51 protein-coding genes (1 of these 51 running past the window's edge) are annotated in these 57671 nt (G+C 57.3%); 38 read left to right on the plus strand and 13 right to left on the minus strand.

The features are described 5' to 3' along the window. The coding region (locus VJ956_RS01350) for a uracil-DNA glycosylase family protein (protein ID WP_324080801.1) at positions 1-311 on the plus strand (311 nt) is incomplete at its 5' end. Between the two features lie 155 nt (positions 312-466). Here VJ956_RS01350 and VJ956_RS01355 read toward each other — a convergent pair. The 5 genes from VJ956_RS01355 to nadB all read right to left on the minus strand — a co-directional run bounded on the left by VJ956_RS01355 (position 467) and on the right by nadB (position 4789). Next, positions 467-1300, minus strand: coding sequence for an HDOD domain-containing protein (locus VJ956_RS01355; protein WP_324080803.1), 834 nt, complete (start codon positions 1298-1300; stop codon positions 467-469). A gap of 108 nt (positions 1301-1408) precedes the next feature. Further along, positions 1409-2407, minus strand: coding sequence for a folate-binding protein (locus tag VJ956_RS01360; RefSeq protein ID WP_324080804.1), 999 nt, complete (start codon positions 2405-2407; stop codon positions 1409-1411). 41 nt (positions 2408-2448) lie between these two features. Further along, positions 2449-2919, minus strand: coding sequence for a hypothetical protein (locus VJ956_RS01365; protein ID WP_324080805.1), 471 nt, complete (start codon positions 2917-2919; stop codon positions 2449-2451). Then, a complete protein-coding gene (locus VJ956_RS01370) occupies positions 2885-3139 on the minus strand; it encodes a succinate dehydrogenase assembly factor 2 (protein WP_324080806.1) in 255 nt (84 codons plus the stop codon). Before VJ956_RS01370 ends, VJ956_RS01365 begins: the two co-directional genes overlap by 35 nt. Before the next feature lie 45 nt (positions 3140-3184). Continuing rightward, complete coding sequence (gene nadB / locus VJ956_RS01375) at positions 3185-4789, minus strand: L-aspartate oxidase (RefSeq protein ID WP_324080912.1); 1605 nt, start codon at positions 4787-4789, stop codon at positions 3185-3187. 196 nt (positions 4790-4985) lie between these two features. Between nadB and rpoE the strand changes: the two genes are divergently transcribed. The 13 genes from rpoE (at position 4986) to pdxJ (ending at position 18210) form a co-directional block, all read left to right on the plus strand. Next, positions 4986-5603: an RNA polymerase sigma factor RpoE gene (gene rpoE / locus VJ956_RS01380; RefSeq protein ID WP_324080807.1), complete on the plus strand. Its 618-nt coding sequence runs from the start codon at positions 4986-4988 to the stop codon at positions 5601-5603. 14 nt (positions 5604-5617) lie between these two features. After that, positions 5618-6133, plus strand: a complete 516-nt coding sequence (locus VJ956_RS01385; RefSeq protein ID WP_324080808.1) for a sigma-E factor negative regulatory protein — start codon at positions 5618-5620, stop codon at positions 6131-6133. After that, entirely contained in the window at positions 6133-7170 is a 1038-nt protein-coding gene (locus VJ956_RS01390) for a MucB/RseB C-terminal domain-containing protein (RefSeq protein ID WP_324080809.1), read from the plus strand. Before VJ956_RS01385 ends, VJ956_RS01390 begins: the two co-directional genes overlap by 1 nt. Continuing rightward, complete coding sequence (locus VJ956_RS01395; RefSeq protein WP_324080810.1) at positions 7170-7610, plus strand: SoxR reducing system RseC family protein; 441 nt, start codon at positions 7170-7172, stop codon at positions 7608-7610. The genes VJ956_RS01390 and VJ956_RS01395 overlap by 1 nt, the downstream gene beginning before the upstream one ends. A gap of 83 nt (positions 7611-7693) precedes the next feature. Then, on the plus strand, positions 7694-9139 hold the full coding sequence (locus tag VJ956_RS01400) for a DegQ family serine endoprotease (protein ID WP_324080812.1): 1446 nt from the start codon (positions 7694-7696) through the stop codon (positions 9137-9139). 129 nt (positions 9140-9268) lie between these two features. Beyond that, positions 9269-11995: a bifunctional diguanylate cyclase/phosphodiesterase gene (locus VJ956_RS01405; protein ID WP_324080814.1), complete on the plus strand. Its 2727-nt coding sequence runs from the start codon at positions 9269-9271 to the stop codon at positions 11993-11995. Between the two features lie 103 nt (positions 11996-12098). Further along, positions 12099-13901, plus strand: coding sequence for a translation elongation factor 4 (gene lepA, locus VJ956_RS01410; RefSeq protein ID WP_324080816.1), 1803 nt, complete (start codon positions 12099-12101; stop codon positions 13899-13901). An 11-nt stretch (positions 13902-13912) separates the two neighbouring features. Then, complete coding sequence (lepB, locus tag VJ956_RS01415; RefSeq protein WP_324080818.1) at positions 13913-14695, plus strand: signal peptidase I; 783 nt, start codon at positions 13913-13915, stop codon at positions 14693-14695. Positions 14696-14724: 29 nt separating this feature from the next. After that, a complete protein-coding gene (locus tag VJ956_RS01420) occupies positions 14725-15114 on the plus strand; it encodes a DUF4845 domain-containing protein (RefSeq protein WP_324080820.1) in 390 nt (129 codons plus the stop codon). Then, entirely contained in the window at positions 15111-15800 is a 690-nt protein-coding gene (gene rnc, locus VJ956_RS01425) for a ribonuclease III (RefSeq protein WP_324080822.1), read from the plus strand. The genes VJ956_RS01420 and rnc overlap by 4 nt, the downstream gene beginning before the upstream one ends. Then, positions 15800-16717 (plus strand): GTPase Era, encoded by a 918-nt coding sequence (era, locus tag VJ956_RS01430; RefSeq protein ID WP_324080825.1) that lies wholly within the window; start codon positions 15800-15802, stop codon positions 16715-16717. The genes rnc and era overlap by 1 nt, the downstream gene beginning before the upstream one ends. 7 nt (positions 16718-16724) lie before the next feature. After that, a complete protein-coding gene (recO, locus tag VJ956_RS01435) occupies positions 16725-17456 on the plus strand; it encodes a DNA repair protein RecO (RefSeq protein WP_324080827.1) in 732 nt (243 codons plus the stop codon). Continuing rightward, positions 17446-18210 (plus strand): pyridoxine 5'-phosphate synthase, encoded by a 765-nt coding sequence (pdxJ, locus tag VJ956_RS01440; protein ID WP_324080829.1) that lies wholly within the window; start codon positions 17446-17448, stop codon positions 18208-18210. The genes recO and pdxJ overlap by 11 nt, the downstream gene beginning before the upstream one ends. A 25-nt stretch (positions 18211-18235) precedes the next feature. On the opposite strand, the gene VJ956_RS01445 is transcribed toward pdxJ, so the two are convergent. Continuing rightward, positions 18236-21121, minus strand: coding sequence for an ATP-binding protein (locus VJ956_RS01445; protein WP_324080831.1), 2886 nt, complete (start codon positions 21119-21121; stop codon positions 18236-18238). A 216-nt stretch (positions 21122-21337) separates the two neighbouring features. On the opposite strand from VJ956_RS01445, the gene cysM reads away from it, so the two are divergent. From cysM to VJ956_RS01470, 5 genes are all read left to right on the plus strand, one after another. Further along, on the plus strand, positions 21338-22231 hold the full coding sequence (cysM, locus tag VJ956_RS01450) for a cysteine synthase CysM (RefSeq protein WP_324080833.1): 894 nt from the start codon (positions 21338-21340) through the stop codon (positions 22229-22231). Positions 22232-22252: 21 nt separating this feature from the next. Next, positions 22253-23584 (plus strand): 23S rRNA (uracil(1939)-C(5))-methyltransferase RlmD, encoded by a 1332-nt coding sequence (gene rlmD, locus VJ956_RS01455; protein ID WP_324080836.1) that lies wholly within the window; start codon positions 22253-22255, stop codon positions 23582-23584. A gap of 24 nt (positions 23585-23608) precedes the next feature. Then, complete coding sequence (gene relA / locus VJ956_RS01460) at positions 23609-25846, plus strand: GTP diphosphokinase (RefSeq protein WP_324080839.1); 2238 nt, start codon at positions 23609-23611, stop codon at positions 25844-25846. Next, positions 25843-26709 carry a nucleoside triphosphate pyrophosphohydrolase gene (mazG, locus tag VJ956_RS01465; RefSeq protein ID WP_324080841.1) on the plus strand — a complete coding sequence of 289 codons (867 nt, stop codon included), beginning with the start codon at positions 25843-25845 and terminating at the stop codon, positions 26707-26709. Before relA ends, mazG begins: the two co-directional genes overlap by 4 nt. Positions 26710-26828: 119 nt before the next feature. Further along, positions 26829-27173 (plus strand): pilin assembly protein, encoded by a 345-nt coding sequence (locus VJ956_RS01470; protein WP_324080844.1) that lies wholly within the window; start codon positions 26829-26831, stop codon positions 27171-27173. 61 nt (positions 27174-27234) lie between these two features. Here the strand turns inward: VJ956_RS01470 and VJ956_RS01475 are convergent, their stop codons facing one another. Further along, positions 27235-27474: a hypothetical protein gene (locus VJ956_RS01475; RefSeq protein ID WP_324080846.1), complete on the minus strand. Its 240-nt coding sequence runs from the start codon at positions 27472-27474 to the stop codon at positions 27235-27237. An 83-nt stretch (positions 27475-27557) separates the two neighbouring features. Between VJ956_RS01475 and ppc the strand changes: the two genes are divergently transcribed. From ppc to VJ956_RS01510, 7 genes are all read left to right on the plus strand, one after another. Further along, positions 27558-30206, plus strand: a complete 2649-nt coding sequence (ppc, locus tag VJ956_RS01480) for a phosphoenolpyruvate carboxylase (protein WP_324080849.1) — start codon at positions 27558-27560, stop codon at positions 30204-30206. Between the two features lie 38 nt (positions 30207-30244). Further along, positions 30245-31615: an HDOD domain-containing protein gene (locus tag VJ956_RS01485; protein WP_324080851.1), complete on the plus strand. Its 1371-nt coding sequence runs from the start codon at positions 30245-30247 to the stop codon at positions 31613-31615. A gap of 196 nt (positions 31616-31811) precedes the next feature. Beyond that, the gene (adk, locus tag VJ956_RS01490; RefSeq protein ID WP_324080852.1) at positions 31812-32465 is read left to right on the plus strand and encodes an adenylate kinase; all 654 of its coding nucleotides are present in this window, start codon (positions 31812-31814) and stop codon (positions 32463-32465) included. A 4-nt stretch (positions 32466-32469) separates the two neighbouring features. Further along, positions 32470-33165 carry a tRNA (adenosine(37)-N6)-threonylcarbamoyltransferase complex dimerization subunit type 1 TsaB gene (tsaB, locus tag VJ956_RS01495; protein WP_324080854.1) on the plus strand — a complete coding sequence of 232 codons (696 nt, stop codon included), beginning with the start codon at positions 32470-32472 and terminating at the stop codon, positions 33163-33165. 37 nt (positions 33166-33202) lie between these two features. Next, positions 33203-34000, plus strand: coding sequence for an undecaprenyl-diphosphate phosphatase (locus VJ956_RS01500; protein ID WP_324080857.1), 798 nt, complete (start codon positions 33203-33205; stop codon positions 33998-34000). A gap of 104 nt (positions 34001-34104) precedes the next feature. Continuing rightward, complete coding sequence (locus VJ956_RS01505) at positions 34105-34467, plus strand: UDP pyrophosphate phosphatase (protein ID WP_324080860.1); 363 nt, start codon at positions 34105-34107, stop codon at positions 34465-34467. Then, positions 34467-35279, plus strand: a complete 813-nt coding sequence (locus VJ956_RS01510) for a class I SAM-dependent methyltransferase (protein ID WP_324080865.1) — start codon at positions 34467-34469, stop codon at positions 35277-35279. Before VJ956_RS01505 ends, VJ956_RS01510 begins: the two co-directional genes overlap by 1 nt. A gap of 30 nt (positions 35280-35309) precedes the next feature. Here the strand turns inward: VJ956_RS01510 and plsB are convergent, their stop codons facing one another. Further along, the gene (gene plsB, locus VJ956_RS01515; protein ID WP_324080869.1) at positions 35310-37778 is read right to left on the minus strand and encodes a glycerol-3-phosphate 1-O-acyltransferase PlsB; all 2469 of its coding nucleotides are present in this window, start codon (positions 37776-37778) and stop codon (positions 35310-35312) included. A gap of 202 nt (positions 37779-37980) precedes the next feature. On the opposite strand from plsB, the gene nudC reads away from it, so the two are divergent. Together nudC and murI are read left to right on the plus strand one after the other, a co-directional pair. Further along, entirely contained in the window at positions 37981-38802 is an 822-nt protein-coding gene (nudC, locus tag VJ956_RS01520) for an NAD(+) diphosphatase (protein ID WP_324080871.1), read from the plus strand. Continuing rightward, positions 38799-39650, plus strand: coding sequence for a glutamate racemase (gene murI / locus VJ956_RS01525; protein ID WP_324080875.1), 852 nt, complete (start codon positions 38799-38801; stop codon positions 39648-39650). The genes nudC and murI overlap by 4 nt, the downstream gene beginning before the upstream one ends. Here the strand turns inward: murI and VJ956_RS01530 are convergent. Together VJ956_RS01530 and VJ956_RS01535 are read right to left on the minus strand one after the other, a co-directional pair. Further along, positions 39595-41793: an EAL domain-containing response regulator gene (locus VJ956_RS01530; RefSeq protein ID WP_324080877.1), complete on the minus strand. Its 2199-nt coding sequence runs from the start codon at positions 41791-41793 to the stop codon at positions 39595-39597. The genes murI and VJ956_RS01530 overlap by 56 nt on opposite strands. A gap of 23 nt (positions 41794-41816) precedes the next feature. Continuing rightward, positions 41817-43802: an HDOD domain-containing protein gene (locus tag VJ956_RS01535; protein WP_324080879.1), complete on the minus strand. Its 1986-nt coding sequence runs from the start codon at positions 43800-43802 to the stop codon at positions 41817-41819. Positions 43803-44076: 274 nt separating this feature from the next. Here VJ956_RS01535 and VJ956_RS01540 point away from each other — a divergent pair, with 274 nt between their 5' ends. The 4 genes from VJ956_RS01540 (at position 44077) to VJ956_RS01555 (ending at position 50128) form a co-directional block, all read left to right on the plus strand. Then, positions 44077-45483, plus strand: coding sequence for an AAA family ATPase (locus VJ956_RS01540; RefSeq protein ID WP_324080881.1), 1407 nt, complete (start codon positions 44077-44079; stop codon positions 45481-45483). A 258-nt stretch (positions 45484-45741) separates the two neighbouring features. Then, the gene (locus tag VJ956_RS01545) at positions 45742-47280 is read left to right on the plus strand and encodes a fatty acyl-CoA reductase (RefSeq protein ID WP_324080884.1); all 1539 of its coding nucleotides are present in this window, start codon (positions 45742-45744) and stop codon (positions 47278-47280) included. A 223-nt stretch (positions 47281-47503) separates the two neighbouring features. Next, entirely contained in the window at positions 47504-49450 is a 1947-nt protein-coding gene (acs, locus tag VJ956_RS01550; RefSeq protein WP_324080889.1) for an acetate--CoA ligase, read from the plus strand. A gap of 12 nt (positions 49451-49462) precedes the next feature. After that, entirely contained in the window at positions 49463-50128 is a 666-nt protein-coding gene (locus VJ956_RS01555) for a response regulator transcription factor (protein WP_324080891.1), read from the plus strand. Positions 50129-50199: 71 nt separating this feature from the next. Here the strand turns inward: VJ956_RS01555 and VJ956_RS01560 are convergent, their stop codons facing one another. Next, a complete protein-coding gene (locus VJ956_RS01560) occupies positions 50200-51177 on the minus strand; it encodes a D-2-hydroxyacid dehydrogenase (RefSeq protein WP_324080893.1) in 978 nt (325 codons plus the stop codon). A 233-nt stretch (positions 51178-51410) separates the two neighbouring features. Between VJ956_RS01560 and VJ956_RS01565 the strand changes: the two genes are divergently transcribed. From VJ956_RS01565 to VJ956_RS01575, 3 genes are read left to right on the plus strand one after another with little or no spacing between them, the layout of a single operon-like run. Next, positions 51411-52637 carry a pyridoxal phosphate-dependent aminotransferase gene (locus tag VJ956_RS01565; protein ID WP_324080895.1) on the plus strand — a complete coding sequence of 409 codons (1227 nt, stop codon included), beginning with the start codon at positions 51411-51413 and terminating at the stop codon, positions 52635-52637. Positions 52638-52642: 5 nt separating this feature from the next. After that, positions 52643-52834, plus strand: coding sequence for a CPXCG motif-containing cysteine-rich protein (locus VJ956_RS01570; protein ID WP_324080897.1), 192 nt, complete (start codon positions 52643-52645; stop codon positions 52832-52834). Beyond that, positions 52827-53396 (plus strand): DUF1439 domain-containing protein, encoded by a 570-nt coding sequence (locus VJ956_RS01575; RefSeq protein WP_324080899.1) that lies wholly within the window; start codon positions 52827-52829, stop codon positions 53394-53396. Before VJ956_RS01570 ends, VJ956_RS01575 begins: the two co-directional genes overlap by 8 nt. Positions 53397-53398: 2 nt before the next feature. Here the strand turns inward: VJ956_RS01575 and VJ956_RS01580 are convergent, their stop codons facing one another. Then, positions 53399-54559, minus strand: a complete 1161-nt coding sequence (locus VJ956_RS01580) for an isocitrate/isopropylmalate dehydrogenase family protein (RefSeq protein WP_324080901.1) — start codon at positions 54557-54559, stop codon at positions 53399-53401. Between the two features lie 185 nt (positions 54560-54744). Here VJ956_RS01580 and VJ956_RS01585 point away from each other — a divergent pair, with 185 nt between their 5' ends. Continuing rightward, positions 54745-55524 carry an EAL domain-containing protein gene (locus VJ956_RS01585; RefSeq protein WP_324080904.1) on the plus strand — a complete coding sequence of 260 codons (780 nt, stop codon included), beginning with the start codon at positions 54745-54747 and terminating at the stop codon, positions 55522-55524. A gap of 38 nt (positions 55525-55562) precedes the next feature. Continuing rightward, the gene (locus VJ956_RS01590; RefSeq protein ID WP_324080906.1) at positions 55563-55919 is read left to right on the plus strand and encodes a hypothetical protein; all 357 of its coding nucleotides are present in this window, start codon (positions 55563-55565) and stop codon (positions 55917-55919) included. A 43-nt stretch (positions 55920-55962) separates the two neighbouring features. Here the strand turns inward: VJ956_RS01590 and VJ956_RS01595 are convergent, their stop codons facing one another. Continuing rightward, positions 55963-56856, minus strand: coding sequence for a LysR family transcriptional regulator (locus VJ956_RS01595; RefSeq protein WP_324080908.1), 894 nt, complete (start codon positions 56854-56856; stop codon positions 55963-55965). A 118-nt stretch (positions 56857-56974) separates the two neighbouring features. Between VJ956_RS01595 and VJ956_RS01600 the strand changes: the two genes are divergently transcribed. Continuing rightward, positions 56975-57671, plus strand: partial view of an acyl-CoA dehydrogenase family protein gene (locus tag VJ956_RS01600; RefSeq protein ID WP_324080910.1) — the 5' portion only. 524 nt of this gene lie beyond the right edge of the window; the window shows 697 of its 1221 coding nt (coding positions 1-697); its start codon is at positions 56975-56977; the stop codon falls past the right edge of the window.

Consider the following 57671-nt stretch of genomic DNA (forward strand, 5'->3'; position numbering starts at 1 on the left):
CGGGTGCCCATCAGGGGCAGGGCTGGGAAACGTTCACCGATAAGGTCATTGAGCTGGCCAACCGGGAGCGCGACGGCGTGGTGTTCATGCTCTGGGGCAGCCACGCCCGCAAGAAGGGCATAAACATCGACCGCAGCAAACACCTGGTGCTGGAAAGCCCGCACCCGTCGCCACTCAGTGCCTATCGCGGGTTTTTCGGGTGCAAGCATTTCTCAAAAGCGAACGATTGGCTGGACAAAAAAGGTAAACCAAATATCAATTGGGCACTGCCGTCGAAAGAAGATTTGTTGAAGCGCTACGGGAAAGCCTGAACTCCAGCGAGTGGAACGGCCTCCCCAAATACGCTGTAAATACTTCCCTGTACGCTCGGGCTCCGCCATCCATGGCTCCGCACGCTTTGGGGAGGCCGTTCCACTCGCTGGAGCGCCCCCAAGGACACCAATGCAGTACGGTCTCTAAATAGGGCTTACTTCAATAAAGCCATAGCCGCTTCCATCTGGGCGTTCAGGTCCTCTTCCTCGTTCAAATCCATCTCGGGGTCCAGCCCCAACCGGTCAAACGCAGAAATCGATTTCCTGTCAATTTCGTTCCAGGGATGCTCAGTGCCGGCAATCAGCTGCAGGTTGGCAATCATCACCAGATCCGCGTAATCCGCAGCCGCTACCTTGCGCTCAAAGTTGCCAAACTCCAGCGGCACATTCTGTAGTTCAACCGGAAAATCCCATTTCTTCAGAATGGCCGTGCCCAGGCGTGGGTGAAGCTCATCGACCACGTTATCCAGCATGATACTGCTGATCTGGATATCATTGTCTTCCACATAGCGCAGAATCGGCAACACTCCGATCAGGTGAACCAGCCCCGCCAGCGTGGCCTGATCCGGCTTCAGCCTGGTGTAATGCTGCGCCAGCACATGGCATATGCCGGCAACTTCGGTACTGGTATGCCAGGTAGACCGCAGGCGTTTGTCGATCATGTCGGAAGTCGCCTGAAACATCTGCTCCATGGCCAGACCCATCGCCAGATTGCTGGTATAGGCCATACCAAGCCGGCTGACCGCATTGTTCAGGTTTTCAATAGCCCGGGCGCCGCGGAACAGCGGGCTGTTGCAGACTCTGATAATCCGCGCCGACAGCGCGGTGTCGGTGCTGATTACCTTGATCAGGTCCAGAATTGCCGAGTCCTCGTTTTCAGCGATCTCACGTACCCGCAACGCGGCCTCGGGCAGGGTCGGCAAAACCAGCTTGTCGTTTTCGATCGCCGTGGTCAGATCAGCTTTTATGGTTTCAACAATATTCGACATGGTCAGTCATGGTCCGCACATTTGGTAGAGGTTAGACCGCCCGGAAGAGGCAGTGGCCCAGGATTGTACAGCCTGTTATAGCAAATTTTCAGGACTCTTCCTGTGATCTTATGTATCAGTGCCCGCTTTCTGTTCCCGCTCCGCCACCTTGTAGGGTAATGCAAGTCGGGTTAAAGGCATTTCCGGTGCATTTTCAGTGACAAGCTGTGAATCGGCAGCGTCGTGACGCACCACCGCCAGGCACTGGTAAGTGTCGTCCGATAACCTCACCGAATTCACGATGTCGCCGACACTGCGTCCTGCTCTTGTCAGAACCATGCCCGGTGCCAGTGGCCCGGCTTCGGCGGGGCAGGAAAATCTGAACAGACTTTTCTTGAGTTGCCCGAGAAAGTGCATACGGGCAATCACCTCCTGCCCGGTGTAACAGCCCTTTTTGAAATGCACGCCTCCGAGAGCTTGCCAGTTCAGCATCTGGGGAACATAACTTTCACGGGTTTCCGGTCCGAGTGATGGCACGCCTGCCGCAATTTCCGATGCCTGCCAGGTCGCCAGTGTCTCCTGTTGAATTGCACCGAGTGCTTTCGCGGTGTCAGGGCAAAGCTCCCCGGTCTGCCAGAATTCGAAGCGGGCAAGCCCTTCACTGGTGTCCATGGTTCGAATCAGGTGACCACGGGCAATGGCAAGACTGTCGCCCGGCGAGGGAAGCCGTGCAGCCGGGTCTCCGGTCATTGCCCCGGCGGCCGACTCCCCGAGCAATCCGATGACTGCGGCGTCGGTATCTATCTCCATTGAGGTGCCACGGAAAAGCATCAGATATTTGCGCAGATGGGCAATGGTTTCAGCGGCCAGTGACTCGGGTAGAGCCATCAGAACATCATCGCTCTCCCGGACCATCCGGGTCAGGCAGTAGGCACGTCCTTTGGGCGAACATGCGGCCGCCCTGGGAGAGAATTTTTCGGTTGCATCTGCTATTTCCTGGCTGAACTGGCCCTGCAGAAATTTGTCCGTGCCCGCGCCGGCAACACGCACAATAACCTGATCGGTCAGGGCAATCCGCGCCGCGCCCGGCAGTGGCCAGGTGGCAGTCGGTAGTTCCGTGTCGGACATTGCGTTCTCCCGATTGTGGTTTTGTTGGGGTTAGAGGCTCCTCAGCTGTTCCCGGAGGCCAGGCGAAGCCAGGCTCTGAGCCGACGATGCAGGTCACCAGGCACGTTGCCGGGCCCCTGTTCTCTGGCCCAGAGTAACACTGTGTGCGGCCAGTTTGTGGTGGCGGCTGGTTTCAGTTTCAACACAACCAGCCGCGGATAAAGCCGGCTGGCAGAGTCGGGGGTTACAGAATAATGCTGGCCGTCACCTTGCTGTACCTGTAATTCGTCGTCGGCAACAGTCAGTCTGATGATCGACCGGTCCAGGCTCAGGCTGCCGTTCAGCTTCCACTGGTAGATTGCTCCGGCCAGGCCGGCCGGCACCAGAATCAGAAAAAAGGGGCTGTAAGCCTGAGCCAGGATCAGGTTGAATATGCTCAGCACAAGCCAGGGGAGGGCGGTAAGGCAGCCTACCCAGGTGCTGGGGCTAACCGGAACATCAATCCGCCCGGACACGGCTGATGATGATATCAACGATGCGCTGGAGGTCCGGGTCTTCGGGCCTGCTTCGCTGCATGAACCACTCGAACATATCGTTGTCTTCGCAGGTGATCAGCTTGTGGTAGCGGGCCTGATCCTCAGCAGGGAGGTCCCGGTAGGCCTGCTCCAAAAAGGGGATTAGCAGCACGTCCAGTTCAAGCATGCCCCTGCGGCTGTGCCACCACAGGCGGTTGAATTCGACATTGTCAGACATTGGGCCTCTCGTGAAAGCGATGGGTGTTCGGTGACGATTTGCCCCTCAGGGCGCTGGTCTTCGATAGGTTGCTGGAGTCAATACGGTATTTTTTGCTTCATTGAGCAGTCCGGGGAAGTCCAGAGTGTAATGCAGCCCACGGCTTTCCCGCCGCTGAAGCGCCGAACAGATGATCAGGTCGGACACGGTGACCAGGTTGCGAAGTTCAAGCAGGTCATTGGATACCCGGTAGTTGCTGTAAAACTCGCCGATTTCCCGTTCCAGCAGATCAATCCGGTGTTTTGCCCGCTGGAGGCGTTTTGTCGTGCGCACGATACCGACATAGTCCCACATGAAGTGTCTGAGCTCATCCCAGTTGTGGGAAATAACCACGTCCTCATCGGAGTCCCGCACCTTGCTCTCGTCCCAGGCGGGCGCCTCCGGTGGGGCCGGGATATCGGATTCCCTTCGCGCGATATCGGCCGCAGCGGCACGTCCGTAGACAAGGCATTCCAGCAGCGAATTACTGGCCATACGGTTAGCACCATGAAGGCCGGTAAAAGCGGCTTCGCCAACCACATAAAGCTGATTGATGTCGGTTCGTGAGCGTTCATTGCTGACAATTCCACCACAGGTATAGTGGGCAGCAGGGACCACGGGGATTGGCTCCCGGGATATATCAATGCCGAAGGAAAGGCACTTTTCATAAACGGTCGGGAAATGATGCCTGATAAAGTCCAGGGGCTGATGGCTGATATCGAGATACAGGTGATCGGCACCCAGTCGCTTCATTTCATGGTCGATGGCACGGGCAACAATGTCCCTGGGTGCCAGTTCTGCGCGGTCATCAAACCTGTCCATAAACCGTTCGCCGTCTGGCAACCTCAGCACGCCGCCCTCGCCCCTCACGGCCTCAGTGATCAGAAACGATTTGGCGTGGGGGTGGTACAGGCAGGTAGGATGGAACTGGTTGAACTCCATGTTGCCGACTCTGCATCCGGCCCGCCAGGCCATGGCAATACCGTCGCCGGATGCGCCGTCAGGATTGGTGGTATAGCGGTAGGCCTTGCTGGCGCCGCCGGTGGCAATGATGGTGAAGCGGGCGCGGAAAAGCTCAACATGGTTGTCTTCAAGGTTGAGGATATAGGCACCAACACAACCATTCCCCGGCAGGGCGAGCTTGCGGTTGGTGATCAGGTCGACCGCAACACGGTTTGACATCAGGTGGATATTGGCCCGGGCCATAGCCTGCGCGGCCAGCGTTGTTGACACCGCGTGACCGGTGGCATCCGCTGCATGAATGATGCGCCGGTGACTGTGACCGCCTTCGCGGGTCAGATGATACTGGGCCTGGTCATCACGGCTGAAATCAACACCGCTGTCTATCAGCCAGTCGATACTTTCCTTGCCATGCTCAACGGTGAATCTGACCGCTTCTTCGTTGCAGAGCCCGCCGCCGGACTTGAGGGTATCGGCAACATGGTTCTCGAGGGAGTCCTGGTCGTCCATTACCGCTGCAATCCCACCCTGGGCCCAGAGCGTCGCGCCGCTGCTGATCTGGCCCTTGCTGATCACAGCAACCTGAAGGTGGGTCGGCAGATTCAGCGCGACCGTAAGCCCGGCGGCACCGCTGCCAATGATCAGAACATCGAATTCGTAGGATTGTGGCATCGGGTTGTTATCGCGGGTCATAATGTGGTTGTGTATTGAACTAAACTTTGCGCTTGCTGTCTATTTGGCGGAACGGGTTGCCCTTAATCTGCAGGGTACGAGTCGGTTCCGTGAATTGGACAAGCGCATGATTTCTCTTTGTAGCAGTGATTCCGGCCTTCGCGCCGGACCCTACCGGAGGTCGGGCGTAACGTCCATGACAGCGGATTCTGAAAGATACAAAGATGATCCTAACGAGGGTCAGACGGACCTGCAACTGGTCAGGAAAGTGCGCCATGGTGACCGGCCAGCATTTGACCTTCTGGTTATCAAATACCAGTCACGTGTTGCATCCATCATAGGACGGTATATCTATGATCACCAGGAGGTAATGGACCTGACCCAGGAAACTTTCGTCAAAGCGTTTCGGGCGATTGAGCGTTTCCGGGGTGACAGTGCTTTTTATACCTGGCTGTATCGCATTGCTGTCAATACTGCCAAGAATTTTCTGGAGTCCCGTGCCAGGCGCCCCCAGAGTGGCACTGATGTCGCCGATGCTGAAAATTTTGAGGATGGATTCCGACTGCGGGATGACGCCTCACCAGACCGCCTGCTGCATCGCGACCAGCTGGAGCATGCGCTGGAAGCAGCGATCGCGGCCCTGCCGGAAGAACTCAGGTCGGCTTTTCTGTTGCGGGAGTACGATGGACTGAGTTATGACGATATTGCGGGAATTCTGGAATGTCCGATCGGCACGGTGAGATCAAGGATTTTCCGGGCGCGGGAGTCGGTTGACAAGCATCTGGGACCTTTATTGGACGAAGCGCGGGCTTGAAGAGGTTGCATCTTATGGATGATCGTTTGAAAGAAACCCTGTCAGCAATGATGGATGATGAGGCGGACGAACTGTCAGTTCGCCGGTTGCTGTCCCGGAAGGAGCAGGATGAGGTGCGAGTCCAGTTTCAGCGCTGGCAACAGATGCGGGACCTGATTCAGCACAGGCATCCTGGGGTGGATTCGATTGACGTGAGTGACGGTGTGAGGAGTGTGCTTGAGGGCCATGATCGCCCTGCCTTGGCACTGCGAACGCCGGCAAAAAAATGGCAGTGGTCGGCGGTGGCCATGGTGACACTCGCTCTGGTGGTCGGGTTCGGCGCAGGTACGGGCTGGGATTACAGTCCGGCGCAAACACAGCAGCCGGCCTCTGCGGGCATCCCCGAACTGGCCATTCAGGGTATGGATGACCAGCAACGGGAGCAGTTAAGCCGTTATCTGTTCAAGCATGCCCAGCATAACAGCGTTGGCGTAGGCCATGCTTCCATGGGGTATGCGCGGGCGGCCAGTGTGTCAGGGGCAGGTTACTGATGGTCATGTTGCGCGCCCTGGGCCGGCTTGTGCTGGCCCTGGCTGTTGTTACGGCATCTGCGGCAACCGGTGTGGCTGCTGAGGAGCAGAAAGATCCGGCTTACTGGTTGCAGAAACTGGGGCCGGCATTGACCAAAACATCCTACAAAGGGGTGTTCGTGTATGTCCGGGGGGATCAGGTCAGCTCCATGCAGGTTGCTCACCGCTTTCACAATGGCGTGGTTGAAGAGCGGCTGGTGATGCAGGATGGCGAGCTCGGGGAGATTGTCCGCAAGGGTAGAAAGGTTGTCTGCGTGGTTCCTGAACATGGTCGACTGGAACTGAGTAGCGCTATACCTTCGGGGCCATTCTCCGAAGCGTTAATCAATCAGCTGACGCCTTTTGGCCGCTGGTACCATCCGGAAATTACCGGTCGCGACCGGATTGCCGGGCACGACGTTGAGCATCTGGTGTTGCGAGCCAGGGATTCCCTCAGGTACAGCCACGAGCTCTGGCTTGAGCGCTCGACCGGTCTGCCGCTGAAAGGCAGGGTTCTTTCCGGGTCAGGAGAGGTCCTTGAATATTTTCATTTTACCAGCCTGGTTATCAGCGACAGTCTTCCCGACGGTGAATTCGAGATTCGTACCGAGGGTCGCGAGGTTTCCCGTCTCCTGCCTCTGGAAAGCCCGCTGATACCGGCGATAAGTGAAACGGGCAGCAGTAACGGTAGCCAGCAGCAAAAAACAGAAGGCTGGACGCTTGGCTGGATACCGGACGGCTTCCATCCGGCCGCAGCCCCGGACGCCGGGAGCGGGGAAGCGTTTGCTTTTTCCGATGGCCTGGCGTCTTTTTCCGTTTTTGTTGAACCGGCCGCAGGTATTGAAATGCCAGTGGGTACATCCAGAATCGGGGCGACAACGGTATATATGCAACGGTTGAAAAATAACGCCAAAGATTTTCTGGTGACCGTCGTCGGTGAAATTCCTCTGGAGACGGCACTGAAAGTGGCTGAATCCCTCGATATTCATGACTCTTCAGTGCTTGGGGCTAACCTTTAATGATTCGTGAGAGCGGCAGGGTTATAGCTCTGAAGGACGATAAAGCCTGGGTTCAGACCATCCGGACCAGTGCTTGCGAGTCCTGTTCTGCCCGCAGCGGTTGTGGCCAGAGAGTGCTTGCCCGAGCCTCCAGTGGCCGTGCCAATCAGATACTGGTAATTAATCATCTGAACGCCCGGGTCGGTGACCAGGTTACGGTTGCCATTGCCGAGTCCGCGCTGATTTCGGCATCCCTGCTGGTTTATGGCCTGCCTCTGGTACTGATGATACTGGGGGCGGTGACCGGCCAGCATTGGCTTCCCCACCAGGACGCCGGCGCCATTGCCGGTGCCGTAGCTGGCCTGGTGGCTGGCTTCGGTCTTGCCGGTATCGTCCAGTCGCGGTCGACGGGCGGATATCAACCGGCACTTGTCGATATACTGCCCGGCACACCATCATAAGATGAAGCTTTGTTAAGAACGTTGAAAATACCTGTGGTGCCCGCACAATAAGGCATCGACCTTTTGTAAAACGGGAGTCCAGAATGCAGAGAATCAACCCTATCCGCCAGTCAATTCTGCTGCTGGCATTTCTGGTAACGGTGTCTGCGCAAACAGTATCCGCCAGAAATTTGCCGGATTTCACCGAGTTGGTGGAAGATAATTCAGCAGCGGTGGTCAATATCAGCACTTCCGCGGAGCGCAAAGCGGCGGAAGGAGGAGCTCACGGCAGTCCCTTCAGCCAGCGGCAGTTCGATCAGCTTCCCGAATTCTTTCAGGAGTTTTTCCGTGGCCCCCATTCGCCCTTTGGTGGCGGATCACCGGGAAGGCAGGCCCCGCGTCAGTCCATGGGATCGGGTTTTATAGTGTCTGCTGACGGCTACGTGCTGACCAACAACCATGTGGTTGAGGGCGCCGACGAAATCATCGTTCGTCTGAATGATCGCCGGGAACTGCCCGCGCGACTGGTCGGCACTGATCCCCGCTCCGATATGGCGGTGCTCAAAATTGAGGATGGCGATGACCTTCCGGTGGTGGAAATTGGCCGGTCCAGGGACCTGAAAGTCGGTGAGTGGGTGCTGGCTATCGGTTCGCCCTTCGGCTTTGATTACACCGTTACCGCGGGAATTGTCAGTGCTCTTGGCCGGTCCCTGCCATCAGAAAACTATGTGCCCTTTATCCAGACAGACGTCGCGATCAACCCGGGTAACTCTGGTGGACCACTGTTCAATCTTGATGGTGAGGTAATCGGCATCAACTCACAGATCTATACCCGCTCGGGCGGATTCATGGGGGTTTCATTTGCGATCCCCATTGATGATGCCATGAACGTATTCCGTCAGCTCAGAGATGACGGCTCGGTATCTCGCGGCTGGCTGGGCGTGCTGATTCAGGAAGTGAACCGGGATCTTGCCGAGTCTTTCGGTCTTGAGCGTCCCCGTGGCGCGCTCGTGGCCGAGGTCATGGCCGGTTCGCCGGCACAGAAGGCGGGCCTCGAGGCAGGAGATATCGTGCTTTCTTACGACGGCGAAGAGGTGGCTCTTTCCTCCGACCTTCCTCCCATGGTGGGCCGGACTCCGGTTGGCGAAACGGCAGAACTGAAGGTTCTGCGCGGCGGCAAGGAGATTGATGTTGATGTGGAAATCGGGCGCCTGCCGCAGAATGGCCAGATCGGACAGGCTGGTGAGCCCGCCGGCGGCGGCGACGACCCTTCATCGTCGCCTCTGGGACTGGGTATCGAGCCTGTGCCGGCTGAGATTGCCGACTCCTGGGACCTTGCTTCCGGTGGTGTTCTGGTTACTGAAGTGACACCGGGCCCCGCTCGTGATGCCGGCATCCGGGTGAATGACGTGATTACCGAATTGAATCGGCAACCGGTAGGCTCGGTTAAGGATTTTCGCAAAGTGGTAAAATCCCTGCCTGACAATAATGCTGTCTCGGTGCGGGTTGTCCGGCAGGGAAGGGCAAGTTATTTTGTAATGAAGCCCTGAGGCGGGCATCCAGCGAGATGTTGCTTGACTCAAACAGCCCCCGCGTAGGTCGAGTAATGGACGTGCACGGGGGCTTCTACTGTATTTGATGCCTATTCATTTGGTGTTCAGGGAACGGACTCGGCATTCATGGCGAATAACAAGGAATTGCCTCTGGGGACTCTGCTCAGGCCACAGCATTCGTGGGTTGCCTGGATACTGCTGATTGCAGCTCTCACCGTTACCGCCATGCTCTGGCAGGTTTCAATACGCCTGGTTGACGACCGCACCCAGGCCCAGTTCAAAACCCAGTCACTGCAACTCAAAACGGCCATCGACCAGCGGCTTCTCAATTACGAACAGGTGCTGGCGGGCAGCGCCGGCCTGTTTGCTGTTGCCGGGCAAGTCAGCCGGGATGAATGGGGGGAGTACATTGATAATGTTGATATCAACCGTTATTACCCGGGTATTCAGGGGATCGGTTATGTCAAGCGGGTCGGGGTACGGGAGATGGCGGAACATATTGCCTCCACCCGTCGCGATGGCATTCTCAACTATCTGGTGACCCCGTTGGGTAGCGGGCCGGATTATTACCCGGTGTTCTACCTTGAGCCCAGTACCAGTCGTAACCAGAAGGCCCTTGGCTATGACGCCTTCAGTGACCCGGTGCACCGGGATGCGATGGCAATGGCCCGCGACGATGCCAGACCAAAGATGACCGGCAAGGTGGTACTGGTTCAGGAGGAAGTAGCCGAGGATCAGGCCAGCTTTCTGATGTATTATCCCCTGTATGAGGGCGGTGCGGCGCCGGAAACGGTAATCGAGCGGCGGCTGTTACTGTCCGGCTATGTATTCAGCGCGTTCCGGATGAACACCCTGCTGGATGGAATTGTGGGTCTGATATCGCCGTTTCTTGACGTCAAGATCTATGATAACGGAACGGTTTCCAGAGAAACTCTGATGTACGGCTCGAACCTGGGCTCACTCGAGGATGACTTCAGTTTTGAAATGAGCCAGAGCATTTCCCACGGTGGCAGGGACTGGCTGCTGCAGACCCGTTCCACCCCGGCTTTTGACTATCTGGCTGCGGACCCCCGGCCAGGCATCGTGCTGGGTTCAGGCGTGGTTATCAGCCTGTTGCTGTTCGGGTTTGCTCTGACTCTGACCCGCGGCCGGATCATGGCCCAGAGCAGTGCCGGGCGTTACCGCGCCATCACCGAGGGCGCTGCCAGTGTTACTCTGGTGCTGGGCAAAACCGGTGAGCCCCGGTATGCCAGCCCCTCCATTCGTGAAATTCTGGGATTTGATCCGGACCATATTGATGATCTGGAGTTGCAAGCACAAGTCCATGAGGATGACTGGCCGAAGCTGAAAGCCGGTTTCGAAAAAGCCCGGCGTACCCCCGGCCAGCAGATCACTGCCATGAAAGTCCGGATCCGCGACGGCGGGGGCAACTGGCACTTCATGGACGGTACATTTACCTCCATGCTCAAGGTACCTGGTGTTCGGGGTGTGGTGCTGAGCCTACGGGACCTGACCCAGCTCAAGGCAGCGGAGACCGAGCTTCACCGGCTTGCATTTTACGATCCGCTGACCGGGCTTGCCAATCGCCAGCTTTTCCGTGACCGTCTTAATCACGTCGTGCACCGCAGCAGGCGCAATCAGGAATCGGCCGCGCTGATGTTTCTGGATCTGGACGGGTTCAAGCGCATCAACGATACCCTCGGCCATGATGCGGGCGATGAGCTGCTGAAGCAGGTTGCCCAGTGGTTGCAGCAGTGTGTACGCGATGACGATTCCGTGGCCCGGCTCGGGGGCGACGAATTCGTGGTGCTGCTGTCCCGGATCAGCTCTCCGGATGCCGCCGGTCAAGTGGCCGGGGCCATTCTTCGCCGCCTTTGCCAGCGGGTTCGTCTCAGCGACCATGAAGTTGGGGTGACGGTGAGCATCGGTATCACCATGATTCCCCACGACAGCGAAGACCCCGGCACCCTGATGAAATACGCCGATCTGGCGATGTATCGGGCCAAGGAACGGGGCCGCAATGACTATCAGTTTTTCACTCCGGCGATGAATGCCCAGGCGGCCCGCCGCCTTCTGCAGCAGGAAGAACTGTCCATCGCTCTGGATCAGGACCGCTTTGTACTGCATTACCAGCCCAAGGTTGAGCTGAAAACCCAGAGGGTGATCGGCGTGGAGGCTTTGCTGCGCTGGCATCACCCGGAGAAGGGTCTGGTGAACGCCCAGCAGTTCATTCTCCTGGCGGAAGAAACCGGACTGATAATCCGGCTGGGGGAAATCGCCCTGCGCCAGGCCTGTATCCAGATTCAGGCGCTGGAAAGGGCCGGGTTCGAATCACTGAAAATGGCCGTGAATCTGTCAGTGCGGCAGTTGATGGATCCGGGTTTTCTGGACATGGTGCGCCGGGTGATCACCGAAACCGGAGTCTCCCCGGAGCAGCTTGAGCTGGAGATGGCCGCAGAATTGCTGAATGAGGACGCAAGGCAGGTCCATGACCTGCTGGTTTCACTGCATGATATGGGGCTGTGCCTGATTCTTGATGACTTCGGCACGGGTGCCTGTTCACTGGTGTCATTGCAGCAGCTTCCGCTGGATGTCATCAAGATTGACCATCGGTTTATTCGCGACATTCCCTACAATGTCAGTGCCACGGATGTTGCCTCGGCAGTGATTGCCCTGGCGCACAAATTACACCTTACGGTGGTGGCTGAAGGCGTGGAAACACCGCAGCAACTCGAGTTCCTCCAGAGTGCCGGTTGTGCGCAGTGCCAGGGTAACCTGTTCAGCTATCCGCTGAATGAGGACGCGTTGATTGGCTTCCTTATCCGTCAGTACGAGAGTCCGCTGATTTCCTGATCATGGCAATAGCGGCGGGTAACCGTTAAAATCACGCCTTCGCCGGAATCCCGCAGCGTACTCCGGCCTCCATCCTTTGTCTTGATACGAGTATTCATTGTCTGTGACTGAACTGAGCCGAATTCGTAACTTTTCGATTATCGCCCACATTGACCATGGTAAATCCACCCTGGCTGACCGCTTCATCCAGCTCTGCGGCGGCCTCACGGACCGGGAGATGAATGAACAGGTCCTGGACTCGATGGATCTGGAACGCGAGCGCGGCATTACCATCAAGGCCCAGAGCGTCACCCTGAATTACACCGCCCGTGACGGTATCGAATACAAGCTCAACTTCATTGACACTCCCGGTCACGTCGATTTTTCCTACGAAGTGTCGCGATCACTCTATGCCTGCGAAGGCGCACTGCTGGTAGTGGATGCCGGGCAGGGCGTTGAGGCACAGTCCGTTGCCAATTGCTACACCGCCATAGAGCAGGGGCTGGAAGTGGTTCCCGTGCTTAACAAGATGGATTTGCCACAGGCCGAGCCGGACCGGGTTGCCCAGGAAATCGAAGACATCATCGGTATTGAAGCCACCGAAGCCGTGCGCTGCAGTGCCAAAAGCGGCACCGGTGTGGACGACGTACTTGAGGATCTGATCCGGCGAATTCCGCCACCGACCGGCGACGTGGATGCTCCCCTCCAGGCCCTGATTATTGACTCCTGGTTCGACAATTATCTGGGTGTTGTCTCGCTGGTACGGGTTACCCAGGGGACCCTGAGCAAAGGCGACAAGATCGTTATCAAGTCGACACAGAAAGCCTGGAATGCAGACAAAGTCGGTATTTTTACCCCCAAGCCGACAGAGACCGGTGGCCTTCATGCGGGTGAAGTGGGTTTTGTTATCGCCGGTATCAAGGATATTCACGGTGCTCCGGTCGGCGATACCATCGTGCAGCAGAAAAACTGGGAGGACATTCCCCGGCTACCGGGTTTCAAGAAGGTAAAGCCGCAGGTCTACGCCGGTCTGTTTCCGGTCAGTTCCGATGACTACAACGATTTCCGTGATGCCCTGGAAAAACTGACGCTGAATGACGCCTCACTGTTTTTCGAGCCGGAAAGCTCGGATGCCCTTGGCTTCGGTTTCCGTTGCGGTTTTCTGGGCATGCTCCATATGGAGATTATCCAGGAACGTCTGGAACGCGAGTATGATATCGATCTGATCACAACCGCGCCGACGGTTATCTATGAGGTGGTTACCAAAACCGGCCAGACTCTCACCGTCGCCAATCCCTCAAGCCTGCCGGATATCGGCTCGATCGAGGAAATGCGGGAACCGATTGTGGAAGCCAATATCCTGGTGCCGCAGGAGCATCTTGGCAACGTGATCGCGCTCTGCGAAGAAAAGCGGGGCATTCAGAAGAACATGCATTTTCTGTCAACCCAGGTGCAGGTAACCTATGAGATTCCCATGGCGGAAGTGGTGCTGGATTTCTTTGACCGGATCAAATCAGCCAGTCGCGGCTTCGCGTCACTGGATTATCATTTCGTTCGCTTCCAGGCTGCGAACCTGGTGCGCCTGGATGTTCTGATCAATGCCGAGCGGGTGGACGCGCTCGCACTTATTGTTCACAGGGATCAGGCAAATTACCGTGGCCGGGCCCTGATCGACCGGATGAAAGAGCTGATTCCCCGGCAGATGTTTGATATCGCCATTCAGGCGGCCATTGGCAATCAGGTGGTGTCCCGGGTGACGGTGAAGGCGCTGCGCAAAAATGTCACCGCCAAGTGCTATGGCGGTGATGTGAGCCGTAAGAAAAAACTTCTGCAGAAGCAGAAGGAAGGCAAAAAGCGCATGAAACAGCTGGGCAATGTTGAGGTGCCGCAGGAAGCTTTCCTTGCCGTACTGAAAGTGGATAAATAAAGGGCATCTGAATGGATATCAATTTTCCTCTGGTTCTGGTTATTCTCACTTTTATAACCGGTCTGATCTGGCTGCTGGACATTCTGGTTCTGCGCAAGCGGCGCCGGGCGCCAGAGCCGCAGGGCGTTTCCACTGAAGAGCCGGAGGATGCGAAAGAACCCTACCTGGTTGAACTCAGCCGTTCGTTTTTCCCGGTACTGGCCATTGTGCTGGTGCTGAGATCGTTTCTGGTAGAGCCTTTTCAGATCCCCTCGGGGTCCATGCTGCCAACGCTGGAAGTGGGCGACTTCATTCTGGTCAACAAGTTCGCCTACGGGCTGCGTCTGCCAGTGGCCGGCACAAAATTCCTGTCGGTGGATGATCCCCAGCGCGGTGATGTGATGGTGTTCCGCTACCCTGAAGATGGCGTTACCAACTACATCAAGCGGGTCGTGGGCATCCCCGGTGACCGTGTTCGCTATCAGGATCATCAGCTTTTTGTCAACGGCGAAATGGTTGAGACGGACTTCGTTGCCCGCCTGCCGCCGGTGGAAATGCTCCGCGAACAGCTTGGTGAAACGGAGCACCTGATTTTCCATACCATGGGCCGAACCGGCAACGGTGGCGAAGGCGAGTGGACAGTGGGTGAGGGTGAATATTTTGTGATGGGCGATAATCGTGACAACAGCAACGACAGCCGGTACTGGGGGACGGTCCCTGATGAGATGGTGGTTGGCAAGGCATTTGCGATCTGGATGCACTGGCAATCGCTGACCAGTCTGCCATCCTTTGACCGTGTCGGCGGCATCGACTAATGACTTTGAATTGCAGGGGTATACCGAACATGAAGCGAACCGGTCTTGCTAACATGCACAGGCAGTCAGGCGCCTCGGCACTGGTCATTCTGATCATGATCCTGTTCTTTGGTGGCCTGCTGACGCTCGGGCTCAGGCTGGTTCCGGCTTACCTGGACGATAAAACGATCAGCGCGGCGGTGGAAAGCATCCGTGACACCGAAGGGCTTTCCCGCATGGGGCCGGCGCAGATCCTTACGCTGATCAACAGGCGCCTTAGCGTCAACAATGTGCGCAGCATGAAACCGGAAAACATCACAGTCGAGAAAATCGACGGAGTTGCCATGATCACGGTGGATTACGAAGTCCGGAACGACCTGTTTGCCAACGTCGATACGGTGATTCATTTCCGGCATGAGTACGAGATGACCGGCCAGTGAGTTCCCAACCCGATCTTGACGAACTTCAGCGTCGGCTGGGTTACCGGTTCAAGTCGCCAGAGCGGCTGGTGCTGGCTCTGACCCACCGCAGCAATGGCAACCAGAATAATGAGCGCCTGGAGTTTCTGGGCGACTCCATTGTCAACATGGTGATCGCCGAATATCTTTATCTTCATTTCGACAAAGCCCGTGAAGGTCAGCTCAGCCGACTGCGTGCCCGTATGGTAAAAGGCGTGACCCTGGCGGAAATCGGGCGTGAATTTGAACTGGGCAAGTACCTCCGTCTGGGTTCCGGCGAACTGAAAAGTGGCGGATTCCGGCGGCAATCAATTCTGGCCGATGCGGTCGAGTCGGTGATTGGTGCCATTTATCTGGACAGTGATTTTTATACCTGCCGCGAGCAGGTGCTGCGGTGGTTTGATCTGCGTCTGAAAAAGCTGGACCTTCAGGATACCCAGAAAGACCCGAAAACCCGCCTGCAGGAGTATCTCCAGTCGCGGCAATATCCCTTGCCCCGTTATGAGGTCATCTCCGTTGACGGTGAAGCCCACTCACAGACCTTTCAGGTTTGCTGCGTTTTGTCGTCACTGGACCGGAAAACCTCGGGTGTCGGCAGCAGTCGCCGTGTTGCAGAACAGGAGGCCGCCCGCAACGCTCTCAAACAGCTGGGTGTGGAGAACGATTGATGAATGATATTACCCGTCCTGAAAATCCGGACAGCCGTTGTGGTTTTGTTGCCATTGTGGGCCGCCCCAATGTGGGCAAGTCCACGCTGCTGAATCATATTCTGGGACAGAAGCTCAGTATTACCTCGCGCAAGCCACAGACGACCCGGCATCAGGTGCTCGGCATCAAGACCCAGGGCCTGTCCCAGGCGATCTATGTCGATACGCCCGGTATGCATGAGGAAGAGCCCCGTGCCCTGAACCGCTACATGAACAAGGCCGCCACCTCGGCACTCAAGGGCGTGGATGTGGTGGTTTTCGTGGTGGACCAGATGACCTGGACCACAGCCGATGACCTGGTGCTGGAAAAGCTTGGCAGCCTGACCTGCCCGGTGATTCTCGCCGTCAACAAGGTGGACCGGATCGAGCGTCGGGAAGCACTGTTACCGCACCTCGAAATGCTGGCAAAAAAGCGTGATTTTGCGGAAATTATCCCGCTTTCGGCGCTGAAAGAGATGAACCTGGAACCACTGGAAAAGTCGGTGGCGGGTTTTCTGCCGCAAAGTGTGCATTTTTATCCTGACGATCAGATTACGGACCGCAGCGAGCGTTTCATGGCCTCGGAAATGGTTCGGGAGAAAATCACCCGCCAGCTTGGCGCCGAGTTGCCTTACTCCGTCGCGGTAGAAATTGAAGAATTCAGACAGGATGGCAAAACCCTCCACATTTCGGCACTGATTCTGGTTGAGCGCGAGGGTCAGAAGAAAATCATCATCGGCGATAAAGGCGAGCGCTTGCGCCGCATTGGTCAGGAGGCCCGGGTTGATATGGAACGGCTGTTTGACGGCAAGGTCATGCTGCGCCTGTGGGTCAAAGTGAAACGCGGCTGGGCCGACAGTGACCGGGCCCTGAAAAGCCTCGGCATGAACGAATTCTGAAACCGGTATGAGAGGGCAGGTACAGCAGGAACCCGCCTATGTTCTGCATCGGAGGGCCTGGCGCGAAACCAGCCTGATGGTGGATGTGTTTGCGCTGAATGCCGGCCGCATTACGATGATCGCCCGTGGGGCCAACTCGGCCAGAAGTCCGCTCAAGGCCCAACTGCAGCCTTTCCAGCCGCTGGTACTGGACTGGGCCGGGGCCAGCGACCTCAAGACCCTGACCCAGACCGATGTCCGCCCCGGGCCCTCGCTGACCGGAACACTGGCGCTTTACAGCGGTCTTTATGTAAATGAGCTGCTCCAGCGCACCCTTCCCCTGGCCGACCCGAATCCGAGGCTGTTTGCGGCCTATATCGATCTTTTGCATGAACTGTCCGGCACAGACGATGTCGAGCCGGTGCTCCGGCGATTTGAAAAAACTTTCGCCGGGGAACTGGGTTACAGCTTTGCATGGGATCAGGCCACCGATACCGGCGAGGCGGTAGAAACCGGACAGCAATATTATTACGATCCTGAGCAGGGTATCCTGGCCCGTCGCTCGGCAACCGCCCGTTTACAGGGACTGTCCGGGGCGACACTTCAGGCCCTGGCAGCCGGCGATCTCGAGTCCCCGGATTGTCGTCGTGTTGCCAAAAGGGTGACCCGTGTTCTCGTCGACTTTCTGCTGCAGGGCCGTGAACTGAACAGCCGCCGGTTATTTTCCAGTCACCGAGGAGAACGCAAACATGACTGCTAACACAACGACTTCTCGCGCAGGGTCCACCAGAGTGCTGCTCGGCGTCAATATTGACCACGTTGCCACGCTTCGCCAGGCGCGAGGAACCCGCTACCCGGATCCGGTTCAGGCCGCGTTACTGGCGGAAGAGGCCGGTGCTGATGGCATCACCATCCACCCCCGGGAAGACCGTCGTCATATTCAGGACCGGGATGTGTTGCTGTTGAAAGAAACACTGAACACCAGGATGAATCTGGAAATGGCCGTCACCGAGGCGATGATTGTGTTTGCCGAGCAGGTCCGGCCCGAATGCATATGCCTGGTGCCGGAGAAGCGTGAAGAGCTGACAACGGAAGGTGGGCTGGATGTGGCAAGCCAGGAAGCACGGGTGACGGAGGCCTGCAACAGGTTGTCCCGCATTGGCTCCGAGGTGTCCCTGTTTATTGACCCCGACCTGTCCCAGATAGACGCAGCCCTGCGATGCGGAGCGCCAGTGATTGAGCTGCATACCGGCGAGTATGCCGAGGCGGATACTCCTGAGGCTGAAGCCCGGGCCTTTGGCAGAATCGCGACAGCGCTTGGCTATGCTTATAAACAGGGCCTGGTGGTGAATGCCGGCCATGGCCTGAATTATCACAACACCGAAAGGGTGGCGTCGTTGCCGGGAATCAACGAATTGAATATTGGCCACGCGATTGTGGCCCGGGCCTTATTTGTCGGGCTGAAAGAAGCTGTGCGTGACATGCGCGGGATTCTTGATCGGGCAGGCCGCTGACGGGCCGGATTGCGACGGTGGATTGCTACTCTGTGATCGCGTTGCGGCCCTGGCTCCGGAACAACGGCGGCCAGTCGGTCTGCTCGCTCCACATCAGTATGCGCTCCATGGCGGCGACAAGCCGGTCCTTGTGATATTCCATATCCTGCGCCTCCTGCTTAAGCGCGGTCTCAAACCGGCTGGTTGCCGCCCTTAACTCCGGGACGCCGCAATATCGCGTGGCGCCGTGCAGTTTATGAACGCACTCCAGCAAATCTTTCAGGTGGTTGGCTGACCACAGCGAATCAATTCGTCGTGTGTCCGTGTGCAGTTGCGCCACCAGCATGCTGAACAGTTCCTCCGCCAGATCCGCCTTGCCGGCTGCAAGCTGAATGCTTTCCGCTACGCTGACGCAGTCGTTCTGCTGCTTTCGGCTGGAAGGACGCACCGAACGCTGATGGCTCAGTTCGGTTACCTGCGACTGGCGCGGGGCAGGGGCATCTGGCTGGCTGGCATAGCCGGTATAATCCTGTATCGTCTTTACCAACAGGGTATTGCTGATCGGTTTTGCCAGATAGCCATCGAAAACCCGGCGCGTCAGCCGCTCCTGCTCGTCCCCCGGAGCATGGGCCGTCAGTGCAATGACCGGTGTGCGGTGACTGTTATCGTCCATTTCCCTGAGGCGCCGGGTGGTTTCCACACCATCCATACCAGGCATCTGCAGGTCCATGAACACCAGGTCGAATCGACGTTGCCGGATTCTGGTCAGGGCTTCAAAGCCACTGCTTGCCCCCTCGGCATCCAGCTGATAATCGTTAAGCAGTGTCATCACCAGCTTCAGATTGGCTTCGTTATCATCTACCGCAAGGATTCTCGGCGCTTGTGCCAATGCTGGTTCCGACGGCTCTTCCGGCTTCGGAATATAAGCCGGCAGCAGCTCCGGGTCCTGGGTAATTCCGTGCACCAGTAACAGCAGCTCGTTGTAGAATGAGTCACGGCAGACCGGTTTGGTCAGATGCCCGCTGGTCAGCCCGGAGAGTGGGGTGTCGTGGGTTTCCAGTGTTGGCGTCAGCAGCAGAGTCCGGCAGTCGCGCTCAAACTCAAGGGTGCGGGCCAGCCTGCAGTACTGACTGGAATTCAGCAGGTGGCGGGTAATGCCAATGATGGCCAGGGCATAGCCGGACTGCCGCCGCTGGGCTTCCTCAACCTGCTCCTGCAGGGCCGCCGGCGAGGAGACCCGGTCGACCGTCATGCCCCACTCCCGCAGCATATGCTCCACCGCCAGGGCGGTGGTTTCCTGATGATCAAGATAGATAACCCGCTCGCCGCGCAAGGCATCCCTTGGACTCACCGGGTCCCCGGAGGACGACAGTTCGGAGCTGAGGGTAAACCAGAAGGTTGAGCCCTTGCCCAGTTCACTATCGAGGCCGATAGTACCCCCCATCTCCTCTACCAGCCGTTTGGAAATTGCCAGCCCCAGCCCGGTGCCGCCGTATTGCCGCGCGGTGGATGCATCTGCCTGGCTGAAGGCATTAAACAGTGACTGCTGCTGGGCACGGGAAAGTCCGACGCCGGAATCGGCGACACTCAGGCGCAGGGTAATCCGGTTGGACTCCTTGTCCTCTTCCTCAAAACTTGCCCTCAGAACCACTTCACCGGTCTGGGTGAATTTGATGGCATTATTCACCAGGTTGGTGATGACCTGTTTGACCCTTAACGGATCGCCCATCATGTTGTCGGGAACGTCGTTATAGACCAGTGGTACCAGATCCAGGTTCTTGCTGTGGGCGGCTGGTGCCAGCATTACCATGACTTCCTCGATGATATCCCGGAGCTGGAACGGAATCCGGTCAAGGATCAGCTTTCCGGCCTCGATCTTGGAGAAATCCAGAATGTCGTTGATGATGGTCAGAAGAATTTCCGAGGACTTGCGAATGGTGTTCAGATGATCCCGTTGCTGACGGGGTAACGGGCTTTTCAGCAGCAGATCGGTGAAGCCGATAATGCCATTGAGCGGCGTGCGTATTTCATGGGACATGTTGGCCAGAAATTCGGATTTGATGCGACTTGCCTCGAGGGCTCCCTTGCGGGCAAAGTCCAGTTCGATGTTCTGGATTTCGATGGTTTCAAGGGTTTCCCGCAGATCTCCCGTGGCCTGGTCAATGTTTTGCTGCATCTCGGCCTGGGCTGTGCTCAGTTCGCCCGCCATGGCGTTAAGGCCGGACTCGAGCTGCTCGAACTCGGGCCCCGCGCGGGTATGAACCCGGGTATCCAGTTTGCCTTCCTTTAGCCTGGCCACGGCTTCGTTGAGCTGGAACACCGGATCGGTAAAGACGCGGCTCAGGTGCAGGGCAATGGCCAGGCTCAGCAGCACACCGCAAAGTATCAGCAGCAGGGAAATAAGCAGGGCTTTGTAGGTCTCTTTCTCCGTGCGCACATGGGACATCTCAACCGTTGCCCAGCCTATCGGCTGCTCACTGCGGTTCAGGCCCTGGCGCGACTCCGGGTCCATCACACTTTCGATCATCAGGTCCTGTGGGTGAACCGGATTAATAAAAACGGTGCTGTTATCGCGGGTGATCTGAACAGGCTGCTGACTGGCGATCGCCTGCTCGCGGATATCCTCCGAACTACCGGGACCGGTGTGCAGCAGGCGCCGGCCTTCACTGTCGAAAAAAGTAACGGAGCGAACATCCTGCTCCTCCAGTAGCGCATTGGAAAGGCTGCTGAGCAGGCTGCGATTGGCGGTAAAAAGGCCGTATTCCGAGCCTGCCGACAGCTGGCGGGAGAGCGATTCGCCGCGATCTTTCAGTACGCTCTCGATATTATTCACCCAGCTGAAGGTGAAAAACATCCCCAGCAGAAGAGCGGTCAGCAAGGTGGGGATAAGCGTCACCACCAGTACTTTTTTGCGAATGCCCCAATGTCGCATAGTGTTTTTCCGATTTGTCCGGTCGGCTCGACAATGTTGATTAATATTCGTGGTTATAGCCCGAGAGCATGGGAATATCGAGAACCTGTATTGGGCGGCCGCTGCCAATACGCGTATCATGCGGGGCTGAATTGTATCACAGGCTTGAGGTGCCGGCGCGAGGAGTGGTCGCCGCTACCGGACTGCTGACAGCGAATGACAAGATAAGGTAACAGCATGCAGTTTCCGACCATCGAAGATTATGTTGGACACACACCGCTGATCCGCCTCCAGAGGCTTCCCGGCGACACCAGCAATCTGATTCTTGCCAAGCTGGAAGGCAACAACCCGGCCGGCTCGGTAAAGGATCGCCCCGCCACCAGCATGATTCAGGAGGCCGAACGCCGTGGCGAAATCCAGCCGGGCGATACCCTGATCGAGGCAACCAGTGGCAATACCGGTATTGCCCTGGCCATGGCCGCAGCCATCAAGGGTTATCGCATGGTGCTGATCATGCCCGAAAATCTCAGTGAAGAGCGGCGGGCATCCATGCGCGCTTATGGTGCCGAGATCATTTCTGTAACCAAAGAGGAAGGGATGGAAACCGCCAGGGACCGCGCCCGGCAGATGGAATCGGAAGGCAAGGGTAGGGTGCTGGACCAGTTTGCCAACCCTGACAACCCGCTGGCCCATTACCGCACCACCGGCCCGGAAATCTGGGAACAGACTGGCGGACTGATCACGCACTTTGTCAGTTCCATGGGCACCACCGGTACGATCATGGGCGTATCCCAGTACCTGAAAGAGCGTAATCCGGATATTCAGATCATTGGTTTGCAGCCCCGGGATGGCGCTTCCATCCCCGGGATCCGGCGTTGGCCTGAAGCCTACCTGCCGAAGATTTTTGATGCCTCCCGGGTTGATGAAATTCTTGATGTGGGCCAGGAAGAGTCAGAGGTTACCATGCGGGCTCTGGCCAGCCGCGAGGGTATCTTTTGCGGCGTTTCCTCCGGGGGGTCTGTCGCTGCCGCGCTGAAACTGTCTGAAAAAGTTGAAAACGCGGTGATCGTTGCCATCATCTGTGACCGGGGCGATCGCTACCTTTCCACAGGTGTTTTTCCCGGCGCCTGAAATCCAGCAAGAGAATCATCAATGAGCAGAAGACGCAGGAAACCGCTTCCCCAGGAACCCGTACGCTGCGTGATTGAAACGCTGAGCCACGATGGCCGCGGCATTGCCCGTGACAACGGCAAGACCCAGTTCGTCGATGGCGCCATGCCGGGTGAAACGGTGATGGCCAGGGTCGTCGGGTCGCGCAGCAGGTTCGATGAGCTTCGCACTCTGGACGTTCTGGAATCTTCCCCCCAACGCATAACGCCTCCCTGTGAATTTGCGGATCTGTGTGGCGGCTGCAGTCTTCAGCATATGTCGGGTGATGCCCAGATTGAGTTCAAGGAACAGACGCTGCGGGAGCATTTTGCCCATTTTGGTGGCATCGAGCCGGAGACATGGGTTCCTCCCATGCGTTCCCGGTCCCTTGGTTATCGTCGCAAAGCCCGGCTGGGCGTAAAGTATGTGCCGGCAAGAGAGTCGGTACTGGTGGGTTTCCGGGAAAAGCGGAGCAGCTTTCTGACTGATATTGACCGCTGCGTCGTGCTGGACCCGCGCATCGGGGAAAAGATCATGCCCCTGCGAGAGCTGCTGCACGGGCTTGAGGCCTTCCGCCGGATACCACAGGTCGAGGTTGCCTGCGGCGACGATGCCGCCGCCATGGTGTTCCGCAACATGGACGAATTGAGCGATTCCGACAGAGCCGCGTTGATCAGCTTCGGTCAGGCCCACAACTTGCATATTTATCTGCAGCCCAAAGGCCCGGATACGGTTCATCGCATTTGGCCGGAGGGCGGGCCGGAGCGCCTGAGTTACCAGCTTGAAGAATTTGATCTGGAGCTGGAATTCCACCCCATGGATTTCACCCAGGTCAATGCCGAAATGAATCGCGGCATGGTGCAGCGGGCGATGGAGTGGCTGGATGTTCAGCCCGGCGAGCGGGTGCTGGATCTGTTCTGTGGACTGGGCAACTTTACCCTCCCGCTGGCCCTGAAAGCTGGGCAGGTTGTGGGTGTCGAGGCCGATGAGTCGATGGTGGTCCGGGGCCGCGAGAACTCAAAGCGGAACCGGCTGTCGAACGTCGACTTTCACGGTGCGGATCTGCAGTCGGATTTTACCCGGCAGCCCTGGGCAGGCGAAGGGTTCGACAAGATCCTGATTGACCCGCCAAGGTCCGGTGCCCTGGAGGTATGCGAGCACCTGACCGCCTTCGGCGCCCGTCGCGTGGTATATGTGTCCTGCAACCCGGCGACACTGGCCCGGGACGCCGGGGTAATGGTGCGCAATGGTTACCGATTGGTCCGGGCGGGGGTTATGGACATGTTCCCTCATACCACTCATGTGGAGTCCATGGCCTTGTTTGAACGCAAGTAATTAAGCGGGAATAACAGAAGCAAGATGGTAAAGGTCCGAGAAGAATATACCCTTTCCGATGACGGCAGGGTCGACACCGAACGCTGGGTTCGACAGATAGAGTCACAGACTCATCTGGAGAACCCGGAGCTGTTCCGTCGCGCCTGCGATATGGCGGCTGTTATTGATCTGAAAGCCGTTCGTGAGGACCAGATGTGGGCACCCGGTACCAGCAGTTTCCGTACCGGCATCGAAATGGCACAGGTTCTGGTAGAGCTGCATCTGGACCAGGCCAGCCTGATGGCAGCTATTCTCTACCGGGCTGTCCGTGAGGAGCGGATTCCGCTGGCAGATATCCAGGGTGGGTTCGGTGATGAAGTTGCCGGCCTGATCAGGGGTGTTCTGCAGATGGCGGCCATATCGTCGATCCATCATCCGCTCAAGGGCAATGTGCTGGGGCAGAATGAGGGCCAGCTTGATAATGTCCGCAAGATGCTCGTCACCATGATTGACGATGTGCGGGTGGCGCTGATCAAACTGGCCGAGCGGACATGCGCTATCCGGGCGGTAAAAAACGCGCCGGAAGAAAAACGGATGCGGGTGGCCCGTGAAGTCTTCGACATCTATGCGCCGCTGGCGCACCGCCTGGGCATCGGACACATAAAGTGGGAACTGGAAGACCTGTCGTTCCGTTATCTGCACTCCACGGCCTATAAAAAGATTGCCAGGCTGCTTGATGAAAAGCGGCTCGACCGGGAAGACTACATCAAGCGGGTTATCGCCGCGCTGCAGGAAGAGCTCGGCCATTCCGGAATACAGGCGGACCTGTCCGGCCGGGCCAAGCATATCTACAGCATCTGGCGTAAAATGCGGCGCAAGGGAATCGATTTCTCCCAGGTTTACGATGTGCGGGCCGTGCGTATCCTGGTACCGGAAGTGCGCGATTGCTATGCCGCGCTGGGCATTGTTCACACCCTGTGGCGCCACATCCCCAACGAGTTTGATGACTACATCGCCAACCCCAAGGAAAATGGCTATCAGTCGTTACACACGGCGGTAATCGGTTCGGAGGGCAAGGTCATGGAAGTCCAGATCCGTACCCGGCAGATGCATGAAGAAGCCGAACTCGGGGTCTGTGCCCACTGGCTTTACAAGGGCATGGACCGGGGCAACAAGTCCGTGGGCTATGATGCCAAGATCAACTGGCTGCGCCAGGTGCTGGAATGGCAGGAAGAGCTGGGAGATCTCTCCGGCCTGGCCGATCATCTCAAATCCGATGTCAGCTCGGACCGGGTTTACGTATTTACCCCTGAAGGACATGTGGTGGATCTGCCCCAGGGCGCCACGCCAGTGGATTTCGCCTACCGGGTGCACACGGAGGTCGGTCACGCCTGCCGGGGTGCCAAGGTCAACAACCGCATTGTGCCGCTGACCTATTCGCTCAAAACCGGCGACCAGGTATCGATTCTGACGTCCAGCAAGCAGGCGCCCAGCCGGGACTGGCTGAACCCCAGCCTGGGCTATATCCAGACCTCCCGTGCCAGGGCAAAAGCAACGCACTGGTTCAAGCAGCAGAACCGTGATCAGAACATTGCCGACGGCCGGGCGATTCTGGCGGACGAGTTCAAGCGCCTGTCGCTGGATGAGATTGATCTGGATGAGCTGGCGCGCAAGGTGAATTATTCCGGGGCAGACGATATGTTTGCGGCTACGGGTGCGGGGGATCTGCGGCCGACTCATGTTGCCCACGTGGCCCAGCAGATGCTGGAGCCGAAATCCGAACAGCTGGATCTGAGGCTGACGTCTTCCCCACGCAAGCCCTACGATACCGAATCAGATATTCAGATACTCGGGGTCGGCAAGCTCAAAACCCAGGTGGCGAAATGCTGCAAGCCGCTGCCAGGGGATCCTATCGGCGGATACATCACAGTCGGGCGCGGCGTAACCGTGCACAGCCAGGACTGCCCCACCTTTTTGAATCTGCAACAGCTCGAACCCAACAGGATCATCGAAGTGAACTGGGGTGGGCAGCCAATCGCAGTCTATCCGGTGGATATCGAGATCGAAGCCTATGACCGCTCCGGTCTGTTGCGGGATATAACCCAGGTGCTGTCATCCTCCCGAAGCGATGTGCTGGCCATGAACACCACCTCCAACAGAGACGAGAACACGGCCACCATGACGGTTACCCTGGAAATATCGAGTATTGAACAGCTTGCCCGCCTGTTGGCGCGGATTCGCAATCTGCCGAATATTATTGATGCCAGGCGGAAGCGCTCATGAGCTATTCGGTGGACGACCTGAAATACCTGATGGCCCGTCTGCGTGACCCGGAGACTGGCTGTCCCTGGGATACCCGGCAGACCTTCAGGTCGATCGTGCCCCATACTCTGGAAGAGGCCTACGAAGTGGCCGACGCGATCGGGCGCGAGGACTATCCCCATCTTGAAGACGAACTGGGGGATTTGCTGTTTCAGGTGATTTTCTATGGCCAGCTGGGGCGGGAGCAGAACCATTTTGATTTTGATTCAGTAGTGGACAAGCTGGTCAGAAAGCTGATCCGTCGTCACCCCCATGTGTTTCCGGAGGGCACTCTGGAAAGCCGCACAGACCCTGCTAACCGGCCGGATGAAGCCTGGATCAGAGCGAGCTGGGAGAGAATCAAGGCCGAAGAGAGGGCGCTCAAGCCGGAAGCTGAGCCGGATAACAGCCGGCTGAAGGGTGTCGCGCGGACACTTCCCGCTATGGTGCGCGCCGAAAAACTTCAGCGCAGGGCTTCCAGCCACGGGTTCGACTGGCCCGAGGTCGAGCCGGTATTCGACAAGCTCCATGAAGAAATCGACGAGCTCAAGGAAGCCTGGCACAACGCCTGCTCCGGCAAAGGTGAAACCGCGGCCGTGGAAGACGAGCTGGGCGATCTGCTTTTTGTCTGTGTCAACCTGGCACGATTCATGAAAGTTAATCCTGAACAGGCACTGAACGGCACAAACCATAAATTTGAGGCACGATTCCGCGCGATCGAACAGCACCTGGAAAGCCAGGGCCGCAAATTTGAAAGCGAGACACTGGAAGCGCTGGATACGGTCTGGCAAGCGGTGAAAGGGGTTGAGAAAGCCACGGCAGCACCGGGCAAAACGAAAGGATAGGTACAATCCTTTACCATTATATCTGCCCGGGGTGCGGCCCTTCGTCTACACTTGAATGGTCGGCTGCCCGGTTCTGGTGCACCTTTGGCCGATCAGTAATAATCAGGAGTGAAAACACCATGAAGATTAAAGAGTTGGTCAATTACTGGGACAAGCATGCCAGGGGACGTCTGACCCGCGATGCCTATTCAGCCAATCTCTCTGACCAGCATCACAGGCGGCTGGAGAAGCTGGCAGCTATGTACCCGATGAAATCATCACAGGATCTGATGCGAGACCTGATTTCTGCCGCACTGGATGAGCTGGAAACCAGCTTTCCCTATGTACAGGGTTCCAGAGTGGTTGCATTCGATGAGGACGGTTTTGAAATTTATGAAGACAGTGGCCTGACGCCGCGCTTCCTCAGCCTGAGCCAGAAACATATCCGGGAGTTGAAAGCCAGCCAGTTCGGCTCAGTCGCATAACAGGCTTGCCCTGATCTGTTCTGCAGGGGTGGTGGTTTGCCACCCCCGGCGGCCCGGGCTGCTAACTCTCATTTTCCTGCTTTTCCAGCCTGTCTTTCAGCGGGCCCAGCCTCAGCAGATCGTCCAGTGCTGCAGCAATCATATCATTCAGAATGTCTGCTTCGGAGCGATCCGGGTAAAGCTCCGCCAGGGCGGCAATCCTCGCAGCGTCTTCCAGGGGAAGCTTGAGGTTGTAGTCGTGGCTGCGTTCGACCGGTTCTTTAGCGCTTTCCCAGTGCTGGGGCAATTCGGTTACTTTCATGGATACTCCTTGCGGCAAAGGACGTAAATCGTTATTAGTATCCTTAGTTTACTTCGTCTTCGTCAATTTAAAAGGACGTTATTGTGACCGAGCTGCACCCCCAACTCCGGGAAAATGTCCGAATGCTGGGTGAATTGCTGGGGCAGAGCATCCAGCGTCATCCCGGCCAGGAATGTTTTGAGCTGATTGAAGAAATCCGGGCTGCGGCGAAGGCCGACCGACGCCAGGAAAGCGGATCCGGGCAGCGCCTGGTCAACCTGCTGGGTAAACTCAGCGATGATGAACTGCTTCCGGTTACCCGTGCCTTCAATCAGTTTCTCAACCTGGCCAACCTTGCCGAGCAGTACCACAGCATCCGCCGCAGGCGTGGCCATGAATCCGATCTGATGGTGGAATCGCTGAGCGATGTGTTCCTGCGTCTAGAGGAAGGCGGGATCGATCCGGAGGATCTTTATCAGCGGGTCTGTGATCTGCGTATCGAATATGTTCTGACGGCGCACCCCACGGAAGTGGCACGGCGGACGCTTATCATGAAATACGATGAAATGTCCGACTGTCTGGCAAGGCTCGATCATGAGGATCTGCTACCGACCGAGAGCGAAGAAATCATCAATCGCCTGACCCAGTTGGTGAGTGAGGCCTGGCATACCGATGAAATCCGCCATGAACGACCAACGGCGGTAGACGAGGCCAAGTGGGGCTTCGCTGTTATCGAAAACAGTCTGTGGACAGCGTTGCCAAAATTTCTGCGCAGCCTCGACTATTCCCTGTCCGAGGCCACCGGGCAGGGTCTGCCACTGAATGCAACGCCCATCCGCATTGCTTCCTGGATGGGCGGCGACCGGGATGGCAACCCGAACGTTACCCACCATGTCACACGCCGGGTGTTTCTGCTGGGGCGGTGGATGGCAGCCGATCTGTACCTGCGGGATGTTCAGGCGTTGCGGGCGGAACTGTCGATGTGGCAGGCAAACGACGAACTGAGAGCAGTGGTGGGCGACTCCCGGGAGCCTTATCGTCAGGTGCTGTCCGGACTGCGTGAAAAACTGATCAGAACCCGGGATTGGGCCGAGGCCAGAATTGAGGGCAGGTCCGCGGACGATACCGGCATTCTTTTTGAGAACAGCGATTTTACCGGTCCACTGGAGCTTTGCTACCAGTCGCTGCTGGACTGCGGACTGGAAAGCATCGCCAACGGGCCGCTGCTGGACACCCTTCGCCGGGCCCACAGCTTTGGCCTGCCACTGATCCGGCTGGATATACGGCAGGAAGCTACCCGTCATACTGCAGCGGTCGCGGAAATGGTGGACTACCTGGGTCTGGGGGATTACTGGTCCTGGTCTGAGCAAGAACGGCAGGCATTTCTGATCAAAGAGCTCAAGGGACGTCGGCCTCTGGTGCCTCGCAACTGGCAACCCTCGGATGAGGTCCGGGAAGTACTGGCCACCTGTGAGGTGGTGGCACAGCAGACCCCGGAAGCGCTTGGCTCCTATGTAATATCCATGGCCAGCAAGCCGTCAGACATATTGAACGTGATTCTGCTGTTGCGCGAAGCAGGCATGACCTACCCCATGCGGGTGGTGCCTCTGTTTGAAACCCTGGATGACCTGCGGGGCTCACCGGACAGCATGGCAGCGCTTTTTGCTGTGGACTGGTACCGGCAGTATTGCGAGGGCCGGCAGGAAGTGATGATCGGCTATTCGGACTCGTCAAAAGACGCCGGTCAGATGATGGCCGCGTGGGCACAGTACCAGGCGCAGGAAAAACTGACCGAAGTGGCGGGCCGCTCCGGCATTCACCTGACCCTGTTTCATGGTCGCGGTGGCACGGTTGGCCGTGGTGGTGGTCCTGCTAACCGGGCCATCCTTTCCCAGCCTCCCGGCTCCGTCAACGGTAGCTTCAGAATCACCGAGCAGGGCGAGATGATCCGCTTCAAGTTTGGTCTGCCGCGGCTGGCGGAGCAGAGCCTGACGCTTTATACCACGGCCGTCATTGAGGCCACTCTGGCACCGCCCCGGGAGCCGGAACCGGAATGGCGCGAGGTCATGGACTGGCTGACCGAGCGCTCGCTCACATCCTATCGCTCAGTGGTGCGGGAAAATCCTGATTTTGTACCCTATTTCCGACAGGTTACGCCTGAGCAGGCGCTTGGCAAGCTGGCGTTGGGCAGTCGTCCGGCACGAAGGAAACCCGGCGGTGGCGTTGAGAGTTTGCGTGCCATTCCCTGGATTTTCGCCTGGACCCAGATGCGGCTGATGCTGCCAAGTTGGCTCGGTAGCGATGTGGCACTGAAAGAAGCCTTCGCGAGCGACAAAGTGCCCGTGCTGCGGGAGATGATGGAACAATGGCCGTTTTTTAAAACCTACGTTGATATGCTTGAAATGGTACTGGCAAAATCGGATCTCATAATTGCCAGCTACTATGAAAAAACCCTGGCTGGGGATGACCCGGCGCTGCTGAATCTCGGTAAGGATCTGCGGGAGCGTCTGCGGGGATGCATTGATAACCTTCTTGAACTGAAACAGCAGAAGGCGTTGCTGGAACACGAACCGGTGTTTGCGCATTCAATGCGGGTGCGAAACCCTTACGTTGATCCGCTACACTATCTTCAGGCTGAACTATTGAAGCGTGACCGGGAAAATGAAGGCAAGGGGGAGGTCCATGACATGGTAGAGCGGGCCCTGAAAGTGACAATGGCCGGTATTGCCGCCGGCATGCGCAACACCGGCTGACGGATGTTGACAGGGATGGGCAGAAAAGGAGAGTTTCCTTGCCAATAGCACCAAGACTTGAGCGTTTTCTGGCCCTCAATGGTATTGCCTTCCGGGAGCTGAAAACAGCACCGGCGTCCGGTTTTGACGAAGTGGTGACAGGGTCCGGTTTATCATCTGACAGGTTTATCCGCGCCAGTGTGCTGATTGACATCAACGGCCCGCTGCTGGTTGTTCACCGCTATAACACCAGTATCGATCCGGAGCTGGTGACCAGAGTTACCGGTCGGCGGCTGCAGCCTCTGACGGTGCGCCAGGCGGCGCGCCTGTTTCCCGATTGTAATCCGGACTTTATTCCGCCGGTTGGCGCCTGCTACGACGTTCCCGTATTGACAGACGATGACGTGCCCGGCCGTTCCAAAGTGGTAATGGCGTGTGGCGCCGACGATGTATTGCTGGAAATGGATCGGGCCGCTCTGGCCAGAGCCTTTGCTGGCTCGGCTTCAGGGCATGTAGTTAGTCATGGTCAGAGCAACAGCGAGAGGAAGGCCCTGACTCTGGAGGAAGTTGCCGATCAGTTGCAGAGACTCTACCGGTTGCCACCCATGCCGGCACTGGCACTGAGGGTTCTGCGGATAACCACCGATCCCGGGGTGTCTGTCAGAGAGCTTGCCGAGCTGATTGAATTTGATCCCAGTATGACTGCGCAGGTTATCCGTTATGCCAGGTCGAGCCTGTTTAATTACCCTGGCCAGATCAACTCGGTACAGGAAGCGGTGACCCGCGTTCTTGGCTTCGATCGGGTAGCTCATATCGCTCTGGGGATTGCCTCGCTCCGTGCCTTCGAGGTTCCCCGCAAGGGCATGCTGGGAATGGATGAGTTCTGGCGTCATTCCCTTTACTGTGCCTTTGTTTGCCAGCGACTGGCCGTCAGCTGTGGCGAAGATAAAGCCCTGGCCTATCTCTGTGGGCTGCTTCATAACTTTGGGCTCCTGCTGATTGGTCATCTGTTTCCGGCTGAATTCGAGCAGCTTAACCAGCTGAGGGAAGCGGATCCCGAGGTCAGCATGGTCTCCCTGGAGCGACAGGTGTTCGGTGCCGGCGACCGGCAACAGCTACTGGCCGTGGGTCATGGTGCTATCGGTGGCATACTGCATCGCCTCTGGCAACTGCCGGCACCGGTTATCAAGGCGGCAGGAATGCACCAGCATCCGGGTTATCACGGTGAGCATGACCAGTATGTACTGATGGTGCAGCTGGCCAATGGCCTGCTGAAGGAACGCAGGATAGGCGACGAGTTCAATCCGGATGATCTGGACGCGCTGGCAATAGCGTTGGGCCTGGAAAACCATGACCTTGACAGACTCCGGGAGGAAGTTGAGGAGGTCTCGGCAGATCTGGACGCGCTGGCCCGGTCGCTGTCGTCGTGACGTCGTCCCGCCGGCTGGACAATCCTCCAGATGATGTCGTAAGACGGAGGTCGACTTTCTCTGTTGTGGCTGAACTCGTATAATCAGCTGCAGTTTTTGCCGGACCGGCCAGGGCCGGACCCGAGAGGATGTCGCAAAGCCTGAGGGTTTTGCCGCATCTTTTCCAACAAAAAAGACTATAACGGGAGCAATACCTATGAGAATCATCATGTTGGGCGCGCCAGGCGCCGGCAAGGGGACCCAGGCCCAGTTCATTACCGAGCGTTTTGGTATTCCGCAGATTTCAACGGGCGATATGCTGCGGGCCGCTGTCAAAGCCGAATCCGAACTGGGCAAGCAGGTGAAGGAAGTGATGGCCTCTGGCGGACTGGTCTCGGATGACATCATTATTGCTCTGATTGAAGAGCGTGTGCAGCAGCCTGACTGCAAGAACGGATTCCTGCTCGACGGTTTTCCACGAACCATTCCGCAGGCTGAGGCGCTGAGAAACCAGGGCATTGTCGTTGACTATGTTGTTGAAATTGCGGTTGAGGACGAAGAAATTGTCAGCCGTCTGTCGGGACGTCGTGTGCACGAAGCCAGCGGTCGCATCTATCACGTCAAATATGACCCGCCAAAAGTGGAAGGCAAGGACGACGAAACCGGAGAACCCCTGGTCCAGCGCGAAGACGACAAGGAAGAGACGGTTCGTCGGCGCCTTCGCATCTATCATGAGCAGACAGCGCCTCTGGTCAGCTACTACCAGGACTGGGCACGCAAAGATGCAGCCAGTGCACCGAAGTATGTGCGCGTTGAGGGCGTTGGCAGCATGGATGATATCAAGAACCAGATTCTGACCCAGCTAAAGTAATTGTGTGAATCTGCTTGCCCTGGATACCTCCTCGGAAGGCTGCTCGGCTGCGCTGCTTTGCGATGATCAGTTGACCAGCCGCTCAGCGGTTGCACCGCGTGGTCATACGCGGCTGCTGATGCCGATGATTCGCGAACTGTTGAATGCGGCAGATCTGAAGCCCACCGAACTCGATGCCCTGGCTTTTGCCTGTGGCCCTGGTTCATTTACCGGGTTGCGCATTGCCACCGGTGTTGTGCAGGGGCTGGCTTATGGTCTCGATATTCCGGTGGTGCCGGTGTCTTCGCTCCAGGCCGTAGCTGCCGGGGCGATTGAGCAGTTTGATCTGGACGAAGGTGATAAAGTGGCTGTCGCGTTTGATGCCCGCATGGGTGAGGTCTACTGGGGCAGCTATGAATGTCGTGGTGGCATGCCTGAAGCCCTGGCCCCGGAACGGGTCTGTGCTCCGCAGCAGATAGCGCTGGAGCCCGGCCCTGGTCGCTGGTTTGGCGCCGGCACCGGCTGGCGTCTGCGGGAGCAGTTCGGGGCTGAGGTAATCGCTGCCATCGCCCAGGGTGACGACTCGTTGTTGCCCCAGGCAAGCCAGATCGCGCGGCTTGCGTCGCGCTCATTCGCAGTAAACGGTGGCGTCGCAGCGGCCCGGGCGCAGCCGGTTTACATTCGCGATGAAGTGGCCTGGAAGAAACTGCCCGGTCGCTGAATGCCTTCTCTTCTCCTACCTGACGGATCTGATGCCCATGGAACTTTGGCAGATCATTGTGCTTGCAGTGATTCAGGGCGTGACGGAGTTTCTGCCCATCAGCAGTTCGGCTCACCTTATTTTACCCTCCCAGGTCCTGGGCTGGGCGGATCAGGGCCTCGCCTTCGATGTCGCGGTCCATGTGGGCACTCTGGCGGCGGTGATCTGGTATTTCAGGCAGACTGTGGCGCAACTTGCCACGGCCTGGGTTATCGATACCGCGCAAAGGCGGGTAGGCCCGAACAGCGGACTGGCCTGGGCGGTGATAGCCGGCACCATACCGGCGGGCCTCGCAGGTATTATTTTTAATGACTTCATCGGCACGACGCTGCGATCAGGTCTTGTCATTGCGGTATCCACCCTCGGTTTTGGTCTCGTACTCTGGTGGTCTGATGCCGTCGGTCGTCGTAGCCGCTCGCTTGAGGGTCTGGTTCTCAAAGACGCGGTTATCATAGGGCTCGCTCAGGCGTTGGCGCTTATTCCCGGTACCTCGCGCTCGGGCATCACCATCACCGCCGCATTGTTTCTTGGCTTCGGCCGCGAGGCTGCCGCCAGATTTTCTTTCCTGCTATCCATTCCGTTGATTCTCGCCGCCGGTCTGCTGAAGACTTTCGAGCTGTTGGAGCAGGGCGGCGCCACCGACTGGATGGTCATCCTGGTGGGCACGGCGCTGTCGTTCGTCAGTGCTGTGGTGTGCATTCACCTGTTCCTGACGTTTCTTGAACGCCTCGGTCTGATGCCTTTTGTCATTTACCGCCTGATCCTCGGAGCGCTTCTGCTCTTATTGTTGTGGTAACGGTTGCTACTTTCCTGCTCATTAGTATCTTGACCGCGACTTTCAAATCCTCCCGGAATCTTTCATACTGGTGTCCTACAAATTGATGATTCGGTGCGGCTGCAATGATCGGCGGAGTCAATCCAAACAGTAATCTGGCTTACCAGACCGGTAATAACGCTCCGGCCCGTGAGCGCAGCGATGTTGCCCGGGCACCGGCCTCAACGGCGGAGACTAATTCCGGCCAGGTCAGGCGCGAGCTTGCCGAATCCGCCCTGCCGTCAACGGAGACCCGGCCGACCACGCCAAGGGATGCGGCTGAGCGCCGGATTGAGGCCCGCCGGGCAGTGGAGGACGCGCGCCTGGAAAGGTTCCGGGCCGACGATGTGCCACTCAGTACTGCCCGGGCCCTGTCCACATTTGCCAGCATAGCCGCACCTGCCGAAGTCCCTGAGGGCGTTCTGACCGGCATCGACGTCCGCGTTTAATGGTTCCCGGGTCTGACTGGTCTGACCTGGCAGCAGGTTACGGTCCCCTCGGCAATGCCTGGCAGGTCCGGGAACTGGCCGAAAGGCTCTCCCTGCCGTTCCTCGGGCTGGTGAAGCCGAGACAGGTCAAAAATGCCTCACTCCTGGTGTTTTCCGATGAGCAGGGACTGTGCCTGCAGCTGACAGGGAAAAGCGCACCCGGTCCGGTGCGTGCTGAATTTGTCAGTGGTAAAGCGGGCTACCGCCGGGAACACGGGGGCGGAACCGGGCAACTGATTGCCAGAGCCGTTGGTTTACAGAAAACCCGGCAGACACTTGATATCGTGGATGCAACGGCGGGGCTTGGCCAGGATGCGTTTGTGCTGGCATCGCTCGGATGCCGGATCACCCTGTTTGAGCGGTCGCCCGTGGTTCACGCCATTCTCGCAGACGGGCTCGCACGGGCATCAGTTGACGGACAGTGCGCTGATATTGCAGGGCGTATGCAGCTAGAAGCCGGCGACAGCCTGCACTGGCTCCGGCGCGCAGATCCTGATCCGGTGGATGTGATTTATCTCGATCCGATGTTTCCCCACCGCGACAAATCGGCCCTGGTGAAAAAAGAAATGCAGGTTTTCCAGCGACTGGTTGGCGCTGATGACGATTCCGCTGCCCTGCTGGAGGCTGCGCTGGCCGTTGCCCGGTACCGTGTTGTGGTCAAACGACCCCGCAAGGCAGAACCGCTTGCAGGCCCGCCGGTGACAACACGGATAGAGGGTAAAAGCAGCCGGTACGACGTTTATTCCCTGAGAGCACTGCCAGCCGGCAGTTAAGAAGCCCCTTGGGCATAGATAGGACCGCTTTCAAGCGCCGAGCATGGTCACCTGCTGGATGGCCTGGCGTTTTTCCACGCTCAGCACCAGGCGGGCGTCTTCCGCCACTTCATCCAGTTCATCGCTGTAACACAGCAGCCCCTGCTCATCCCTGGTGATAACGCCGTTGCTCTGCAGGCTGGTAATGAAATTCCTGAACAGGGTCTTGTCGAAAAATTCCGGCGCGTTCAGGCCAAACAGGATCGACATGCGTTCGGCCAGTAAGGTGCACTGGTCTTCCAGCTCCTCGGCGGTGACTTTGCCGGACCCGTAGCGGCGCAGGACACCAATTGCGATGTGATATCGCTCCAGGGTCTGGATAATAAAGCGTGACAGCACCCGCAGGCGCAACATGGCGTCAGTTCCCTCTTCCGGGCGGCTGATAAGGCCCTGGCTTTCCTCGAGCAGCAGGCCTTTGTCCACCAGCACATCCACCCACTGATTGATGACATCCGCAATCTCTTCGTTGCGGTATTTCAGGAACAGTTCGGATCGGAGATAGGGGTAGGCGACCCCGGCAAGAAACTCGATTTTTTCCCGGTTCAGTGATTGCTTGTTCTCAAACAGGCTGGCAATCAGTGCGGGTAGAGCAAACAGGTGCTGGATATTATTACGGTAGTAGGTCATCAGAATGGCGTTGGTGCCCTCAAGGGCAATAATATCGCCCAGTTTCTGGGGCTTGCGGGTAACCAGCCCCATATTTTCACAATAGGCTACCCAGTCGTTGCCGGTGCCCTGGGGCAGAGTTATCGTTCCGGCATACGGAAAGGCTCTGAGCAGGTCGGCGTACTGGTCCATAAGGCGCGTGAGTTGAACCTCATCCATCGCCAGCCGCTCGGCCCCCAGAAGCGCAGTTGCCGTCAGGCCCACGGGGTTGACCGCAACCGCTGCGTTGATGTGGGAGGCGACCCGGCTGGAAAGCTCATTGACCGCCTGGTTGAGCCACCGCGGGCGGTACTCGGAGTCGTAGGTTTCTTCACGCCAGCTGGGGTGAACCTCATCCAGCACCTCTGCCAGCGGAATCGGCTCGCCGAAATTGACGGCCACCTGCCCAAAGGAATTGCTGAGCCTGCGCACGGTCCTGGCCAGCGTCAGGATGTTTTCCTTTTCTTTCTTCTTGCCGCGAAGCTCGCCCAGGTAAGACCGACCCTCCATCACTTTTTCGTAGCCGAAGTAGACCGGCACAAAGACAATGGGTTTGCGGTGATCCCGCAGGAAGCTGCGCACGGTCATCGACAGCATCCCGGGCCGTGGCTGGAGCATTCGCCCGGTCCGGCTGCGGCCGCCTTCGACAAAGTATTCGACCGAGTAGCCCCGGGAGAACATGACGTGCATGTATTCATTGAATACCGTGGCGTACAGGGGATTATCCCGGAAACTGCGACGCATAAAGAATGCGCCGCCGCGCCGGAGAAGGGGGCCGACAATCGGCATGTTGAGGTTGATGCCCGCCGCAATATGCGGCGGCATCAGGCCATTTTTATAAAGCACATAGGACAGCAGCAGATAATCAATGTGGGACCGGTGACAGGGCACGTAGACAACAGCATTGTCCTGGGCAGCTTCTTTCGCGACGCGAATATTATTGACGGCAACGCCGTTATAAATGCGGTTCCACAGCCGTGCCAGTACAACATCCATGATCCGGATGGCGATAACCGACATGCTGGCGGCAATTTCGTCGGCGTATTTGTAGGCCTTCATCCGGACCTTCTCGGGCTTCATGTCCTCCTCGGCGGCGGTTTTGCGAATAGCCTCTCTCACCGCTTGAGTGCGAATCAGCCCCCCGACCAGTGTCCGGCGATGAGACAGATCCGGCCCGAGCACAGCCTGCCTTACCCGGCGGAAGTGAGTGCGCAGGATACGGGCCAGCTTGCGCCGGGCACGTTCTTCACTATGGCGATATTCCGAAACCACCTGCTGAAGCGACAACGGAGAGTTGAATTGCACGTAGGTATTCCGGCCATGAACCAGGATGATCAGAAGTCGCTGCAAACGGCCGGCCACGGACCAGCTATCTGAAAGCACCAGTTTGACCAGTGATTTCTCTTTATCCGGAGAGCGTCCCCAGAACAGGGACACGGGCACAATCTGCACATCCTGTTCCGGGTGCTCCACACCATATTGAACCAGTGCCCTGAACTCGCTGGTCTGAACCGGTGTACGGCGACGGGTCAAGCTTCCGCCGTCACGGCCGTAGAGAAAGAAAAACGAGTGGTTGGGACCGTTTTTTACCGGCAGTGAGGATTCTGCGCCGGGCAGATCAGCGTCGAGTACTTCCTGTTCGAGTACCAGACGGCTGGACAGGGATGCGTATTGAAGAACGTAACAGACCGGCTTGTCAGGGTCGATTCCCAGGGCCTCCGGGTCGTCGCCACTGACATCAGTTCTTACCCAAAGAAACAGGATTTTGCGCAGAAGCGTCAGGATCAGGCTGTAAACGCCCTGGAAAAATCGCATATTCAACGGCTCCGGTTTACTCAAACAGAGGCTAAGGAGCCTCTGGACAACTCCTGAATCGCTCTGCAAGCAGGAGTTATTCCGAGGCTGCCCAAGTCTACCCGCTTGCGCAGAGCGCTGAAAGCCATGTTCATTTTCAGTCGGGTTGCCGGATTATGGTACATTTCCGATTCTGAATCCCGATATACGCTGGAAACTGATTATGACGCAGTGGACTCCCGGCTGGTCAACCGGGCAACCGGACTCTCCGGATCTGGTGCTGGCAATTTCTGCCAGCGACGTTGTTCGTCCGAAACAGGGGTGGCTGCATTCCTGGGCCGCGATCGAGCCCTTCATTCCGGTCATTCCCGGGCCGGTTTACCTGGGACAACTCAGGGCATCGCGAGTGTTCGCCGCAGATATTCCGGCAGCCAGCCTGGGTGAGGGTTTTGAAACCGTGCCTCTTCGTGACGCCCTGCTGCTTATGGACACGGCACCTGCCGAACTTCTGGGCACCGGGTTTCAGGTACTGCAGTGGTGGCACGACCATCAGTACTGCGGACGGTGTGGATCAGCGACCGCGATGCATCCGCGGGAGCGCGCCCGCTGGTGTGAGCAATGTTCGATTCCATGGTACCCCCGGCTTGCTCCCTGTGTCATCGTGGTGATCAGGCGTGATGACAGACTGCTGCTGGCCCGGTCATCCCGCATAAAGCGTCATTTCTTCAGTCTGATTGCCGGCTTTGTGGAGCCGGGGGAGAGCATTGAAGCGGCGGTTGCCCGGGAGGTAAAAGAGGAAACCGGACTGGATGTCACCGCTATCAGCTATCAGCACTCGCAGCCCTGGCCCTTTCCGCATCAGCTGATGCTGGGTTTTTTTGCCGACTATGCCGGGGGCGAGCTGGTGTTGCAGGAAGATGAGCTGGCTGAAGCAGACTGGTACCGGCCCGGGGAATTGCCACCCGTGCCGCCGCTGACCACCATCTCGGGCCAGTTGATCCGGGCTATGGAGCAGAAAATTCTGGCATCGGGGAAAACTCTGTGAGCAAGCCCCAGGCGGCGATCCATCCCCGGGTGCTGGTGTTTGATTCGGGCATTGGCGGGCTCAGCATCGCTGGCTGTATTCACCAGGCTTTGCCGTCAGTACCACTGGTTTACCTGGCCGACAGCGCTGGTTTTCCTTATGGCGGGCAGCCAGAGGCCGTGGTGGTTGAGCGCAGCGTGAGGCTGATTGGCGAAGTCCTCGCCACTCTACCCTGTGACATTGTGGTCGTGGCCTGCAACACCGCAAGCACGGTGGTGCTGCCGGCCCTGAGGGCGATGACCGATACCCCGGTGATTGGCGTGGTCCCGGCCATCAAACCGGCGGCGGCACTGTCACGCAACCGTCGGATCGGACTGCTGGCGACACCGGCCACGGTTACCAGACCCTATCTCGCTGAGCTGATTGAAGCTCATGCCAGTGACTGCCTGATTGAGCGCGTCGGCCATCCGGATCTGGTGTGCTGGATTGAGGGTCTCATGGCGGATGAAAAACTGCCCAGTAAAGAGTTGGGTTCGGCGCTTCAACCGTTCCGGGACGCCAGGGTCGATACTGTGGTTCTGGGCTGCACCCATTACCCATTGGTGATGCCACTGCTTAAAGAACTGTTGCCAGGGGTATTGCACTGGGTGGATTCCGGCGAGGCAATCGCGAGGCGGGTCGCCTGGCTGCTGGCGCAGGCCGGGCAGGATTGTTCTGACTCTCGCAGCTCCTGCAGCCAACCCATGGAGCGGGTGTTGTTTACCGGACCCTTACCGGAAGGCCTGGCAGGTTTCCTGGCCGGACTGGGACTGTCTACGGGCCAGTTATCGGGCAATTGGCCGCGGCCAGAAAATGAACAGGGCCAGTGACCTTGTCCAGAGACTTTTCAATGATTTCCTTGGGGCATGCAGGGCTGTAATAGAAGCCCTGTATCTGATGGCAGCCAAGCTTTTGGAGGTAGGAAAACTGCTCTTCGGTTTCCACGCCTTCGGCGACAATATTCAGTTTCAGGCCGTGGGCCATGGCCACAATGGCATTCACGATACAGGCTTTGTCGCCGCCACTGCGGATATCGCGGACAAAAGACTGGTCCACTTTCAGAGTGTGGATTGGCAGGCGGTGAATATAATTCAGTGATGAATAGCCGGTGCCGAAATCGTCGATGGCAATGCGTACCCCCTGGTTGGCCAGTTCTCTTAGTTTCTGGCTGATATGCTCCAGATCTTTCATGATGGCGTTTTCGGTGATTTCAATTTCCAGGTTTCCGGGTGGAAAGTTATGGGCCTGCAGCTGGCCCATCAGCGTGCTGACAAAGCGGGGGTGTTCCACCAGCATTGGTGAGAGGTTGACCCCCAAACGAAGATCCTTGTGGCCGCCACGTATCCAGTTGCCGATATCTCTGCAGGCAATATCCAGAACCCGTTCACTCAGCCGTCCGATCAGCTTGGTTTCCTCCGCCAGCGGCAGGAAATCCCGCGGGTAGAGTAGCCCCTGTTCCGGATGCTCCCAGCGAACCAGGGCTTCCAGCCCGACCACACGGTTGGAGATCGTACATACCTGTGGCTGGTAGAAAACCCGCAGCTCATCCCGGTCAAGTGCGGCCCGAAGGTCCCGCTCCAGGCTCAGGCGGTCAGCGGTATCGACGCACATGGCTGGGCAATAGAACCGGTATCCGTCCTTGCCCCGTGCCTTGACGTGATACATGGCAATATGGGAGTTCTGGATCAGTTGATCCAGAGACTCTCCGGCTTCGGGGAAGACGGCGATACCGATACTGACGCCAACGAACACTTCATGGCTGTCCAGCTTGAAAGGTTTGTGGAATGCCTTGATAAGTTTCCTGGAAATCCGGCGAGCGTCTTCATGGTTATTGATGGATGGCAGCAGCAGGGTGAATTCGTCACCACCAAACCGGGACAGGGTGTCTCCCTTGCGCAGGCATTGTTCCAGACGGGAGGCAACTGCCTGCAGCAGCCGGTCACCCATGGCGTGTCCGAGGGTTTCATTGATGATCTTGAAGCGGTCCAGGTCCAGGAACATTACTGCCAGTTTCTGTTCGCTTCTGCGGGCATGGATAATGGCGAGGTCCAGCCGGTCCTTGAAAAGGGTCCGGTTCGGCAGCCGCGTCAGCAAATCGTGGTAGGCCTGGAAATTTATGAAGGCTTCGGCTTCCTTGCGCTCGGTTATGTCCCGTGCGGTGCCATAGTAGCGGGCTTCGCCGCGATGGCTGATCCCGTCATCGTTCCAGGGCAAGGTCGCAGCGTCAATCGGAAAAGCGGTGATTTCAAAGTGTCTGGTGGCCTTGCGGTTGCTGCGGGTTATCAGACGGACCTCAAAAGTGCTGGGGTTATGGGCCGAGATGTTCGGGCCGGTAAGCGCGTAGGTGCCCCGCGCCAGGTCGCGGTCATCAAGAATATGTCGGAAATGATGTCCCAGCAGCTCGTGTTGCTGATACCCCAGCAGACTTTCAACCTTGCTGTTTACAAAACAGAACCTGCCCTGGTGATCCAGCATGAATACGATATCTGGTGAGTTGTTGACGATATACCGGTACAGTTCTCCGGATTTTTCCAGCTGCATACTCACATTTTCGTGAGCGTGGATAAGGGATCGTTTATCAAGAACGTTTCGTACGATCGCCAGCAGCTCTTCCGGACCAAAGGGTTTGCGAATATAGTCAAGTGCGCCGCGACGCAGGGCGCGGCTGACAGAGGTAAACGAGGTTTCGCCGCTTACCACAATCACGCCGCAGTCCGGCTGCGCTTGTGACAGCTTTTCCATGACCTCAAAGCCGTCGATATCGGGCATCCGGAGGTCGAGCATGGCAAGATCAAACGGATCGACATGGATGGCCGTGATTGCGTCCCTGCCGCCCTTGACAGCCTTGATCTTGTGGCCTTCCTGCTCCAGCAGCGAAGACAGGCAGGCCAGTAACCGCGGATCGTCATCAACCACCAGTATTCTTGCTGCCAGTCTTTTGCCACGCGTTTTCTCGGTGCTCGCAGGTGCCATGTCAGTTCGCTCGTTCCATTTTGTCAGTTGCCGGACAATTCATTTTTTTCTGCCATCGCAAACAGCACTTTGAATGTAGTTCCTGAATTTCCTGTCCGGCAGTTGATGATGCCTTCCACGTCATCCACAAGCTTTTTTACAACGCTCAGGCCCAGCCCCCCATGGCTCCGGCCCTTGGTACTATTAACGGGAGAAAACAGGTGCTTTTGGATGTCCGGCGGCAACCCGTTCCCGGTATCCGATATTTCCAGTTCGACCCAGTACTGACCATTCTGCCAGATGGGTGCAGCCGTGCGAATGGTCACCTCACCACCGTCTCTCAAATCGTCCAGACACTCGGCGGCGTTGCGTAACAGATTGATAAGGATCTGACGGACTGTTGCCGCCGGGGCTGCAATCAATGTCTGGTATTCGCACAGTTGTAAGTTCAAGGTCTTTTTGTCGTCACTGAACAGGCCGCCTTCAAGCAGGTCCCTCAGCAGTTTCAGTTCTTCATTCAGATTGCAGCCATCGGTTGGTCCGCTGCCCGGGCTCTGCCAGCTTTTGCCCATCTGCAGCAGCAGCGCGCCTGCACGGTCCAGCTCTTCGCGGATGACATCCAGCTGCTGGTGCACATCGGCATCGTCCAGCCGGCCTCGCAGCTGATAGATATACTGGCGAACAATCGTTAAAGGATTACTTACTTCGTGGACCTGCCGGCGTATGGCATGCTCGGCAAGTTCAGCGTCCGTCGTGCTGTGGTTGGTCAGACCGGCCTCAATGCTGTCCAGGGTCCGGGACAAAAGGGTGCACAAAAGGTGACCCATTGCTTTGGCCTGCTCGGCTCCCCGGGCGTCGGTGCCGATGACAAACACGCCGAGGCAATGCTGGTGCTGCCGCACTGGCAGTGTCACCAGTGATGGTGTGTGCAGCAGGTTCATCAGTTGACGGTCGAGCACGCTGGGTTCCCGGTCCCCCATTACCAGAGCCCGGGCGGTGCTGTAGGTCTCGGTAAGCAGACTGCTGGCCGGGTTGGCGGATACGCTCAGATCTGCAACCTCGCCGTTGCTGGCAGAATACAGTCTCAGCCTGTTGTCGACAGCGCCAAAATAAAGGCAGGGCAGACCCGTGATCAGGGTCATGCTGGTTACTGTGGCTGCCAGGCATTCCTGTGTGCTGTCGCTCACCGGGGCCAGTTCCATTGCCTGGTTTGCCATTGCCCGATGCAGAACTGTCTGTTTGAGTTTTTCATGGGATGCACGACTGTCGTAGCTGACAGCGAGGGATATGCCCATCGACCTTGCCACACCTTCCACTTCCTCGCCGATGCGGCGATTGATTTGCCTGGTAAGCTCTTCGTTAAGGCCAAAAACCGTCGCTGCGGCGGCGATACCTGCAGCATCAGACTGAGCCAGCTGCGTGGCAAGGCTGATCAGTTTGGTCAGGTGCCCTGCATCGCGGATATCAGCCGGCATTGCCCGCTGATAGAGCATGGCATCGGATGCCATGGGGCCAAGTCCCCAGTCGCTGACCAGCTTCGAAGCGATTTCCGGCTGGTGGTCGAGGCAATACTGCCGGGCATCGCCCGGCGGTGTTTTCAAGGCGATCAGTTCGCCTACGTTGTGGAGCATGCCCAGCATAAAAGCCTGATCTGGCTCCGGATAACGAGTCAGTGTTGCCAGTGCCCTGGCTGTCATGGCGGTGGTGAGGGAATGTCGCCAGAAGTCCCGTAACTGTTGCCACTGGTCAGCACCCAGTTCAAGCAGAATCTGGCGCAGCGCTGCAGTGAGCACCAGGGTATGGAATCGATGGGTGCCAAGGCGCAGAAGTGCCTGATCAACCGAGCGGGTCTGTGTCGGTACGCCATAGACGGATGAGTTGGCAAGTCCCAGAATGGCGGACACCAGCGCGGTGTCCACAGATACTATTTCACTGATGGTGCGGTAGCTCTCCTCCTGATCGCATGCTTCCAGTGCGCGCAGGGTTACTTCCGGCAGACTGGGGAGCTGGATGTCAGGGGCAATTTTCATAAACCTGCCTTTTGTGGAAACCGGGTTTTTATTCAGGTCTGGCTATCGGTTGATCACTTGTTAACCGAATACTAGTCAAAAAAAACCAATTATTAAATAGTTAGCGCCTGTTTTTTAAGCAAAGCATTCATTGCGCGTCGGATTCACCTACATTTTACACGTAGGATCAGAAAATCGGTTCCCTTTGCCACTTTCCATACGGCCATTAAGGCTACAGACTGGCCTTGGTTGCAGGTACACTGGCGTTCACCTGCTCGTTTATCAGAAGGCGCAAATGACAAAATCAACCCCGGCCCCGGGGGCGCGCAGGCAAGTCCTGGGCCAACCCTCGGGTCAAACCCGCACTCTTGCCATCACCGGCGGCAAGGGCGGCGTCGGAAAAACTTCCGTTGCGGTCAATCTGGCACTTACTCTGGCCCGGAAAGGCTCAAAAGTGTTGCTGCTCGATGGTGATACCGACCTTGCCAATGTCAGTATCATGCTGGGGCAATACCCGCACCGCACCCTGGCGGACTTCATGGCCGGCGCCAGTTCGCTGCAGGATGTGATCATGGTCGCAGACCATGGCCTGCATATTATTCCCGGCGCTTCCGGAGTCGACCAGTGTGTTGATATGGCAGCGGCGGACAGCCTCCGGGTTCTGAAGGCCATGGCGCAGCTCGAGAAGCGTTACGATTATGTGATCACCGATACCGCTTCGGGACTTCAGCCCACTGCCATGCACATGATTGCAGCGGCCGAGATGGCCTGCGTGGTTGTCACCCCGGACCCTGCATCGCTGACCGATGCGTTCGCACTGATTAAACTTCTGGTTCGCCGGGGCTATCGGCGAACGCCCAGCATACTGGTAAACATGGCCCGGGGAGTGAGTCAGGCGCGGACTGTCTATCAGCGGCTTGAAGGGGCAGCACAACGGCATCTGGGGATCTCGGTGCATTACCTCGGTGGCATCTGGCGGGATGAAACCCTGCGCCAGTCGGTTCTTGACCAGCAACCGGTCGCAATGTTGCCGCGGTCAGATCCTTCCTGTCGGCAGTTTCTCAGCCTGGCCGATATGCTGGATGTGCGGTTGCGGCAGATCCCGCCCAAAACAGCGGGCGTTGCGGCCTACTGGTACCGGGTTTCAAGTAAAGGGCCGGGTAAGGCCGCTGAGTCAGCGCAGGCAGGTACGCAGTCAGCAGCCCCGGCCGCCTCAAGGTTCACGGCCAGTGCCGGATCGGTAAACCGTGTCTGCCAGAACAGAATTGCTGAAATCGGTGAGCTTATTGCCGCCAGCGATGAGTCTTCACTGCTGCGTTATGAGGCGTTCAGCCAGTTTTTCGCACTATTGGGGCGCACCATGGACGCGGACACCGTGGAGATTCTGCAAACCGGTCTGGCTTCCCTGCCATGGGAAAAACTGGACCATGATCAACGGCGCCGGTTTGCGACCCATCTTCGTGAGCTTGCTGATGGCATACAACCGGCTGCAGGCATCGTCAGGGAAGCATCGCCGTTGGCAACTTCGCCAGTGCCGGCGCCTGCCGAACCATACGTCCCGGTCCGGCGTGAACCCGAAAATGAATATTTAAGTTCCTGGGAGCAGGGTCGCCTGATCCGGGCGCTGAAAGAGCAGCCGCCTGACGTTACTCTGGATCAGCTGCTCCGGTCCTTCTCCGGAACTGACAGAAATCGTGGCTGAGACCCTTTGTCAATGAGCCTGAAGGGAATCTGAAGAACAACCTCTCCTGATCAATATTATTTGTGGTGAAATTTGCCGTGCGTCACCGCAACCCCGTAGCGCCTGTGTCAATATTGTGCTCGATCAGGATCCGACCCTGGACAGAAACGGATAAAAACTGGCTCACATAATGCATCCAACGGAAGTGGCGGAAGGCGTAAAGGGCCTGTTTTCTGCGGTTGTGGGCAAAACAAATCTGGATGAAAAGGAGTTTCCGGTATGGCCGATAGTCAGGCAGGCTCCGGAGGACCGGTTTCAGGTGTTCTGGAGCATTTGAGCGGCAGACAGGTTCTGATTACCGGCACCACCGGTTTTCTCGGCAAGGTCGTACTGGAAAAACTGATCCGGACGGTTCCGGACATCGGGGGTATCTATCTGCTGATCCGTGGCAACAAGACCCAAAAGAACGCGCGTAGCCGGTTTCTTGACGAGGTTGCCAGCTCTTCTGTTTTTGACCGATTGCGCCACGACGACAATGATGCGCTCGAATCTTTTTTCGAGACCCGCATCCACTGCATCACCGGTGAAGTGACAGAGCCGAGGTTTGGTCTTGATGCCGCGGCTTTCCGAGAGCTGGCAGGCAACCTTGATGCCTTCATAAACTCGGCGGCCAGCGTCAATTTCCGTGAAGAGCTGGACAAGGCCCTGCAGATCAACACGCTCTGCCTTCAGAACATAGCCGATCTGGCCGGGTACAACCGGCATATGGCGGTCATTCAGGTGTCCACCTGTTATGTCAACGGCAAGAATGCCGGCCAGGTGACCGAGTCTGTGATCAAACCGGCGGGCGAGTCTATTCCCCGCAGCGAGGATGGCTGCTATCAAATCGACGAACTCGTTCATCGGCTGCAGGACAGGATTGCCGAGGTCCGGGCCAGCTATTCCGGAAGCATGCTCGAGCAGAAACTGGTGGATCTGGGTATCCGTGAGGCCAATCATTACGGCTGGAGTGATACCTATACCTTTACCAAATGGCTCGGTGAGCAATTACTCATGAAAGCCCTTGCCGGTCGTTCCCTGACGATTGTGCGGCCTTCCATCATCGAGAGCGCTCTGGAGGAGCCGGTACCGGGCTGGATCGAGGGAGTAAAAGTTGCGGATGCCATTATTCTGGCCTATGCCAGAGAAAAAGTGTTTCTGTTTCCGTGCCGGCGCAGTGGCATCATTGACGTCATTCCGGCAGACCTGGTGACGAACAGCATTATCCTGTCTCTGGCGGAGGCGCTGTCAGTTCCGGACAGGCAACGTATCTACCAGTGTTGCAGTGGCAGCTCCAACCCGTTATCGCTGGGCCAATTCGTTGATCATGTGATGGCGGAGGCGAAAAAACATTACGACGACTATCAGCAGCTGTTTTACCGGCAGCCCTCCAGGCCTTTTATAACGGTAAATCGCCGAGTGTTCGATGTGATGGTGGGCGGCTTGCGCCTGTCACTGTCCCTGGCTGACCGGGCGCTGCGCCTGACCGGCCGGAAACGCAAATTGAAGATGCTGAAAAATCTGGATACCACCCGGTCACTGGCAACCATTTTCGGTTTTTACACCGCGCCGGATTACATTTTCCGCAATGACGGTTTGCTGGCCCTGGCTTCGCGGATGGGAGAGCGCGATCGCTTGCTGTTCCCGGTCGATGCCCGCCAGATTGACTGGGCCTTTTACCTGCGCAAGATTCACCTGAACGGCCTGAACCGTTACGCCCTCGGAGAAGGCAAGCTATACCGCCGGGGTTCTGCCCGAGCCTGCAAAAAAGCAGCCTGACGCCAGCCATCCGGCATTTTTTCATACCCCTCCGCTGTCGGACGCCAGGCCCGGCAGTTAGTACGTTAGTCTAATTCAATATGCACAGGTGCACGTGTTGAACTAGAGTGATACGTCTTCAGGGCTAATAAGTCCGCACACAGATATTAGAAAAATTAACAATGACGAAAGACCCAAATTCTTTTTCCAATCTGTTTCCAATCCGTTTCCAAGGGGAAGAGCTATGAGCGCTAAACAGGTGTATCCGGTTACTAACGATGTTGCCGAACGGGCACTGGTTAATAAAGAACAGTATAACGAGATGTATCGCCAGTCTGTTGAGGATCCGGAAACCTTCTGGGGCGAGCATGGCAAGCGGCTGGACTGGATCAAGCCCTACAGCAAGGTCAAGAATACCACCTACGACTACGACAACCTCTCCATTAAATGGTTTGAGGACGGCGAGCTGAACGCGGCAGTAAATTGTCTGGATCGTCATCTGGAAACCCGCGGTGACAAGACCGCCATCATCTTCGAGGGTGACGAGCCTGCGGATTCCCGGCATGTAACCTACCGCGAGCTCTACGAAGAGACCTGCAAGTTTGCCAACGTCCTGAAAAGCAAGGGAGTAAAAAAGGGCGATGTGGTGACCATCTATATGCCGATGATAGTTGAAACCGGCGTAGCCATGCTGGCCTGCGCCCGTATCGGTGCCGTTCACTCGGTGGTGTTCGGTGGTTTTTCCCCGGAAGCGCTGGGAGCCCGTATCGCCAATGGTAAGTCCCGCTTTGTGGTTACCGCCGATGAGGGTGTTCGCGGCGGTCGCAAGATTCCGCTGAAGAAGAATGTGGACGCTGCGCTGACCAAGGAAGATGCTGCAAATGTGGACAAGGTCATCGTGGTTAAACGTACCGGCGCCGATGTGCCCTGGAAAGACGGCCGCGATGAATATTATGAAGACCTGATGGCGTCTGCTTCCACCGATTGCGCCGCGGAACCGATGAATGCGGAAGACCCGCTGTTCATGCTGTATACCTCCGGCTCCACCGGCGCTCCGAAAGGCGTACTGCACACTACCGGCGGCTACATGGTGTACACCTCCATGACCCATGAGTACGTGTTCGATTATCACGAGGACGAAGTCTACTGGTGTACCGCCGACTTCGGCTGGGTCACCGGGCACAGTTATATTCTCTATGGCCCGCTGGCTAACGGTGCCGTCACAGTGCTGTTTGAAGGTGTGCCCAACTATCCGGATACCTCCCGGATGGGACAGGTGGTCGATAAACACAAGGTGAATATTCTCTATACCGCCCCGACTGCCATCCGTGCACTGATGGCCGAAGGCGAATCCTGCATGGCTGGTACCAACCGGGACAGCCTGCGGCTGCTTGGCTCTGTTGGCGAGCCGATCAATCCGGAAGCCTGGGAGTGGTATCACCGGGTCATCGGTAACAGTAAGTGCCCGATTGTCGACACCTGGTGGCAGACTGAAACCGGCGGCATCCTGATTTCGCCATTGCCGGGTGCTACTGACCTGAAGCCGGGCTCCGCGACCACGCCTTTCTTCGGTGTCAAACCCGCGCTGGTGGATAACGAGGGTAATAAACTGGAAGGCAAGGCTGAAGGCAATCTGGTGATTCTCGATAGCTGGCCCGGTCAGATGCGTACCATCTTCGGTGACCACGAGCGTTTCAAACAGACCTATTTCAGCACCTATCCGGGAATGTATTTCACCGGTGATGGTGCCCGCCGGGACGAAGACGGTTACTATTGGATTACCGGCCGCGTCGATGATGTGCTGAACGTATCCGGTCACCGCCTGGGTACTGCCGAGGTGGAAAGTGCTCTGGTCGCCCACAGCAAAGTCGCCGAAGCGGCGGTTGTTGGTTATCCGCATGATCTCAAGGGTCAGGGTATCTATGTGTACGTCACCCTGGTTCATGGCGAGGAGCCAACCGAGGAGCTTCGCAAGGAACTGGTGCAGTGGGTGCGCAAGGAGATTGGTCCTATTGCCTCGCCGGACGTCATCCAGTGGGCGGAAGGGTTGCCGAAAACCCGGTCCGGCAAGATCATGCGGCGCATTCTGCGCAAGATTGCGTCAAACGAACACGATCAGCTCGGGGATACTTCCACACTGGCTGATCCGGGTGTGGTCGATGACCTGATCAGCGGTCGTAAAAACTCTTGAGGTAAAAACTGAATGTCACAATCCATAATCGTCGCTGATGACCACCCCCTGTTTCGTGCGGCACTGAAGCAGGCGGTCAATCAGGCGGTTCCTGATGCCGAAACCGTTGAAGTTGACAGCATCAAGGCCCTGCAGGCGGCGGTTGAGTCGCACCCGGATGCAGATCTGGTTCTGCTTGATCTGAACATGCCGGGGGCGCATGGGTTTTCCGGGCTTGTCTTCATGAGGGGACAATACCCGGGATTGCCGGTTGTGGTAGTGTCAGGTTCGGAGCAGATGCAGGTGATGCGGCGCTCCATTGACTACGGGGCGTCCGGGTTTATTCCGAAATCTGCGCCCCTGCCCACAATCACTGAAGCAATCCGGTCAGTTCTGGAAGGGGATGTGTGGTTGCCGGAAGGTGTCGCGAGCAAGCTCGAACAGATGCACTCTGACACCACGGATTTTTCCGACAAGCTGGCGTCACTGACGCCCCAGCAGTTCCGGGTGCTGGGGATGCTTGCGGAGGGTTTGCTGAACAAGCAGATTGCCTTCGATCTGGATGTCTCGGAAGCAACAATCAAAGCCCACATTACTGCGGTGTTCCGTAAACTCGGTGTACGCAATCGCACTCAGGCGGTGATCGCCATTCAGCAGATGGAAATTGATCCCTCGGATACGTCTTTATCGGGAAGTTGAGCCCGGCAGACCTGCCGTTGCCGGACCAGAACCTGACCTGATCCGGCAAGCCCCCGATGCCTCCCGGAATCTCACTTGCTGGCGTAACCCAGCTTCTTGTCCACCAGATTGAAGCGTTCCTGCCCCTTGCTCCAGCGGTCCAGATTTTCCAGAAACTGATCTGTCAGCGCCCGCTTCCAGCCGATGAAGTCACCGCACATGTGGGCGGTCATGATGACGTTTTCCATATCCCACAGCGGGTGGTCCGCAGGCAGGGGTTCTTCCTCGAACACGTCCAGAGCCGCACCGGCAATTTCGCCGTCTCTGAGGGCCTCAATAAGATCGTCAGTCTTCACTACCGGGCCACGGCCGATGTTGATCAGCCGGGCAGTGTTGCGCATGGCCTTGAAGGCTTTGGTGTTGAACAGACCCTCGGTCTGCGGTGTCAGCGGTGCCGCAATGACCACGTAATCGGCCAGGCCAAGCTGTTCGGTCAGGTCATCATTGCCGTGAACCGCCACAAAGTCTTCGTCCTGTCGCGGCTTGCGCGCAATGCCATGGGGTTTCAGGCCGACTGCCTTGCACAGGCGGGCAATCTGGCTGCCAATCGACCCGGCGCCGACGATCAGTACCTGCTGGCCTTCCGCTCGTTCGGTGTCCCGGTGCTGCCACTTGTGGGCCATCTGAAGTCTCAGCGACCGGGGGAAATCCTTGGTGAACATCAGGATGGTACAGAGCACGTATTCGGCAATGGTGCGGTCAAAAATTCCGCGGGCATTGGTGACGGTCACATCGCCTTCAATAAGCTCTGGAAACATCAACGCGTCCACGCCCGCGCTGGTGGCGTGAATCCACTCAAGTCTGTCAGCGGACGCCCAGGCGGCTGCCAGTGCCTCGGTGCGGAAGTCAGTAACCATCATCACCTGGGTGCCGGGCAGGGTCTCGTTCAGGGTTGCTTCATCCCAGGCGAAACGCACTTCGGCTCTGGCCCTGAGCGCATCCATTCCGGGCGGCTCCTGTTCTCCGGGGGCTGTCAGAACGGTTACAACCGGCTTGGTATTTTGAGTCATCTGTCCTCCGCTGTGAATGCAAAACCGCCTAAGACCCACAGTCTGGTATGTCCCCCTGCAGTGGTCAACCAGAAGGCTGCCAGATCAGGGGTTTCAGGGGATGGACAGATCGTTTCCACCGGGGTTTTTCCGCGAGCTGAAATGTTTCGGCTTTTATCGCTTGTGCGGTTTCGCCATACTGGCTAACCTGCCAGCAGATTCTAAATTTAACTCCCTGCCGAAGAGGTGTGTTTATGGCTGGAGCCGTCGATAAAGAAACCGCGCAGGCGACGCCGCGGAAAGTGAAATATCGCAAGAGCAAGGCAAGCTGGAATCCGGCCATGCAGGCGGTCCCGGTTCCCGGTATCCGGAGGATGGTCAATCTGGCGGCCACCATGAAGGATGTTATCCATCTTTCCATTGGCCAGCCTGACCTGCCAACTCCACCCCATGTGATTGAGGCCTACATTGACGCGCTGAACGCAGGGCAGACCGGTTACACCATGGACGCCGGGCTTCCGGAGTTACTGGTTGCGCTGCGGGATTACTACGGCAAGCGTTACAACCGTAAACTGACCCGCGACAATATTCTGGTCACCAGCGGCGCAACCGAGGCCATGTACCTGGCCATTTCCGCCACCTCCGCGCCAGGGCGTCAGTTTATCGTAACGGACCCGTCCTTCCTGCTTTATGCGCCGTTGATCCGCATGAACGGGGGCGAGGTGAAGTTTGTGCCGACCCGTGCCGAGAATAATCACCAACTGGATCCGGACGAAGTAATCCGGGCCATGGGCTCACGTACCTTCGCACTGATTCTGAATAATCCGAATAATCCGACAGGTGCAGTTTATCCCCGCAGCACGGTAGAGACGATTCTTGAAGAGTGTGCCTACCGGGGCATTCAGGTCTACGCCGACGAAGTTTATGACCACCTGATTTTCGATGACGACGATTTCGCCAGTGTGCTGAACTGCTCGATGGACCTCGATAACATCATGTGTATCAGCAGTTTCTCGAAGACCTACAGCATGGCCGGTCTGCGGGTAGGTTGGGTCATTTCCAGCCAGGCGGCGATCAAATCCCTGCGCCGTTTTCACATGTTCACAACGTCGGTGGCCAATACGCCATCCCAGTATGCCGGTGTTGCGGCACTGACCGGGGACCAGCAGTGTGTCAAAGACATGGTGGATATTTACCGTGAGCGGCGGGACAAGACGGTTGAGCTGGTTGAGCAGACGCCTTACATGACCGGGTACAGACCCGGCGGTGCTTTCTTCGCGTTTCCGGACCTGCCACCGCATGTGGATGGATCTGACGTCTGTCTGCGGATGCTGAAGGAAACCGGCGTCTGCATGGTGCCGGGGGATGCCTTCGGTGAAGGCTGTACCAACGCAGTACGGATCAGTTTCTCCACCACTTGCGAGAAACTGGAAGAAGCCTTTGACCGCGTCATCCCCTGGATGGCGAAGCAGCAGTTCTGACCACCATGTCAGCGCTCGACTCGGTACTCGTACAGTGTCCGTACTGCTGGGAGATGCTGGATATCAGCGTCGACCCGTCAGTACCGGATCAGCAATATGTCGAGGACTGTCAGGTCTGCTGTCAGCCCATTGTGGTTCACGTGGTGCTGGATGAAGACCTGGTTCCTACCGTCAATGTCTGGGCTGAAAATGACTGAACAATTCCATGCGTGGCGTCTATGTCTGCTATCAGTGGTCCTGGCCGTTGCCAGTGGTTGTGCCAGCTTCTCGCCTTACTCGGTGTCGGAGCGCACGATTGAAGGTTATCTGCGGGACGCAGTCGTGGAGTTCGACAGGCAACAGTTGCAGAGCGGGTCACCAATCGGCCTGTCCCTGAGCAATGCCGATATCACTCTGGGACCGGACGGGCGTGATGTCGCCGTGATTGATCTCAGCGGCCAGGTATCGCTTAATGCCCTGGTGATGAATCTTCCGGTCGATATCATGCTCAAAGTAGAGGGCGCACCGGTATACGACAGCAAGGAAAAAGCCATTTATCTGCGTCGGCTCCAGTTGCTGGACAGCCGGATCGAATCTTCTTTCTTCAAGGGTGACCTGAAGCCGGTGACCGACAGTGTCATGGCGGTGGTGGCCCGGATGCTTGAAACCATGCCGGTGTACCGGCTGGATGAAAGCAGCTCCACTCAGCGGATGTTTGGCATGGTGCCACTGGATATCCGGGTGGCACCGGGTCGCATCGAGTTTGTGATGGCCGACTAGGGTTATCCCGGCTTTTGCAGCCGCTCACAGATCGCATCACCAATTTCGCGGGTTCGCCGGCGGCCGCCTGAATTCTCGGCCAGGTCAGCTGCGACTGCGTCGTAAAGTGCCTTGCCGGCAGTGTCTATGGCCTCGTTCTGACGGCCCAGCCAGGCCAGCATGCGTGCGGTAGTGAACAGCATGGCGGTCGGATCAGCCAGGCCTTCACCGGCAATGTCCGGAGCACTGCCGTGGGTGGGCTCGAACATGGACGGCATGTCCGGGTCATCCGGGTTCAGGTTGCACGAGGGCGCAACGCCCATGCCGCCGGACAGTACCGCCGCCAGATCGGTCAGGATGTCGCCCTGGAGATTGCTTGCCACCACCACATCGAACGCCCAGGGTGCCTGAACAAACTTCATGCAGGCGGCGTCCACCAGCTCGTGGTGGGTGGCAACGTCCGGGTATTCCTTCGCCATCTCCGCAAAGGCTTCGGTGTACATGTCGCCCCAGTAACGCAGGGCGTTACGCTTGGTGATCACACACACCTGGCTGTCGCAGGTTTTGCCATCCAGGGTTCTGAACTGGCGGGTGGTCCCGTCCGCGGCGCGTTCCTTTGCACGTTTCCTGGCCTGCTCGAAACCGTAACGGATGATCCGGTCGGTGGCGCGGCGGGTGAACACTTCCATCTGGGTCGCGACCTCATCAGGCTTGCCTTTGCGCAGCCGGCCGCCCTGGCCAACGTACTCGCCCTCGCTGTTCTCCCGGATCACCAGCATATCGATGGTTTTTGCCCGGTCGTCCGCAAGGTACTGCCGGGCGCCTGGTAATAGCCGTGCCGGGCGCTCGCAGACCCACTGGTCAAAGCCTTTGCGCATATCAAGCAGCGGTGCCAGGGAAATGCTGTCGGGCAGAAGATAACGATCGGGGTCGGATACCGGGCCCGGGTCCCCCAGTGCCCCCAGCAGGATCGCATCGTACGCCTGGAGTTGCTCCAGTGCGTTCGCGGGCATGGATTCACCATGTTCCTGGTGCCATGCGTGCGACGGCCAGGGCAGATTCGTCCACTCCAGAGCCAGGTTGTGGCGGGATTTCAGCAACTCCAGGCAGCGCACCGCCTCGGCAATAACTTCAGGGCCGATACCGTCTCCGGGTGTGACTGCGATGCGGAAGTTTTTTGCCATGTCTGGGACTCCTTAGGGGGTTTCCGGTACTGAAAAATTCAATGGGCTCAGTGTAGCTTTGTGTTTTGCGGATGCCACACGAATTTACACAATCATGATGTAATCTTTGGAACTTTCTGACTAAAGTGCTAAAAAAAGAGTCTGCTTTTAAATGAGTTGAAAATCTGACAGCAGCTGGAGATTTTGTGGGTAAAGACAATTTAGTGTTTCCCAGAACCCTTTTCGATGAATCCAGATGTGAAGAGTGTGCTTGCGGCGCAGGGCTGGACTTTTCTTTTACTTTTGCGTTCCAGCCTATCGTGGATTCGAATACCCAGACAGTGTACGCCTATGAAGCTCTGGTTCGGGGCTTGAACGGTGAGAGTGCCTGGAGCGTTCTGTCCCAACTGAACGAGAAGAACCGCTACTCCTTTGATCAGGTCTGTCGAGTAAAGGCGGTGAAGCTGGCGGCCAAACTGAAAATGCAATCTCTGCTCAGTATCAATTTTTTGCCAAACGCGGTGTACGAAGCGGAAACCTGTATTCGCACAACTCTGGCGGCGGCTAAAACGTACAACTTTGATACCACAAAGATCATTTTTGAATTCATTGAAGACGAAGCGTTCAAGTCGCTGGGTCACCTTGTCGACATTATAAACGCTTATAAAAAAATGGGTTTCCAGACAGCGCTCGACGATTTTGGCGCGGGCTATTCACGCTACGATTTGTTGATAGCCAGTCCCACGGACATTCTGAAACTGGATATGGCTTTGATTAGGGACATTCACCGCATACCGAACAAGCAGGCCGTGTTAACAGGCATCCTGACCATGATGAACCAGCTAGGCGGCCGGATTTTGGCGGAAGGGGTGGAAACAGAGGAAGAGTATTTTTGGCTCAGATCCCAGGGAATTTCACTGTTCCAGGGCTATTTATTCGCCAAGCCGGGTTTTGAAACCCTGCCGATGCCACATTTCCCAGAGTAATGTTGAGGCCTGCATAGGGTCCAATTGAGGAGGCTCGTTTGTTCTATCGCTTGATAACAGTGGTCGGCGGGTTGATTTTTGTTGTCGCCCTTTATGGACTGGTGTGGTTTTTCTGCAAGCAGTTCCTGCAGAAGCACGGTGTGACCGAACAGGTTTCCGACCGGGCTACGGAGCTGGCAACCTGGACCTTTGCAGGAATCAGCGTTGGCCTGGTCCTGGTGGTGCTGGGCGCCTTTGTGCTTGGCCCCTGGGCCTTTTACCGAACTCTGCGAGGCCACGATGCACCGGTATCAGATGCCGCCGCCATCTGGTGGGGCTTCGGCATTGTTACCGCGTCTTTGCTGCTGACCGCTACCGGCTTTATGGGATTTCTCAAGCTTGTCGGAGCTTACTGAAAGCTCTGTTTGAGGCGGTGCCTGCGGGGGCAGCTGTCGAAAGTCAGGCAATCTGGCGAAGCTGGTCGCGGAACCAGGTCAGCGCCGGTTCCCGATCATAGGCCTTGTGCCAGTAAAGGTGCACGTCAATATCCGGCAGCGCCGCCGGCGACGTGAGGAGCTGGATATCCGACCGCTCGGCAATGATCCGGGCGTAGTTTTCCGGCATGGTCAGTAGCAGGTCTGAATTTTCCACCACCCGACAGGCTGCGTAATAGTGTTGGCACCGCAGCCGGATCTGCCTCTGCACGCCAAATCTCGACAGTTCAAAATCCTCGATACCCGGACCTTCCGTTCTTGATGAAACCAGTACGTGCCGGGCTTCCAGGTAACTGTCCATGGTCAAACCTCCCCGGGTCAGCGGATGCCCGGCCCTTGCCAGTACCACAAGCCTGTCCCTGCGCAGACGCTCATGGGCAGTCTGATTACTTACCGGTAAAAGGACATCCACCGCAAAATCCAGTTTCCCGGCGGCCAGATGGGTTTCCATGTCCCGGCGGGGGATGCGCTGGCTGCTGATCTCGAGTTCCGGAAAGCCCTCCAGTCTGTTCATCAGTTGGGGCAGAAAAGTTGACTCCAGAATATCCCTCATGGCCAGCGCGTAGGTTTTACGCTGGCTGGCGGGATCGAAGGCGTGAAACTGATTCACGGCACTCTGGATCCGGGTCAGCCCGGGTCTCATGGACTCCAGAAATCGCCGCGCCAGGGGAGTGGGCACCATCTTATTGCCCTGCCGGCTGAAAAGCGGGTCATCAAAATGCTCCCGCAGCCGGGACAGTGAATGGCTGATGGCCGGCTGGGTCAGGTGCAGCGCTTTGGCAGCCCGGGTCAGACTGCCTTCCCGGTAGATGGTGTCGAAAACATGCAGCAGGTTCAGGTCAAGACGTTTCTGGGCCATTCACAGACCTCCTGTGAATAAGTTTCACTTATGGGGAAAGATAAAAATAATTCAGTCGTTTAATAGTATAGAGGAATCTAGACTGTTGACATAATGATCAGAGCATGGGGAAGCAGCGATGGACTTTACCATTTCGGAACGCGGCCAGGATTACCTGAAACGGGTCAAAGCCTTCATGGAGAAGGAAATTTTACCCATTGAGGAAGAATATCACCGCGAGCTGATGGCCCGGGAAAACCGCTGGGTGGTGCTGCCGGTCATCAGGGAGCTGAAGGCCAGGGCAAAAGCCGAGGGCCTGTGGAACATGTTCTTCCCGGATGAGCAAAACGGCTGTGGGCTGCTGAACTCCGACTATGCCATGATCGCCGAGGAAACCGGCCGCAGCTTTATTGCGCCCGAGATTTTCAACTGCAATGCGCCGGATACCGGCAATATGGAAGTGCTGATTCACTATGGTTCGCAACAGCAGAAGGCCGAGTGGCTCCCCAGGCTCCAGAGCGGGGAAGTGCGCTCGGCATTCTGCATGACCGAGCCTGACGTGGCTTCCTCCGATGCCACCAACATGGAAGCAACCGCGGTTGTGGACGGCAACGAAGTTGTTCTGAATGGGCGTAAATGGTGGAGCACCGGTATTGGCCATCCTGACTGCAAAGTGGCCATTTTTATGGGCGTGACAGACCCGGATGCCCACAAACACCGTCGTCACTCGATGGTGCTGGTGCCGCTGGACACTCCGGGCATCACCATTGAGCGCATGCTGCCGGTCTTCGGCGCCTATGACGAGCCCTATGGCCACGGTGTTGTCGCCTTCAACA

This window comes from Marinobacter sp., assembly GCF_035268745.1.
Taxonomy (GTDB): Bacteria; Pseudomonadota; Gammaproteobacteria; order Pseudomonadales; family Oleiphilaceae; genus Marinobacter.

Excerpts from the sequence above, each read along its gene's own strand:
- VJ956_RS01355 (WP_324080803.1), bottom strand. The coding sequence starts at position 1,300 with ATGTCGAATATTGTTGAAACCATAAAAGCTGATCTGACCACGGCGATC.
- VJ956_RS01360 (WP_324080804.1), bottom strand. The coding sequence starts at position 2,407 with ATGTCCGACACGGAACTACCGACTGCCACCTGGCCACTGCCGGGCGCG.
- VJ956_RS01370 (WP_324080806.1), bottom strand. The coding sequence starts at position 3,139 with ATGTCTGACAATGTCGAATTCAACCGCCTGTGGTGGCACAGCCGCAGG.
- nadB (WP_324080912.1), bottom strand. The coding sequence starts at position 4,789 with ATGCCACAATCCTACGAATTCGATGTTCTGATCATTGGCAGCGGTGCC.
- rpoE (WP_324080807.1), top strand. The coding sequence starts at position 4,986 with ATGACAGCGGATTCTGAAAGATACAAAGATGATCCTAACGAGGGTCAG.
- VJ956_RS01385 (WP_324080808.1), top strand. The coding sequence starts at position 5,618 with ATGGATGATCGTTTGAAAGAAACCCTGTCAGCAATGATGGATGATGAG.
- VJ956_RS01390 (WP_324080809.1), top strand. The coding sequence starts at position 6,133 with ATGGTCATGTTGCGCGCCCTGGGCCGGCTTGTGCTGGCCCTGGCTGTT.
- VJ956_RS01395 (WP_324080810.1), top strand. The coding sequence starts at position 7,170 with ATGATTCGTGAGAGCGGCAGGGTTATAGCTCTGAAGGACGATAAAGCC.
- VJ956_RS01400 (WP_324080812.1), top strand. The coding sequence starts at position 7,694 with ATGCAGAGAATCAACCCTATCCGCCAGTCAATTCTGCTGCTGGCATTT.
- VJ956_RS01405 (WP_324080814.1), top strand. The coding sequence starts at position 9,269 with ATGGCGAATAACAAGGAATTGCCTCTGGGGACTCTGCTCAGGCCACAG.
- lepB (WP_324080818.1), top strand. The coding sequence starts at position 13,913 with ATGGATATCAATTTTCCTCTGGTTCTGGTTATTCTCACTTTTATAACC.
- VJ956_RS01420 (WP_324080820.1), top strand. The coding sequence starts at position 14,725 with ATGAAGCGAACCGGTCTTGCTAACATGCACAGGCAGTCAGGCGCCTCG.
- era (WP_324080825.1), top strand. The coding sequence starts at position 15,800 with ATGAATGATATTACCCGTCCTGAAAATCCGGACAGCCGTTGTGGTTTT.
- recO (WP_324080827.1), top strand. The coding sequence starts at position 16,725 with ATGAGAGGGCAGGTACAGCAGGAACCCGCCTATGTTCTGCATCGGAGG.
- pdxJ (WP_324080829.1), top strand. The coding sequence starts at position 17,446 with ATGACTGCTAACACAACGACTTCTCGCGCAGGGTCCACCAGAGTGCTG.
- VJ956_RS01445 (WP_324080831.1), bottom strand. The coding sequence starts at position 21,121 with ATGCGACATTGGGGCATTCGCAAAAAAGTACTGGTGGTGACGCTTATC.
- cysM (WP_324080833.1), top strand. The coding sequence starts at position 21,338 with ATGCAGTTTCCGACCATCGAAGATTATGTTGGACACACACCGCTGATC.
- rlmD (WP_324080836.1), top strand. The coding sequence starts at position 22,253 with ATGAGCAGAAGACGCAGGAAACCGCTTCCCCAGGAACCCGTACGCTGC.
- relA (WP_324080839.1), top strand. The coding sequence starts at position 23,609 with ATGGTAAAGGTCCGAGAAGAATATACCCTTTCCGATGACGGCAGGGTC.
- mazG (WP_324080841.1), top strand. The coding sequence starts at position 25,843 with ATGAGCTATTCGGTGGACGACCTGAAATACCTGATGGCCCGTCTGCGT.
- VJ956_RS01470 (WP_324080844.1), top strand. The coding sequence starts at position 26,829 with ATGAAGATTAAAGAGTTGGTCAATTACTGGGACAAGCATGCCAGGGGA.
- VJ956_RS01475 (WP_324080846.1), bottom strand. The coding sequence starts at position 27,474 with ATGAAAGTAACCGAATTGCCCCAGCACTGGGAAAGCGCTAAAGAACCG.
- adk (WP_324080852.1), top strand. The coding sequence starts at position 31,812 with ATGAGAATCATCATGTTGGGCGCGCCAGGCGCCGGCAAGGGGACCCAG.
- VJ956_RS01500 (WP_324080857.1), top strand. The coding sequence starts at position 33,203 with ATGGAACTTTGGCAGATCATTGTGCTTGCAGTGATTCAGGGCGTGACG.
- VJ956_RS01505 (WP_324080860.1), top strand. The coding sequence starts at position 34,105 with ATGATCGGCGGAGTCAATCCAAACAGTAATCTGGCTTACCAGACCGGT.
- VJ956_RS01510 (WP_324080865.1), top strand. The coding sequence starts at position 34,467 with ATGGTTCCCGGGTCTGACTGGTCTGACCTGGCAGCAGGTTACGGTCCC.
- plsB (WP_324080869.1), bottom strand. The coding sequence starts at position 37,778 with ATGCGATTTTTCCAGGGCGTTTACAGCCTGATCCTGACGCTTCTGCGC.
- nudC (WP_324080871.1), top strand. The coding sequence starts at position 37,981 with ATGACGCAGTGGACTCCCGGCTGGTCAACCGGGCAACCGGACTCTCCG.
- VJ956_RS01530 (WP_324080877.1), bottom strand. The coding sequence starts at position 41,793 with ATGGCACCTGCGAGCACCGAGAAAACGCGTGGCAAAAGACTGGCAGCA.
- VJ956_RS01535 (WP_324080879.1), bottom strand. The coding sequence starts at position 43,802 with ATGAAAATTGCCCCTGACATCCAGCTCCCCAGTCTGCCGGAAGTAACC.
- VJ956_RS01540 (WP_324080881.1), top strand. The coding sequence starts at position 44,077 with ATGACAAAATCAACCCCGGCCCCGGGGGCGCGCAGGCAAGTCCTGGGC.
- VJ956_RS01545 (WP_324080884.1), top strand. The coding sequence starts at position 45,742 with ATGGCCGATAGTCAGGCAGGCTCCGGAGGACCGGTTTCAGGTGTTCTG.
- acs (WP_324080889.1), top strand. The coding sequence starts at position 47,504 with ATGAGCGCTAAACAGGTGTATCCGGTTACTAACGATGTTGCCGAACGG.
- VJ956_RS01555 (WP_324080891.1), top strand. The coding sequence starts at position 49,463 with ATGTCACAATCCATAATCGTCGCTGATGACCACCCCCTGTTTCGTGCG.
- VJ956_RS01560 (WP_324080893.1), bottom strand. The coding sequence starts at position 51,177 with ATGACTCAAAATACCAAGCCGGTTGTAACCGTTCTGACAGCCCCCGGA.
- VJ956_RS01565 (WP_324080895.1), top strand. The coding sequence starts at position 51,411 with ATGGCTGGAGCCGTCGATAAAGAAACCGCGCAGGCGACGCCGCGGAAA.
- VJ956_RS01570 (WP_324080897.1), top strand. The coding sequence starts at position 52,643 with ATGTCAGCGCTCGACTCGGTACTCGTACAGTGTCCGTACTGCTGGGAG.
- VJ956_RS01575 (WP_324080899.1), top strand. The coding sequence starts at position 52,827 with ATGACTGAACAATTCCATGCGTGGCGTCTATGTCTGCTATCAGTGGTC.
- VJ956_RS01580 (WP_324080901.1), bottom strand. The coding sequence starts at position 54,559 with ATGGCAAAAAACTTCCGCATCGCAGTCACACCCGGAGACGGTATCGGC.
- VJ956_RS01595 (WP_324080908.1), bottom strand. The coding sequence starts at position 56,856 with ATGGCCCAGAAACGTCTTGACCTGAACCTGCTGCATGTTTTCGACACC.